Below are 41,158 nucleotides of genomic sequence, written 5' to 3'. Positions count from 1 at the left end.
CACGTGTACAGGAGCGCGGCCAGGGCCGCGACACCGAGCAGGGAGGGACGCGCCCAGCGGGGCTGGTCTTCGGGGGAGCGCCACAACTCCCAGCGGCGGCGCGGCCGTCGGCCAGGTGCGTTCTCAAGGGGTACGGGTGTGCGCTGGGCGGGCGGCGAAAGCGGCACGGAGCCGGAGGCGGGAGAGGCGGGGGCGGCGGCGGAAGGCGGGGAGGGCAGGGAAACGGGCAGGCCGAAGGGCGGTTTGGCGACCATAGGGGGGAAGTCAGCTCTCGGGTCGGTGCGGGCGGGACTGCCGGGCCCGGATCAGCCGGTCAGCTTTCCGGTGTGCTGAGCAGCAGCAGGTAATAGTCCACGTGGTCCCGGCAGAACGTGCGGAACGGTTCCATCAGCGGATCGGTGTGGGCGGTGGCTTCCTTTCCGAAACGCTGCTCTATCTCGTCGCGCCGTTCTTGGTAAAGCGCGTACATCAGCTCGCCGCACAGTGCGACGTTCGATGTCATGTTCTGAATGCGCGCGACACGGAAACCGGCTTCTTCGACCTCGCCGAGAAGCGTTGCGAAGGTGGTGGGCGGCGGGGACGTCCACAGCCGGGTGAATGCCTCCGTCTCCGCGGGGACGGCGGTGCCGCGCCGGGCGAACTCGGTCATCAGCAGGCGGCCTCCGGGCCGCAGTACGCGCCGGACCTCGCGCAGTGCGGCGGGCCGGTCCGAGAGGTGCGGGAAGCAGTCGATGGACCAGGCCGCGTCGTAGGAGTTGTCCGCGTGGTCGAGCCGCATCACGTTGCCGTACGCGAAGCCGACCCGGCCTCCGAGGCCGCCGGCGGCGTTCAGCCGTTCCCCGCAGCGGGCGAGCTGCTCCCTGCTGACGGTGATGCCGGTGACCCGGCCGCCGGTAGCCCGGGCCAGGTGGATGGCGGGGCCGCCGGTGCCGCAGCCTATGTCGAGCAGGCGGGCGTCCGGCGGGAGGCCGTCGGCCAGGATGCCGGCGAGGTACTCGGTCTGCCGGTCCTGTGCGAGGTCGGACAGGCCGAGGAGGGAGGCGGCCCCGGTCCGCTCGCCGTGCGGGACGAACATGCCGACGTGCAGGGCGCTGCCGCCGAGCACCATGGCGAGCAGGTCGCCGAACCGGTCGTACATCGCGCCGACTTCTTCGGGAGCGGGCGCCGGACTGCTGTTCGCACTGCTGTCGGCCACGGTCATGGAAGTCCCCTCGGCGACGGGTGGTCGGGCAAGGATTCAGTGAGCAGAGAGTGCACTTCTGCTCGGTGGACGCTAGCACCGAAAAGCCCGGAGTGGGGGTCATCCATTCCGCGGGGAAAGAAATCGGACAGAGGTGGTCGGGGAATTCATGATCCGTCCGGTGGGGTGGCTACGGCGCAATTGCTGCTGGTGGCCGGGGCGTTCGTGAGTTTTCCATGAGAAGAGGGCGTGAAAAGCGTGAGAATGGCGCTGTGGGTATACCGGCTGCACTCTCACGTGTGCGTGAATTGTCGTGCCGCCCCCGGGAATGAGAGCCCCGGGGACAACCCCGTGCGGTGCGTGCCGTCCGGAGGGGGGCCTGCGGGCGCACCCCTCCGGACGTGCGGTCAGTTCGACTGCGCCTCGTCGTAGAGGTTCTCGGCGTCGTCACCGAAGTACGGCCCGAACATGGTGTTGGGCAGGAAGGTGTAGCCGAAGCTGTTCACCGAGGACTGCAGGCCGGTGCCGCTGGCCTCGTCGAACGTGGTGAACCAGGGGCCGCCGCTGGAGCCGCCCGTCATGTTGCAGGACAGCCCGTGGTCCGTGGAGAAGAGCGGGTCCTTGATGGTGTTGCCGCTGCAGTAGATGAGTTTGCTGCCGTCGTACGGTGCGGCGGCGGGGTAGCCGAAGGCGTACATAGGCTTGTTGTAGCCGGTGTTGAAGGCGAGGCCCTGGCCGCCGACGACGTCGGTCAGCCGCCGGCCGCCGACCGGGGCGACGACCGCGGCGCCGATGTCGTAGTTGATGTTCTCGCTTGCCGTCCACTGCGGTGTGGCGAGGGTCTTGGAGGCGGCCCACTTGCCGTACGGGGCCTGGCCGTCGTGGTAGCCGGGGACGAAGACCCAGTCGCCGTGCCAGGCGCCGTTGAGCTTCACGCAGTGCCCGGCGGTGAGCACGGTGCTCTTGTTCGCGCTGGTGACGGCGTTGCCCGAGCAGGAGGCGGTGCGGCCCTGGTACGTGAAGAACACCCGTCCCGCGGTGTTCGTCACGGCGCCGCCGCCGGTCCACGGGGCGCCCGCCTGCGGGAAGGATTTCGGGACGGGGGCGGCCGCGCCGGCGGTGGCGGGCAGGCTGGGGCGTACGGTGCGTTCGGGGCCGCTCCGTACCGGTGCGGCAGGCCGGTCCGCCGCGCTGCCGGATCGTTTCGCCGCTGCGTCGGACCGTTGCGCCGGCCCGCCGGTCCCGGCCGACAGCAGGTCCAGCGGGGTGGCCTCGCGCATCCGCTCCGCGGTCCAGAAGCCGGCAACGGAGGAGGCCGTACCCGACGCGGCCGTGCCCGTACCGGCCCGGGCCGCATCCGTACCGGCCGTACCGGCCGCGCCCGCCGGGCCGGCCTGGAGCGCCGAGACGAGCAGGGCGCCGGCGGCGGTCAGGGCACCGGCGACGGCCCGGGACGTGCCGCGCCGACGGGTGCCGGGGATGGTGCTGACGATTCGTCTCACGCGTGACTCCTTCTGCGGGGCCGCGTGGTGGCGAACCGCGCGGCCGTCGACTACGTGGCCGCGGGTCCCGCGGCCCGGCAGATGAGCGGTGCGGATGGACGTGCGTCAGGAAGAGTCCCACCGGACGCGCCGTCTGTCAGGAGCGCGTCCCGCCGAAGTCCGGAAGGCGGGCGGTGGGCGGCGCGGCGGCCGGCCGGGCGGCCGCACCGCCCTCAGCCGCGGCCGATGTACGGCATGGCCGTCGCCATCACCGTCGCGAACTGCACGTTCGCCGCCAGCGGCAGCTGCGCCATGTGCAGGACCGTACGGGCCACGTCCGCCGCGTCCATCACCGGCTCGGCCGCCGTCGTGCCGTCGGCCTGGAGGATGCCCGTCCGCATCCGCCCGGTCATCTCGGTGGCCGCGTTGCCGATGTCGATCTGCCCGCAGGCGATGTCGTACGGACGCCCGTCCAGGGAGAGCGACTTGGTCAGTCCGGTCATCGCGTGCTTGGTGGCGGTGTACGCGATCGAGTGCGGGCGCGGTGTGTGCGCGGAGACCGAGCCGTTGTTGATGATGCGGCCGCCGCGGGGGGCCTGTTCCTTCATCGTGCGGAAGGCGGCCTGGGCGCAGAGGAACGCGCCGGTGAGGTTGGTGTCGACGACCGTGCGCCAGTCGTCGTACGCCAGCTCTTCCAGGGGTACGGGCGGGCCGAACGTACCGGCGTTGTTGAAGAGCAGGTCCAGCCGGCCGAAGCGGTCGCGGACCGCGGCGAACAGGGCGTCGACCCGCTCGGGGCGCGTGACGTCGGCCGGTACGCACAGGGTGGCGCCGCCCGAGTCCCGCGCCGCCTGGCGGGCGGTCTCCTCCAGGGCGTCGGCGCGCCGCCCGGCGAGCGCCACCGACCAGCCGGCCCCGGCGAGCGCCAGGGCGACGGCCCGGCCGATGCCGGAACCGGCGCCGGTGATCAGGGCGGTCGGCGCGGTTGGCGGAGTGGTGCCGGATCGGGTGTCGGGTGTTGTCATGGCGGCAGGGTAAGGCGCGCCGCGGCCACCCGCTGAACGGGTGTCGCTCACCCCGCCCCGTGGAAGCCCTTGAGCACCGCCGCCTTTGCCGCGGCGAACTCCTCGGCGGTCAGGACGCCGTCCCGGTGGAGTTCGCCGAGTTCGCGCAGCCGGCGCAGCAGGACGTCGGCGTCCTGGCCGCCGTTCCCGCTGCCCGGGTCCGCCGTCTTCTCCAGGGCCGGTGCGGTGCGCGCCGCGGTCACCGGGCCCGCCGCCGTCGGCGCGGGGCCGCCCGAGGGGTGCGGCAGCCGTGCCGCGACCGCCGCCGCGAGCAGCGCCGTGCGGCCGCTCTCCTTCTTGAAGCCCCACAGCTCGATGGCGTTCGGGTCGTGTTCCGGCTTGAGCTTCGCCGTGACGCCCTTCGGGCGGAAGCGCAGGTAGCCGGATTCCAGGCCGGAGGCGGGGCGCCAGTCGACGCCGGCCAGGTCGGCGAGGGCGAAGTCCCGGGCGCCCGCGTGCTTCTTGCTCTCGCTGGTGGTCCAGCGCCAGTCGATGTGCACGTGTTCGCCGTCGAAGGTCGCCACGCCGTCCACGCCCGCGGCGGACAGCGGTACGGCGGGGCCCGGCAGCAGGTAGCGGTCGGTGGGCCCGGTCGCCACCTGGTCGAGGAGCAGGGACTGGCGCACCTCGTCGGCGAAGTACTCGGCGACGCCGGTACGGTCCGGGTCCACGGCCACCTGGTAGGGGTTCGCGTCGTCCGGCAGGCCGCCGCCGGTGACGTACAGGAGCGGGTCGGCGCCGTCCCGCAGCCGCAGGCGCAACCGGCCGCCCTTGCGGGCCGGTTCGTACGCGATGCCCGCCAGCGCCTTCAGCGGTACGGACGTCTCGCCCAGGTCCTGCCGCAGCCGGTGCACGCTCCGTTCCTGCCCCGGCACGATCCACACCCGGTCGCCGTCGAAGGCCCACGTGCCGTCGCGCACCATCAGTTCAGCCATGTCCCGAATCCTACGGAGACGCCGGGCCGGTGGCGAAGGGTCCGGGTTCCGGGCCCGCCGGTCCGCGCCACGGCTCTTCGGGCGCGCCGGTCCCTGCCGTGAATGTCCGTCGGCGTCCGATGCGGGCGCAGACATCACCGGGTTGTCATGTGTGCGTCGAACGTGGGACAGCGGAGCGCCGTCGTCCGCCCCTCCAATCGCTGGTGACCACACCAGTCCAGGGAGGGGCAGATGGCCCGTCAAGGTCAGCACGAACAGGACGCGCAGTCCGCGCAGGAAGCGCAGGCGGCGCCGCACTCACCGGAGATGCGGGCCGCCGCGGCACAGCTCGCCCGGCGCCGCTTCCTCACCGGCACCGGGGCCGCCGCGGCGCTGGCCTTCGCGGTCAACCTGCCCGGCACCGGCGTCGCGTACGCCGCGGCCGAGGCCGACGCCCGCAAGATCACCGAGAACCCCTTCACCCTCGGTGTGGCCTCCGGCGACCCGCTGCCCGGCTCCGTCGTGCTGTGGACCCGGCTCGCCCCGAAGCCGTACGAGCCGGGCAGCGGCATGCCCAAGGCCCGCGTCACGGTCCGCTGGGAAGTCGCCTACGACGAGCGGTTCCAGCGGCTGGCGGGGCGCGGCCGGGCCGAGGCGCACCCGGAGTTCAACCACGCGGTGCACATCGAGGCCACCGGTCTGGCGCCGGATCGCGTCTATTACTACCGCTTCCGGGCCGGCAACTGGACCAGCCCCGTAGGCCGGACCCGCACCGCGCCCGCGCGCGGCGCGAAGAACAGCGAACTGCGGCTGGGCGTCGTCTCCTGCCAGGCGTACCACGACGGTTACTACACCGCCCACCGGCACCTCGCCGCCGAAGACCTCGATGTCGTCTTTCACCTCGGCGACTACCTGTACGAGTACCCGGTGGACGCCGTCGGCGGCGCCCGCCAGTACACCGACCGCAAGCTGCCCGCGCGCTTCAACCGCGAGACGGTGACGCTGGAGGACTACCGGCTGCGGTACGCGCTCTACAAGTCGGACCCCGACCTCCAGGCCGCGCACGCCGCCCACCCGTTCATCGTCACCTGGGACGACCACGAGGTGGAGAACAACTACGCCGACGACATCAGCGAGAACAGCGCCCCCAAGGGCGAGTTCCTGCTCCGCAGGGCCGCCGCCTACCGCGCGTACTGGGAGAACCAGCCGCTGCGCCGCCCCCAGCGCCCGAACGGCCCGGACGCCCAGCTCTACCGCCGCGTGCACTTCGGGCAGCTCGCCCAGTTCGACGTGCTCGACACCCGCCAGTACCGCTCCGACCAGGCGTACGGCGACGGCTGGCGCACCCCGGGACCGGAGTCCACCGATCCGAGGCGGACCCTGACCGGCGCGAAGCAGGAGCGCTGGCTGATCGACGGCTGGCGGTCCTCCTCCGCGCTGTGGAACGTGCTGCCGCAGCAGGTCACCTTCGCCGAACGGCGCAACGCCACCGGCCCCGGCCACAAGCTCAGCATGGACTCCTGGGACGGCTACCCGGCCTCCCGCGAGCGGGTGCTGAAGGGCGCGGAGGCGGCCGGCGTGGACAACCTCGTCGTGCTGACCGGCGATGTGCACGTCCACTACGCGTTCGACATCAAGCGGGACTTCCGGGACGGCAAGTCGCGCACCGCGGGCGTGGAGTTCGTGACCACCTCGATCGCCAGCGGCGAGGACGGCGCGGACAGACCGGCCAACTGGGGCACGTACATGGCCGCCAACCCGCACCTGAAGTTCTACAATGGCCGGCGCGGGTACGTGACGGTCACGCTGGACCGGGAGAAGGCGCGCGCCGACTTCCGTACGGTGCCGGCGGTGACGAAGCCGGGGGCGCCCGTGAGCACGGCGGGGTCGTTCGTGTCCGAGGCGGGCAGCCCGGGGCTCAAGCCCGCCTGAGGCCCGTCCGCCGCTCACGCCGCGGGGCCGCCGCCCGAGATCCTGGCCGAAAGCGCGCCGGAGTCCGTTCCGTGCATGACACCATGGTCAAGCCATCAATCATCCATGGAGACACTCATGACGGACCCCGGCACCGGAACGACGGAGCCCCAGGACAGCGTTCCGATAGCCGAGCGGGACGCGGCGGCGCCCGCCGCGTCCCGCCGCACCAGCCTGCTCGTCACCCTCATCCTCGGCGGCCTGACCGCGGTGCCGCCGCTCTCCATGGACATGTACCTCCCGGCCCTGCCGGAGGTCACCGACGCGCTGCACAGCCCGGCCGCCACCGTCCAGCTCACCCTGACCACCTGTCTCGCGGGCATGGCCCTGGGGCAGCTGGTCGTCGGGCCGATGAGCGACAAATGGGGACGCCGCCGCCCGCTGCTCGTGGGCATGGTGGTCTACATCCTCGCCACCGCGCTGTGCGCCCTGGCCACCAACGCCGAGCTGCTCATCGCCTTCCGCCTGCTCCAGGGCCTGGCGGGCGCGGCCGGCATCGTCATCGCGCGGGCCGTGGTGCGCGACCTGTACGACGGCGTGGCGATGGCCCGGTTCTTCTCCACCCTGATGCTGATCTCCGGCGTCGCCCCCGTCGTCGCGCCGCTGATCGGCGGGCAGATCCTGCGGATCACCGACTGGCGCGGCGTCTTCGTCGTCCTGACCGTGGTCGGCGTGCTGCTCACCCTGCTGGTCTGGCGCCGCCTGCACGAGACGCTGCCGCCCGAGAAGCGGCACTCCGGCGGCCTCGGCGAGGCCCTGAGCACCATGCGTTCCCTGCTCGCCGACCGCGCCTTCTCCGGCTACCTGATCGTCGGCGCGTTCGCCTTCGCGGCGCTGTTCGCGTACATCTCCGCCTCGCCCTTCGTGATCCAGGAGATCTACGGCGCGTCACCGCAGACCTTCAGCCTGCTGTTCGGCGTCAACTCCGTGGGCCTGGTCCTGGTCGGCCAGATCAACGGCAAGGTGCTGGTCGGCCGGGTCAGCCTGGACGTGGTGCTGGGCATCGGCCTCGGCCTGATCACCGCCGCCGCGACGGCGCTGCTGCTGATGGCCGGCGGCGTCTTCGGCGAGGTCGGGCTGTGGCCGATGGCCGCCGGGCTGTTCGTCCTGATGTCCGCGATGGGCCTGGTCATGCCGTCGGCGAACACCAAGGCGCTGCTGCGCTCCGGGCACGCGGCGGGCTCCGCCTCGGCGCTGCTGGGCACCTCGACCTTCCTCCTGGGCTCGATCGCCTCGCCGCTGGTCGGCATCGCGGGCGAGCACACGGCCGTACCGATGGCCGTGGTCCAGCTCTCCTGCGGCGTCCTGGCGCTGCTGAGCTTCCTGGGACTGTGCCGCCCGTGGCAGCGTAGGGAGGAGACCGCCACCGGGACCGGCGAGAGGACCAGGCTCTGAACGCAACGGGACTGCGACACGGCACCCCCGCCGCGGCGGGGCTGGACCCCGCCTGGATACGGCGTCTGACCGGCGGGGTACGGGAGGCGACCGAGGGCCCCGAGCCCTGGTGCGCGGGCGCCGTGGTGCTCGCCGGGCGCGGCCCGGTGGTCGCCGCCGAGGAGGCGGCGGGCTGGGCGCTGCGCTACGCGGGCTACGACCCCGGACGCGACCGCGGTGTGGAGCTGCCCCGGGAGCAACGGGAGCCGATGCGCGTCGGCACGGTCTTCGACCTGGCCTCGCTGACCAAGCTGTGCACCGCGATCGTGGCGGTGCAGCAGGTGGAGCGCGGCCTGCTGGACCTGGACGAGGCGGTGGGCCGCCGGCTGCCGGGCTTCGCCGCCGGCATCACGGTCCGCAGCCTGCTCACGCACACCTCGGGCATGCGCCCGGAGCTGCCGTTCTACGAGCGCCGGGGGCGCGCGGCCCAGCTGGAGCTTTTGTGGGAGGAGGCGGCGGCGCCCGCCGCCCCGCCCGGCAGCGTGTACCGCTACTCCGACCTCAACCTCATCGCCCTCCAGCTCATCCTGGAACAGGTCAGCGGCCTGGATCTGGACGCCCTCGTGGCGCAGCAGATCACCGGCCCGCTCGGCATGACCAGCACGGCGTTCGGGCCGCTGGACCCGGCGGGTGTGGCCGCGACCGAGGACCAGCGGCGGCCGTGGGCCAAGGCGGACCGCGGGATGGTGCGCGGCGCGGTGCACGACGAGAACGCGTGGGCGCTGGGCGGCGTCGCCGGGCACGCGGGCCTGTTCTCGACGGCGCAGGACCTGGCGGTGCTGTGCCGGACACTGCTCAGCGGCGGCGCGTACGGCCGGGAGCGCATCCTCGGGGAGGAGTCGGTGGCGCTGCTGCTGGACCCGCCGGGCCTGGGCTTCGGCGTGGACCAGCCGTACTTCATGGGTGAGCTGGCGGGGCGCGGCGCGGCCGGCCACACCGGGTTCACCGGCACCAGCCTGGTGCTGGACCGGGCGACCGACACGTTCCTGGTGCTGCTGGCCAACACGGTCCACCCGCGGCGCCGCGAGGCGGGCAGCGCGCCACGGGCGGCGGCCGCCACCCGGCTGGCGCGGGCGGTACGGGCCGGGCCGGCCGGGCGGCCCGGCAGGGCTGTCGCACCCGCCCCGTAAAATGGCCCGAATGCACGACGAACTGCGCGCCGCACTGGCCGGCCTGCTCGACGGCCTGCCGCCCACGCAGGCCGCGCGGGCCGTCGACCGGCTGATCGCCAACTACCGGGGCCGGACACCGACCGACGCCCCGGTCCTCAGGGACCGCGCGGACGTCGCCGCGTACGCCGCCTACCGGATGCCCGCGACCTTCGAGGCCGTACGGCACGCCCTGGACGCCTTCGCGGCGCGGCTGCCGCACTGGGCGCCCGCCTGCCACGTGGACATCGGCGGCGGCACCGGCGCCGCCACCTGGGCGGTCGCCGCCACCTGGGACGGCCACCGCACGACCGTGTACGACTGGGCCGAACCGGCGCTGGCGCTGGGCCGCGAGCTGGCCGACGGCGTCCTGCCGGACACGGACTGGCAGCGCCGGGTCATCGGCGCGGGCATGACGGTCCCCGAGGGCACGGACCTGGTCACCGTCTCGTACGTGCTCGGCGAGCTGCGCCCGGAGGACCGCCGCGCGGTCGTCGCCGCCGCGGCCGCCGCGCAGGCCGTCGTACTGATCGAGCCCGGCACCCCGGACGGCTATCTGCGCATCCGCGAGGCCCGCGAGCAGCTCACCGACGCCGGGCTGCGGATCGTCGCCCCGTGCCCGCACAGCGGTATGTGCCCGATCGTGCCGGGTGAGGACTGGTGCCACATGGCGGCCCGGGTGACCCGCTCCTCGCTGCACCGCCAGGTCAAGGGCGGCTCGCTGCCGTACGAGGACGAGAAGTTCAGCTATGTCGCGGCGGTGCGCCCGGAGGCGGTGGACGGCGCGGCGGCCGCACCCGCCCCGTCCCGCGTCGTCCGCAAGCCCCAGCTCCGCAAGGGACAGGTCCTGCTGGACCTCTGTACGGAGGAGGGGCTGCGGCGCGACACGGTCACCAAGCGGCACGGCGACCGCTACAAGGCCGCCCGCGACGCCGAGTGGGGCGACGCCTGGGAGCGGACGGGCTGACCGCTCCTGCCGGGCGGGGGCCGGGTCCTGCTGTGCCGGGCCCGGTGGCTCCTGCGCGGGGTCCGGTCCCTACGCGGGCGCGGGCCGTAGCTCCTGTGTGCAGCATTTGACGCTGCCGCCGCCCTTGAGCAGCTCGGTCAGGTCCATGCCAATCGGCTCGTACCCGCGCTCGCGGAGCGGTTCGAAGAGCCCGACCGCGGCCTGTGGCAGCAGGACGTGCCGGCCGTCGCTGACCGCGTTCAGGCCGAACGCCTCCGCGTCCGCGCGTGAGGCGATCAGGGCGCCGGGGAAGAGCCTGGCCAGTACGGCGCGGCTGCCCGCCGAGAAGGCGCCCGGGTAGTACATGACCTCCGAGTCCGTCGCGTCGTCCAGCACGCACAGCGCCGTGTCCAGGTGGTAGTAGCGCGGGTCGACCAGGTCCAGGCCGATCACCGGGCGGCCGAAGTACTCCTGTGCCTCGGCGTGCGAGAGCGGGCTGCTGCGGAAGCCGCGCCCGGCCAGCAGCCAGGAGGCGGTGACCGCGAAGTCGCCCTCCGCCTCGTTGACGTTCTCCGGCTCGCGGACCTCGGTGAAGCCATGGTCCCTGAACCACGCGGCGTGCACGGCGGCCTCGCCGCGCCGCTCCTCGAAGGCGAACCGCGCGCCGAGCACCCGGCCGTCCACGACGGTGGCGCCGTTCGCGGCGAAGACCATGTCCGGCAGGTCGGGGCGGGGCCGCAGCTCCTCGACGGTGTGGCCGAGCGCGCGGTAGCTCTCGCGCAGCACTTCCCACTGGGCCAGCGCCAGCGGCAGGTCGACGGGTTTGTCCGGGTCCATCCAGGGGTTGATGGAATAGCTGACCTTGAAGTGGGCCGGCGGGCACATCAGGTAGCGCCGGGGCCGGGGGCTGCGTCGGGGTGTACGCAAGGAAGGCTCCTCACGGTGGGTGGGACGCGGAGGCGTACGAGGTGCGTACGCGCTCAAATGGTCCACCGTGAGGAGCCGTTGCGCAGTGATCCGATCGGGTGATTTTCACCCCTGGCGGGTTTCTCCGGCGCCGCGCTGCTCCTGGAGTCTGCGCAGCAGGGCGCGCCGCTGCGCCATCGGGTCGGTGCCGCCGCCCACGCCGTTGCCTCCCCGGCCGCCGCGCAGCGCGCCGCGGGAGAGCTTGCTGCGGGTGCCGCCGACGCCGAGCATGCCGCCCGCGTTTCCCTTGCTCATGGGTCATCTCCTTCGTCCGCCGAGTGGCGAGACGGCTCGTCTCGCTCGCTGTCGAGTCTGAGCGAGACGCTCCGTCTTGTCAAGACGATACGTCTCGCCTCACCTGTCGGTAGACTCCGGCCATGGCCAACAAGACAGCGCCCGACTCCACCCGCCGCAGCGAACGCTCGCGCCGCGCCATCTTCGACGCGGCCCTCTCCCTCGTCGGCGAGGTCGGCTACGACAAGCTCACGATCGAGGGCATCGCCTCCCGCGCCGGCGTCGGCAAGCAGACGATCTACCGCTGGTGGCCCTCCAAGGCCGCTGTCCTGCTCGACGCCTTCACCCAGGACGTGGAGGGGTACGAGGCCGGGCTGCCCGATACCGGGGATCTCGCCGCCGACCTCAAGCTCGTCCTGCGGGCCACCGCCGACGAGTTCAACGACCAGCAGTGGCAGGCCCCGTACCGCGCGCTCGCGGCGGCCGGCGCGAGCGACCCGGAGCTGTCGGCGCGGTTCGTCGAGCGGCTGCTGGAGCCCGGCATCGCGGTCTACGTGAACCGTATGCGGGCCGCCCGGGAGCGGGGCGAGATCGGCCCTGACGTGGACGTGCGGGTGGCGGCCGAGATGGTGCTGAGCCCGTTCTCGCAGCGCTGGCTGATGCGCACCGGCGAGCTGTCGTACGCGTACGTGGACACGCTGGTCGACATGGTGCTCGCCGGCCTGCGGCCCCGTGCCACCGGATGACCGTCCCGCGGTGCCTCCCGGGGGCCGCACCTGCGGATGAGGCGCCGGGATCGCCCAGGGGGCGCGAAAGGTAAAGGAAAGTGAACGAAGTGGGGTAGAAACCGACCGTATTGGTGGGATTCGCCCGTTCTCCGGTCACCCCGGATCCGTACTCCGGTCACCCGAAGAGGAGGATGGTGGCAGCATTGATCCCAGACCACCGCTCGAAGTGAGGGGATAGATGGAACGCAAGAGCAGGTTCTCCCAGTGGCTTCGCCGGCCGAGGAGCGGTTCGGACGGCGGCGATACGGACACGGGATCAGCGGCGCAAGGCCGCGAGGACCTGCTGCTGGCGGTCGCCGACGCGGGTTTCCCGCTCGCCCCGGCAGCCCACCCCTCCGGCTACGGCTGTTCCTGTGAGCGCATCGGCTGTCCCACGCCCGGCCGGCACCCCGTCTCCTTCGGCTGGCAGACCGTCGCCAGCACCGACCGCGAGAAAGTGGCCGCCTGGGCACGCTCCTATCCGCAGGCCAACTTCATCACCGCCACCGGCATCGCCCACGACGTGCTGGACGTCCCCGTCGAGGCGGGCCGCAGCGCCCTGGAGCGGCTGGAGGCGGCGGGCATCGAGGTCGGCCCGGTCGCGCTGAGCGGCGCGGCGCTCGGGCAGGGCCGGATGCTGTTCTTCACCGCCACCCGCGGCACCCCGGACGACGAGGACGAGTGGTGGCCCTGCGAGCTGGACTGCCATCCGGAGACCATGGACGAGCACCCGGGCCTGCGCTGGCACTGCCGCGGCAGTTACGTCCTGCTGCCGCCCTCCCGGCTGCCCGGTGACCAGCCCGCGGTGGCCTGGCTGCGCGGCCCCGAGCGGCCGGTGCCGGACCCGCTGACGCTGCTGGAGACCCTCACCGACGCCTGCGCCGAGTACGCGGACCAGCAGCCCGACCACGACCACGAAGCGGCGGCCTGGCCGATCGGCCGCTGACCCCCCTCCCCGCAGCCGGGTCCGCGGCACGTCCGCCGGGCCCCGCCGGAGCGGGCGCCCGCGCCGTGCCGTCGGCTGCCACGCCCCCCGGCAGCCCGCCTACAGCGACTTGGCGGACGTCTTCGCCTCCAGCCGGTGCAGGATGCCGACCTGCCCGGAGGCGCCCGCGGCCGGGACCTTCACCACCTGTTCCGACAGGGTCGTGAAGGTCATCCGGTCGGACGGCTTCGCCGGCCCCTCCATGATCCCCTTGATCTCCGGGCCGATGCTGATCCGCGACCCCGCGGAGACGGTCTTCTGCTGGTGGTAATAGGTCGAGAAGAAGACCAGCGCCCCGCCGTCCTTGGTGCGCAGCGCGACCGGCGCGAACCCGGACGCCTGGTCCTCGTACTGGATGCGGGAGCCCGGCTGCCGGCCCTGCTTCTCGCGCAGCGACCGCCACCCGTCGGTGTGCGGCCCCGGGGCGAAGGTGTCGCCCTTGCCGGTCTTCAGGTACGCCGCGTACGCCTCACCGAGTCTGCCCGGCGCGATCCTCAGCCCGGAGTCCTTCGCGTCGGGCGGCACCACCTCGGCGAAGCCGTCCTTGTCCGTCTTGAACTGCGGGATCTCCTCGTCGGTCAGCGAGGACAGATAGCTCGCCTTCCACTTCGCGCCGACGGAGTCCCGGGTGAACACCAGGAACCACCGCGCGTTGTTGCGGTTGCTGACCGCGTCCGCGAGGAACACCTTCGGCCAGCCCGCCTGCTTGGGCACGGTGAACGTCGGGCTGGTCAGCTTCAGCGGCGGGAACTTGGGGTTGCCCTGCGGGCTGACCGCGTGCCCCGCCTTGGTGAGCGCCTGGTCGACGGCGAGCAGCGAGTCCGTCTCGTAGGTCGGGTTCACCTTCGGGTCCAGCTTGCTGTTGGAGGTGTTGAAGCCGTCGACGAACTGCTGGAGCGCCTTGGCGGCCTCGTCCTTCGACACCGCGGGCAGCATCTCCCGTTCGCCGTGCACGGTCATGCACCCGCTCAGCGTCAGCAGCGCCGCGCTCGCGGCGGTCAGCGCTACGGGCACCCGGAACGGCGACCTGCGTGTCATGGGGCTCGGGCTCCTTCGGGGCGACCGGGGCCGGGGCGGCCTGGGCGGCCGCCGGGGTGGCACGATTCGGCGCAACCCTACCGGGGGCGGGGAAGCGGGCGGGCGCGGGGACCGGGAACAGCGACCGCACCGTGACCTGGAAGGCAGCCCGTCCCACCGGTCATTACGGGACGCAACGGCCCGGCCCGGACGCGGGCGGGATCAGGGTTCGCGCAACGGCATGACCAGGGGGACGCCGGTGCGCGGATGCCCGATCACCTCGACCGGCTGCCGGTAGACCCGGCTCAGCAGCTTTGCGCCGAAGATCCCGGCGGGCGGGCCCTGCGCGGCGATCCCCCCGCCGTGCAGCAGGGCCGCCCGGTCCGCGTACGCGGCGGCCAGCCCCAGGTCGTGCAGGACGACCGCCACCGCGGCTCCCGCCGCCGCCCGCTCCCGGCAGATCCGCAGCACCAGTTCCTGGTGGCGCAGGTCCAGCGCGGCGGTCGGCTCGTCGAGCAGCAGCAGCGGAGCGCGCTGCGCCAGGACGCGGGCGAGCGCGACCCGGGCCCGTTCGCCGCCGGACAGCGCGGAGAACGGCCGGCCCGCGAAGCCGGTCACCTCGGTCGCCGCCATCGCCTCCGCGACGGCGGCCTCGTCCTCGTCCTCGCCCGGGGTGCCCGCCCAGGGCGCGCGGCCCATCCGTACGACGTCCTCCACCGCGAACGGGAAGGAGAGGGCAGCGGCCTGCGGCAGGACGGCGCGGCGCAGCGCCAGTTCGGGCGCGGTCCAGGCGGTGGCCGGGCGGCCGTCGATGCGTACCTCGCCGGTGGCGGCGGGCAGGTCGGCGGCGAGCGCGGCGAGCAGCGTGGACTTGCCCGCGCCGTTCGGCCCGACGAGCGCCAGCACCTGGCCCGCGGTCACCTCCAGGTCCACCCCGTCCAGGACCGTACGGCCGCCCAGCCGCACGCCGAGGCCGAGGGTCCGCGCGTACGCCGTACCTGAGGTGACGGGCGCGGGGAGGGCACGGGCACGTCCCGCCCACCACGTACCGACCATCGGAAACCGGCCCCGGCTCATGCCCAGCCCCCCTGCTTGCGGCGGGTCCTGCGCAGCAGCCAGAAGAAGAACGGGCTGCCGCACAGGGCGGTCAGGACACCCAGCGGCAGTTCCGCCGGCTGGGCGGCCGTACGGGCGACGAGGTCGGCGACGACCAGGACCAGCGCGCCGCCCAGGGCGCTGCCCGGGATCAGGAAGCGGTGCCCGGGTCCGGCCGCCATCCGCAGCAGGTGCGGGACGAGCAGGCCCACGAAGGTGATGACGCCGGCCACCGCCACGGCCGCCGCGGTGAGCAGGGCGACGACCAGGATGAGGACGACGCGCAGCCGTTCCACGTCCACGCCGAGGTGCCGGGCGGGGCGTTCGCCGAGGGCCAGGAGGTCCAGTCTGCGGGCGTGGAACGGCGCGACGGCCAGCCCGGCGAGGGCGCACGGCAGGACCGCCAGCACCTTGGGCCACACGGCCTGGGACAGCGAACCGAGCTGCCAGAAGGTGATCTGGGAGACCTGCGCGTTGTCCGCGAAGAAGAGGAACAGGCCGATCAGCGCGCCCGCGAAGGCGTTCACCGCGATGCCGGTGAGGATGAGCGTGACGACCTCGGTGCGGCCGCCCGAGCGGGAGAGCGCGTAGACGGCCAGGACGGTCAGCAGACCGGTGACGAACGCGCAGGCCGGCACCGTCCACGTACCGAGGAAGCCGAGGCCGAGCGCGATGGCACCGACGGCGCCGACCGCCGCGCCCGACGAGATGCCGATGACGCCCGGCTCGGCGAGCGGATTGCCGAACACGCCTTGCATCAGGGCGCCCGCGCAGCCGAGCGAGGAGCCGACCAGCAGCGCCAGGACGACGCGCGGCAGGCGCACGTTCCACAGCACGCTCTCGCCGACCCGGTCCAGCTCCGCGCCGCCGAGGCGCAGGTGGTGCAGCAGTGAGCCGAGGACGTCGCCGAGCGGGATGCGGTACGCGCCGAGACCGGCGGAGAGCAGGCAGCCGGTCAGCAGCGCGAGGGCGAGGACGGTGGTGAGGAGGGCGGTGCGGGGGAGACGGCGCGGGGAGGGCGGAGAGGTGGCGGGCGCGTCCGCGTCGGGCTCCGGGCCCGGGTCCGTACCGGTATCCGTACGGGGCGGTGCCGTCATCTCACTTCCCTCCGGAGTGGAACTGCCGGATCAGGGAGCGCAGTACGGCGTCCGTGCGCGGCCCGTAGTTGAGCAGTACGCCGTCGTCGACGGAGGCCACCCGCCGGTCCATGCCGGCCGGTGTCTGGGCCACGCCGGGGATCTTCACCAGTCCGTCGATCCCGCCGACGGACTCCAGGCCCTTGGTCATCACCAGGATGACGTCCGGCGCGGCCTTGGCGAGCGCCTCGCTGGTGATCGGTGTGAAGTCCTTCGTCAGGCCCGACTCCTCGCCTGCGTCGATGCCGCCCGCCGCCTCGATGAGGGAGCCTGCGCCGGACCCGGCGCCGCCGATGAGGTAGACGGAGGCCGAGCCGCGCAGGTAGAGGAAGGCCACCCGGGGGCGGCCGGCCGCTGCCGTACCGCCGTGCGGAAGGCTCTTCCGGACGGCTTCGATCCGCCGGCCGGTCCGGGTCTTGAGGGCGTCGCCCGCCGTGCGTACGCCGAGTGCGGACGCGACCGCGCCGATCCGGGTGTCCACGTCGGCGAGCCGGGTCGCGGGCTGCACGGTGACGACCGGGACACCGGCGTCGCGGATCTGGCTGACGGCCTCCGCCGGCCCGGTGGTGGTGTCCGCGAGGACCACGTCGGGCTTGAGCGACAGCACGCCTTCCGCCGACACGTCGTGCGCGCGGGTCACCACGGGCAGCTTCTTCGCCTGCTCGAAGGTGGCGGTGATGTCGCGTGCGACGACCCGGTCGCCTAGCCCGAGGGTGAAGACGATCTCCGAGAGGGAGCCGGTGAGCGGCACGATCCGGTCGGCCTTGCGCACCGTCACGTCGTGGCCGTCCGCGGACCGTACGGTCGCGGGCAGTTGAGGCCGGGGCGCGGGCCCGGACAGCGGCTCGACGCGGTCGGCGGCGGGCCGGGCGGCGGCCTTCGCCGGGGAAGCGGCGGGGGCCGGGCCGCTGTCGCAGCCGGTGAGCGCGAGGGTGAGCGCCAGGGTCGCGGCGAGCGCCGCGGCGGGGCGTGACAGGCGCCGGCGGACCGGCTCCCGGATGGCTGCTGTCACTGTCCCGCCTTTCTGTGCAGGTCGGTTGACCGGTGGCCGGTGGTGCGGGCGAGGGTCCGGTCGACTCCCGGGGTTCCGCTCCGGCCGGGCTTAGCTTAGGTTAGCCTTACCTTAATCGCTAGCCCTGGAGGGGTCCTCCATGCTGCCGTCCAGACCGGCCCGCGGCCGTACTCGCGGCCGTGCCCGCGCGCTCGCCGCCGCCTTCCTGACGGCGCTGCTGGGCACGCTGCTGCCCGCCCTGCCCGCGGCTCCCGCGCAGGCGGCGGCCCGCACGGTCGCGGGCGGCCGGCTGGACTGGGGCATCAAGTCCTCCTTCCAGTCGTACGTCACCGGGCCCATCGCCCAAGGCAGTTGGACCCTGAACGGCGGCGCCGCCACAGTCGGCGACAGCCGGTTCCGCTTCCACTCCGCCACCGGCAGCTACGACCCGGCGAACGGCGCCCTGACGGCGGGTTTCTCCGGCGGGGTGCACTTCACCGGCCACCGCAAACCGGACGGCTCGTACGAGCTGGACCTGACCATCAGCCGCCCCCGGATCACCGTCGCCGACGGACGCGGCACCCTCTACGCCGACATGACCAGCAAGGAGAAGGGCACCGGCCGCGTCACCACGGCCACCCGGGTACCGCTGGCCACGCTCGGACTCGGCGGCGTCGACACCCGGGGCGGCGGCACGCCCATCGCGCTGACGAACGTCCCGGCGAAGCTGACCGCGCAGGGCGCGCGGGCGTTCGCCGGGTACTACACGGAGGGCACGCAGCTCGACCCGGTGAGCCTGTCGGCGGACGTACGGGCGGACGGCGGGCCGGGCCCGACGGCCGGCCCGCCCGGTGACGGCAAGGCCGACGGCGCGGACTCGCGGCGCGGGGCCTTCACCGAGGCCGCCGTCGACTGGGGCGTCCGCCGCACCTTCCGCGAGTACGTCACCGGCGGCATCGCCCACGGCCGCTGGCAGCTGTCCGACGGTGCCCAGGACGGCGGCGCGCTCTTCCGCTTCCCGCGCGGCAAGGGCACGTACGACGCCGAAAAGGGCACCTTGAGCGCCGACTTCGCCGGCCGGCTCCGCTTCACCGGCAAGGATCTCGATCTCACCCTGACCGCCGTCTCGGTCGAGGTGAAGGACGGCCGGGGCACCCTCGCCGCCGACGTCACGACCGGCGGCGCGACGACCGAGGGCGCCCCGCTGGCCACCTTCGAGGCGAAGCGGCTCACGCCCGACAAGGGGCTGATCAAGCTCACCGAGGCGCCGGCGCAGCTCACCGCCGACGGCGCGAAGGCGTTCGGCGGGCTGTACCGGGCGGGCACGGACATGGACCCCGTCTCGCTCGCGGTCGCCGTCGGCAAGCAGGCCGCGCTGCCCGCCCTCCCCGACCTGGGCACCGGCCCCGAGACCGCCGCCGGCTCCGCGGACGGCGGGCAGGCGAGGAAGGCCGCCCCCGGACAGGCCGCACCCGCCTCCTCCGACTCGTCCGTATCCACCCGCACCGTCACCCTCCTCGTCGCGGCCGGCGTACTGCTCGTCGCCGTCGCCGCCTTCCCCGTCCGGCGCGCCCGCCGCCGTACGACCCCCACGGCGCCCCCGCAGGACTGACCCCACCGCACCCCCACCTCTTCCCAAGGAGAGCCACCGACCATGGCCGCCATACGCCGCCCCCTCGCCCTCGCGGCAGCCGTCGCCACCGCCACCGCCACCGCGGCCCTGTGCCTGCCGTCCGCCGCCACGGCCGCCCCCACGACCGGCGCCGCGCCGAAGACCGAGCTGAAGAACGGCGCCCTCGACTGGGGCGTCAAGGAGTCCTTCCGCAAGTACGTCAAGGGCATGGCGCTCGGCGACATCACCACCGCCGACGGCGCGCGGCAGGCGCCCGGCAACGGCCCGTTCACCTTCACGGACGGCACCGGCACGTACGACATGAACACGCACGCCGTCGCCACCACCTTCAAGGGCAGTGTCCGCTTCACCTCGAAAGCTCACGGCTTCGACATCAGGCTGGCGGACCTGAAGGTCGCCACCAAGGGCACGTCGGGAGCCATCACCGCGGACGTCACGGCCGCGGGCACGACGCGGGACGACGTGGCGCTGGCCTCGCTCGACCTGTCGGCGGTACGGCCGGGCAGCGGCGCGGGCGGCGCGATGACGTTCGCGAAGATCCCGGTGAAGCTGACCGCCGAGGGCGCGAAGGCGTTCAACGGCATGTACAAGGAGGGGCAGGAGCTCGACCCGGCCACGCTGACCGTGACGGCGGCGGGTACGCCCGGAACGCCGAAGCCGGCCCAGCCCGCGCCGGGGAGCGGCCAGAGCAGTCAGGGCGGTCAGGGCGGTCAGGGCAGTGAGGGCGGCGGGAAGGGGGTGTCGGCGGGCCGGGAGTCCGGCGGGCATGGGCACGGCGTGCGCGCGGGCTCGGGTTCCGGCTCGGCTTCCGGCTCCCGGGATGACGGTGAGAAGTCGGCCGCCGCGTCCGCCACCGCCTCCGGCAAGATCGTGAACGGCACCCTCGACTGGGGCGTCAAGAAGTCCTTCCGCGACTACATCACCGGGCCCATCGCGCACGGCAGGGCCGAACTCGCGGGCGGCGCCGTCACCTCCGCCGCCGGGTACCGCTTCCCCAAGGGGCATGGCACGTACGACGCCGCCAAGGCCGCCCTCGCCGCGCAGTTCAACGGCTCGGTCCGCTTCACCGGCCACGAGGGCGTCCTGGACCTGAAGTTCAGCAACCTCAAGGTCACGGTGAACGGCACCAAGGGCACGCTGATCGCGGACGTCTCGGCGAAGGCGCGTGCCACCGGCAAGGTCACCAGCACGCCGGGCATGGCGGTGGCCGACCTCAAGGTCCCGGCCGGTGCCCTCACCGCCAAGAACGGCGTCGTCACCCTCAAGAACGTGCCCGCCACGCTGACCGCCGCCGGCTCCAAGGCGTTCGACGGCATGTACAAGCCGGGTCAGGCCCTGGACCCGGTGACGGCCGCCGTGTCGGCCGACCCCAGCGCCCAACTGCCCAGCAGTGGCGCCGCGTCGGGCTCCTCGGCCGCCGCCGGCGGCTCCGGAGACGCCGGTGGCACGGCGAGCTTCAGCGGCGGCAGCGGTTCCGGCAGCGGATCGCTCGCGGCCACCGGCGCCACCGTGCCCAACGGCGCGCTGGCGGGTGTGGCGTCCGCCCTGATCGTGGCGGGCGGCGCTGCCACCTACGCCGCACGCCGCCGCACCGCCCTGTAACCCCGTAACGCCCTGCGGACCCACCCCCCACCTTCCCCGGGCTCCGCACCCCAGGGGCCGCCTCCCCACACCCCGACACAGGCGCCCCGGGCCCAGGGGCCGGCCGTACCCGCCGCGCATGCCTCCGCGCGGCGGGTACTCCGGCGTTCCGGCACACCCGCACCCCCGGTGGGCCGCCTCCGCCGTACGCACGATGGAATACGGTCATGACAGCGCGCCAGGCACCCGAACTGCACGTCGTACGCGTCTTCTGCGGCCCGGACGGCCGGGGCGGCAACCCTCTGGGCGTCGTACGGAACGGAGCCGCCGCCGTACCGGAGCCCGCCGCGCGCCAGGCCCTCGCCGCCGAACTCGGCTTCAGCGAGACCGTGTTCATCGACGGAACGGACGGCGAGGACAGTCCCAGGCTGGACATCTGCACGCCCAGCGTGCGGCTCCCCTTCGCCGGGCATCCGCTGGTCGGTACGGCATGGCTGCTGCGGCACCTGGGGCAGCCGGTGGCCGCGCTGCGCCCGCCGGCCGGTGAGGTGCCGGTGACGTACGACGGGGAGTGCGTCTGGGTGCGCGGGCGGCCGGAGTGGGCCACGGGGCGCCGTACGGAGGAGTACGCGACGCCCGCGGACGTGGACGCGTTGTCCGGCCCGCCGTCCGGCGACGGCCCGCTCTACGTGTGGGCGTGGCGGGACCGCGCCGCGGGCACCGTACGCGCCCGCTTCTTCCCGCGCCGTGGTGACGGCATCGTGGAGGACGAGGCCACGGGCGCCGCGGCGCTCGCCCTCACCCACGAACTGGGCCGCGCCCTGGACGTCCGCCAGGGCACCGGCTCGCGCATCCTGACGCGCCCGCACGGGGACGGCACGATCGCGCTGGGCGGCCGGGTGCTGTCCGTACCGCAGCGGCCCTGACCGGAAGCCGGTCGCCTGCCGGAAGCCGGGCGCCGGGCGCCTGCCGGGAACCGGGCGGCCCCGCTCCGGCCCTCGCTCACGCGCTCAGCGGGAACTCTTCCCCCAGCGCGCGGAAGACCGCCGTGTTGAGCGCGAAGGCACGCTTGCACTCGTCGACCACCCGCTGCTTCTCCAGGTCGTCCACCGGCAGGGCGTCCAGCAGGCCGCGGTACTCGCGCTTGAAGGCGGCGGGGTTGCCTATGCCCTCGAAGACGTAGAAGCGCACGCCGTCGCCCTTGCGGGCGAAGCCCCAGGTCTTCTCGGCCGTGCCGCGGATGATCTGGCCGCCGGAGAGGTCGCCGAGGTAGCGGGTGTAGTGGTGCGCGACATACCCGGCGGGCCAGCGGCGGGCGCATTCGGTGACGCGTCCGGCGTACGCGGCGGTGGCCGGCAGCGGCTCCAGGCCCGTACGCCAGGACGGGCCGCCGAGGTGGGCCAGGTCCCGCTCCAGCTCGGCCGTGCGGGCCAGCTCCGGCCGGATGAACGGCCCGGCGACCGGGTCCGCGGCGAGCGCCTCGGAGGCTTCCTCCAGCGCGCGGTAGACGAACCACAGCTGCTCGGTGTAGCGCCGGTAGGCCGCGACGCCGAGTCTGCCGCCGAGCAGGTCGCCCATGAAGGACGCGTTCTCGGCCTCCGTGTGCTGCTCGTGCGAGGCGGTGCGGATCAGTGTGGAGAACGGCACCGATGCGGCGGCGTGCGCGGACGGGGTCGAGCTGGGCGCGGCCAAGGCGGACCTCCGGGGACCGGTGGGGTGCGTACGGGTTCAGATTGTGGTTGGTTAGGCTTACCTAAGTCAACCCGTTCCCGACGCGTCGTCGGCAACGTTTCCGACGTCCTGTCGGCATCCTTCCCGACATCGTGTCGGTAAAAACCCCGATACGGAAGCCCCCGCGGCAGAGAAGCCGCGGGGGTCGTGGCGAGGCCACGGAGATCTATCAGAAGCGCCCTAGGGGAGGGTGAGGATCTCCGCGCCGGTCTCCGTGACGACGAGGGTGTGCTCGAACTGCGCGGTGCGCCTGCGGTCCTTCGTCACCACCGTCCAGCCGTCCTCCCACATGTCGTACTCGTACGTGCCCAGCGTCAGCATCGGCTCGATGGTGAAGGTCATGCCGGGCTTGATGTCGGTGGTGTGGTGCGGGCTGTCGTAGTGCGGGACGATCAGGCCGGAGTGGAACGACGAGTTGATCCCGTGGCCGGTGAAGTCACGCACGACCCCGTAGCCGAAGCGCTTGGCGTACGACTCGATGACCCGGCCGATGATGTTGATCTGGCGGCCCGGCTTGACCGCCTTGATCGCGCGGTTCAGCGACTCGCGGGTGCGCTCCACCAGGAGCTTGGACTCCTCGTCCACGTCACCGCACAGGTACGTGGCGTTGTTGTCGCCGTGCACGCCGTTGATGTACGCGGTCACGTCCAGGTTCACGATGTCGCCGTCCTTCAGGACGGTCGAGTCCGGGATGCCGTGGCAGATGACCTCGTTGACCGAGGAGCACAGGGACTTCGGGAAGCCGCGGTAGCCGAGGGTGGAGGGGTAGGCGCCGTGGTCGCACATGAACTCGTGGGCGACCCGGTCCAGTTCGTCGGTGGTCACGCCCGGCGCGATCAGCTTGGCGGCCTCCTCCATCGCCTGGGCGGCGATCCGCCCCGCGATGCGCATCCGCTCGATCGTTTCCGCGTCCTGCACCTCCGGGCCCGTATAAGGGGTGGGCGCGGACTTGCCCACGTACTCGGGGCGCGGGATGGAGGCGGGGACGGGGCGGGTGGGGGAGATCGTCCCCGGGGCAAGAAGTGACTGGCCAGACATGCCAGCGAGTGTATCCGCGGCCCGTAGGGCAGGATGGCGGCACAGCAGTCGCAGACAGGAGGCCTTGATGGCGCTGTTCAAGAGGCGGACGGTCGGCAAACCCGGCGAATGGTACTACTGCCTCAAGCACGGCACGGTCGAAGAGGGCCCCGAGTGCCGCGCCGCCGACCGCTTCGGCCCGTACGCCACCCGCGAGGAGGCGGCCCACGCGATGGAGACCGCCGGCGAGCGCAATCTGGAGTGGGACACCGATCCCCGCTGGCACGAGAAGGGGCCCGAAGGGCCCGCGTGAGCGGGGCAGGGTGCGCCCCGGCCGGTACGCGCCGGGGCCCGGTGCGGCCCCGCCGGGGTCTGCTCCGGCTACGCCGCCGGAGTCGTCTCGACCCGCGCCGTACGCGCCTCGCGCATCCGCACCGCGTGCTCGTTCGTCCGTGCGTCGTACGCCAGCAGCTTCGGGAGCGCCGCGGCCAGCCCCACCACCCCGGCCACGCACAGCACGCCGCCCGCCCACACCGACGTCCGTACGGACGTGACGGCCGCCATACCGCCCGAGCGGACCTGGCCGAGCTGCGGCCCGGCCGAGTACGACAGCAGCTCGATGCCGGCCAGCCGGCCGCGCAGCTCGTCGGGGATGGTCTGGTTCCACATCGCCGACCGGAAGATGCCGCTGACCATGTCGCACGCCCCGGCCGCGGCCAGGCTCAGCAGCACCAGCCACACGTCGGACGCCCAGCCCGCCGCGGTCATCGCCAGCCCCCACGCGGCCGCCGCGTACAGCACGGCCCGCCCGTGCCGGTGCACCCGTGAGGTCCAGCCGCTGGTCAGGCTGACCACGCAGGACCCGGCCGGCAGCGCCGCGTACATCAGTCCGAGCGCCCACGGCGCGCCCAGGTCGTCCGCCAGGAACGGGAAGATCGCCATCGGGAAGGCGAAGAGCATGGCGGTCAGGTCGACGGCGTACGTACCGAGCAGCTCCTTGCGGCTCCAGGCGTAGCGCGCGCCCTCCCAGATGCCGCGCAGCGACGGCTTCTCGGCGTCGTGCGAGGCGGGGGAGGGGGCCAGGCCGACCGCGAGGGCGACGGACATCGCGAACGTGACGGCGTCGATCGCGTACGCCCACCGCAGCCCCGCGTACGCCAGCAGCACACCGGCCAGTGCGGGCCCGGCGATGGCGCCGATCTGCCAGCGCAGGGCGTTCAGCGCGGACGCCGCGGGCAGCTGCTCGTGCGGGACGATGCGCGGCACGATCGAGTCGATGGCAGGGCGCTGAAGTCCGGTCAGTGCGCTGGATGCCGCCACGATCACGTACAGCGGCCAGATCAGCGGGTCCGGAAGCAGGCTGTTGACCAGCAGCAGCACCGACAGCAGCCCGAGAGCCGCCTCGGTCCACAGGATGAGCTTGCGGCGGTCCATGGCGTCCGCGAGCGCGCCGCCGTACAGGCCGAAGACGATCAGCGGCACGATCTCCACCGCGCCCACCGCGCCCACCGCGAGCGTCGAACCGGTCAGCTCCTTGAGCTGGAACGGTACGGCGACGAGCGTCAGGAACGACCCGAACACGGTCACCGCGCCCGCGCACCACATCCGGCGGAAGTCGGCGGAGGAGCGCCAGGGAGCCAGGTCGGGCAGCAGGGCGGCGGCTCGGCGGGAACGTTTCGGGGGAGGGGGGTCTGCTTCGGTCACAACGCACCATCGTGCGGCGGGGCGGGGCGGTGGGCAACGGAATTACGGGCGGGTGGCCGGCCCGCCCCGGACATGTGCCGTGCCTTGACGGCCAGTTGGGGTCTCCCTATGGTCACGCTGACAGAGGACGTCCTACGTCCGGCCGCCGGGCCGCCGGGGAGGACCCATGGCTCACGAGACTTCCCTTCCGTTCCGCGCCGGGTCCGAGGGCTACGCGAGCTTCCGCATCCCGGCCGTGGTCACCACCCGCCCCACAGCCGCCGACGGCACCGCCGTCACCGGCACCCTGCTCGCCTTCGCCGAGGGCCGGGTGGGCAGCGCCGCCGACCACGGCGACATCGACATCGTGCTGAAACGCTCCGCCGACGGGGGCCGCACCTGGGGCCCGCTCCAGGCCGTGGCCCGCAACGGCACCGGTACGGCGGGCAACCCGGCCCCCGTCGTGCTCGGCAGCGGCCGGGTCCTGCTGGTGCACGTACGCAACGCCGCCACCGCCACCGAGGACCGCATCCGCCGCGGCCTGGTGTCCGCCGCCGACGGGCGGCGCGTCTGGGTGCAGCACAGCGACGACGAAGGTGCCACGTGGAGCCCGCCGCGCGAGATCACGGCACAGACCAAACGCTCCAACTGGCGCTGGTACGCCACCACCCCCGGCCACGCCCTCCAGCTCCGGCACGGCCCGCACACCGGCCGCCTCGTCGTGCCCGCCAACCACTCCATCGCCCCCACCGTCTCCGGCGACAACGGCACCGAGGGCCGCTACAACGGCGGCCACGTCCTGCTCAGCGACGACGACGGCGCGACCTGGCGCATCGGCTACACGGACAGCAACCCCAACGGCTACATCAACGCCAACGAGACGACCGCCGCCGAACTCCCGGACGGCACCCTCTACTTCAACACCCGCAACGACTCCCCGGCCCCCGGCAACCGTGCCGACGCCCACTCCGCCCCCGAGCACGCCGGCGAGCGGCTGATCAGGCCGTTCCGCCCGCAGGCCGGGCTGACCGGGCCCGTCGTCGAGGGCAGCGTGCTGCACCTGGACGAGCCCGACGTGCTGCTCTTCTCCGGCCCCGCCGACCCGGACGCCCGCGCGCTGATGACCGTACGGGCCAGCCGGGACCGCGGCCTGACCTGGCACCCCGCGCACACCGTCGACGGGCTCCCGGCGGCCTACTCCGACCTCGTACGGACCGACGAGGCGACCGTCGGGCTGCTCTACGAGACGGGCGACTTCAGCGCCTATTCGACGATCACCTTCCGCCGCATCCCCGTGGAGGAGCTGACATGAGCCTCGGTACGTACGACAGCGGCCGGGACCGGGACAGGGGCGGCGCTCCCCGTGCGCGCCGGGTCCGCCGCCGGGCGCTGCTCGGCGGGGCCGCCGCGGCCGCCGCCGGATTCACGGCGGCCGGCTGCGGCGGCAGCGGTGACGGGGACGGCGGCGCGGCCCCCGAGGAGCGCAGGAAGGGGCAGAAGATCACGCTGTCGTTCTGGTCCTGGGTGCCGGGCATCGACAAGCCGGTGGACCTGTGGAACAGCCGGCACCCGGACGTCCAGGTCGAGGTGGAGAAGGTGTCCGCCGTCGACGGCCGCCAGTACGCCAAGATGCACGCCGCCGTCAAAGCCGGGAACCCGCCGGACCTCGCCCAGATCGAGTTCCCCGTCGTCCCCGGCTTCCTGCTCGACAACGCCCTGATGGACCTCTCCGCACTCGGCGCCGCCCGCTACAAGGACCGGTTCGTGGGCTGGCAGTGGCAGCAGTCGGTGTTCGGCAAGGGCGTCTACGCCATCCCGCAGGCGTCCGGCCCGATGGGCCTCTTCCTGCGCCAGGACCTCTTCGACCAGTGGAGCATCCAGCTCCCGCAGACCTGGGACGAGTACGAGGAGGCCGCCGAGGCGGTCCGCCGGCAGGGCGCCTGGATCGAGACGTTCGCCCCCACCAACGGCAACCGCTTCGCCGGGCTGGCCTGGCAGGCGGGCGCCAAATGGTACGCCGCCCAGGGCGACACCTGGACCGTGCACATCGACGACGAGCCCACCCGCAAGGTCGCCGACTACTGGGAGTCGCTGGTCCGGCGCAAGCTCGTCAAGACCATCCCCGACCGGCAGAACGCCTGGTACAAGGACATCCAGACCGGCGCCGTCCCGGCCTGGATCGGCGCCAGCTGGGGCGACGCGCTGCTGGCGGGCAACGCGCCCGGCACCAAGGGAAAATGGCGTGCCGCGCCCCTGCCGCAGTGGCGGAAAGGCGCCGATGCGCACGCCAACTGGGGCGGTTCGACCACCGCCGTCTTCGCGAAGGCTTCCTACCCCAAGGACGCGCTGGACTTCGCGCTGTGGCTCAACACCGACCCGCAGTCCATCGCGCTGCTGATCGACGGCGGCTACGGCTTCCCGAGCGCGAAGAAGGGCTACGCCACCGCAGACCTCGACGTGTACCAGGACTTCTTCGGCGGGCAGGCGTACAGCAGGGTCTTCGCGGACGCGGGCGCGCACGTGGACACCAACTGGCAGTGGGGGCCCGGCGTGGACACCCTCTACCAAAGGCTCGGTGACGCGTTCACCGAAGCGCTCGACAGCGGTGGCACGTTCCGGTCGGTGCTCAGGACCGTGCAGGGGCAGACCGTCTCCGACCTGCGGGGCAAGGGCCTGAAGGTGGAGAGTGGCGGGTGAGCGGACCCGGAGGGAGGCGGGCCGGGGCCGGGCGCGTACGCCACGGGCGTCCCGCTCGTGGCGATCACCGCACGCGTCGCCTCACCCGCACCGAAGCCCGCAACGCCCGCGCCGCGGCCGCCTTCGTCCTGCCCTTCCTCGCCCTCTTCCTCCTCTGCTTCCTCGCCCCGATCATCTACGCCGTCCACCAGAGCCTGCACCGCACCGAGCGCACCGGCCCGCTCGGCCTCGGCGGCCAGGAGCGCGAGGCCTTCGCGGGTCTCGCCAACTACGCGCACGCGCTCGCCGACGACCGCTTCCTGACCGGATTCGGCCGGGTCCTGCTCTTCGGTGCCGTCCAGATACCGCTGATGATCGCGCTGGCGACCGTCCTCGCACTCCTCCTGGAGAGCGCGAGCGCCCGCGGCATCACGTTCTTCCGCAGCGCGTTCTTCCTGCCGTACGGCGTCCCCGGCGTCATCGCCTCCATCCTGTGGGGCTTCCTGTACGTACCGGGCATCAGCCCGCTCGTGGAGATCGCCGGATCGCTCGGCCTGCACGTGGACTTCCTCGCCCGCGACACCGTCCTGTGGTCCATCGCCAACATCGTGACCTGGCAGTTCACCGGCTACAACATGCTCGTACTGATCTCCCAGCTCAAGGCCGTACCGGAGGAGCTGTACGAGGCGGCACGCATCGACGGCGCCAACGCCTGGCACATCGCCCGGCACATCAAGATCCCGCTGATCCGGCCCGCGCTCGTGCTCACCACCGTCTTCAGCATCATCGGCACCCTCCAGCTGTTCGCCGAGCCGATGGTGCTGCGGCCCCTCGCCGCCACCATCGACTCCGGCTTCACCCCCAACCTGCACGCGTACAGCGAGGCGTTCGTGAGCAACAACCAGCACATCGCGGCGGCCGAGGCGGTGCTGCTGGCGCTGGTCGCCTGCGTACTGTCGTTCGGCTTCCTGCGGCTGGTCGGACAGCGCGGCGACGGGAGCGACCGGTGAACCGGGCCGCCGCACCCGACACCGCCGTACGCCCCGCACGACCGCCTGGAGGGGCCACCCGCGCCCCCCTCCGCTACCGCATCATCACCGCCTCCCTCCTGACCGTCGCCGCGCTCTACTTCCTCACCCCCGTCTACTGGCTCCTCGTCTCCGCCACCAAGAACAGCGCGGACCTCTTCGGCACCTTCGGCTTCTGGTTCGCGCACCCGCGCCCTTTCGACCACCTCGGCGACGTGCTGACCTACGACCACGGCATTTATGTCCGCTGGTTCGCCAACTCCCTCCTGTACGCGGGCGCGGGCGCGCTCGCCGCCACCCTGCTCTCCGCCGCGGCCGGCTACGCGCTCGCCAAGTTCCCGTTCCCGGGCCGGGAAGCCGTCTTCAACCTCGTCCTCGCCGGAGTCCTCATCCCCGGCACCGCCCTCGCCCTCCCCCTCTTCTTCCTCTTCAGCTCCATGGGCCTGGCCGACACCTACTGGGCGGTCCTGGCCCCCGGCGTCGTGAGCCCCTTCGGCGTCTACCTCTGCCGGATCTACGCGGCGGCCGCCGTACCCGACTCGCTCCTGGAGGCAGCCCGCATCGACGGCGCGGGGGAGGCCCGCATCTTCGCCGGACTGGGCCTGCGACTCATGACCCCGGCGCTGGTCACCGTCTTCCTCTTCCAGTTCGTCCACATCTGGAACAACTACTTCCTGCCGCTGGTCATGCTCTCCGACTCCGACCTGTATCCGATCCAGCTCGGCCTGACCTCCTGGGCCGGGTACGCGGACCGGCAGCCGGAGCTGTACCAGTACACGGTGGGCGGCGCGTTCCTGTCCGTACTGCCGCTGATGGTGCTGATGACGGTCCTGCAGCGGTACTGGCGTACGGGACTCACCGAGGGCAGCGTGAAGGCGTGACAGTATCGCTGTCATGACTACTTCCGACGACGCGCGGACCGGCAACGACGCGCAGCCCGTTAATGTCGCCACCGAAGCCAAGAAGGCACTCAAGAGGGACCCCTGGGACCTCCCCGACGTCTCCGGCCTCGTCGTCGGCGTCCTCGGCGGCACCGGCGACCAGGGCCGCGGCCTGGCCTACCGGCTCGCCCGGGCCGGCCAGAAGGTGATCATCGGCTCGCGCGCCACGGAGCGCGCCCAGGCCGCCGCCGATGAACTGGGCCACGGCGTCGAGGGCGCGGACAACGCCGAATGCGCGCGGCGCAGCGACATCGTCATCGTCGCGGTCCCGTGGGACGGCCACGCCAAGACCCTCCGGTCGCTCCGCGAAGAACTGGCGGGCAAGCTCGTCATCGACTGCGTCAACCCGCTCGGCTTCGACAAGAAGGGTGCCTACGCGCTCAAGCCGGAGGAAGGAAGCGCCGCCGAACAGGCCGCGGCCCTGCTCCCCGACTCCCGCGTCACCGCCGCCTTCCACCACCTCTCCGCCGTCCTCCTCCAGGACCCGCAGACCGAGGAGATCGACACCGACGTGATGGTGCTGGGCGAGTCCCGCGCCGACACCGACCAGGTCCAGGCCCTGGCCGCCCGCATCCCCGGCATGCGCGGCGTCTTCGCCGGCCGCCTGCGCAACGCGCACCAGGTGGAGTCCCTGGTGGCCAACCTGATCTCCACCAACCGGCGCTACAAGGCACACGCGGGGCTGCGGGTCACGGACGTGTGAGACGGCACCCGGCCCGGCGCCGATCCCTTGCCGGTTCCTCCCCACCACCCCTGGCCTGGAAGGCTTTCCACCTCCGTGGAAGGCTCGGTGCCCGGTACGGCGGGCGAGGGAAGGAGCGTGACGCCATGCGGTGGTTGCCCTGGCCGCCCGCCCGGAAAGTCCGGGGGCCCGGGCGGCGGGTTCCGGAAGGAACGCGATGTCCCGTACGGACAAGACGAAACCACTGTGGACACGCCACGCGGAACACGGCCCCCGGCCGGTCCACGATCACCGCTACGGCCCCTGCGACCTGCCGCCGCACCCGGCACGGGAAGCCGCCGGCACCCGCTGCCGGTGGGAAGACCCCGGCATGATCCTGTTCGGCTCCACCTGCTGCGTGGGCTGCCACAAGCGCGGCTGTGTCAAGGAGCGGCAGCGGTTCACCAGGGCCGGCAACCGCAAGAACCGCTACGCGGGGCGGCGCGAGGCACGCCGCCGCGCCACGGGAGCGGCCGAGGACTGACGCGCCCCGGGGCGGCCCCGCGGGGCCGCCCCTCCGGGGCTGCCTCACATGTGCCGGGGCCCTCGCCCTCCGCCCGCACCCCATGGTGGACACTGGAGGAAAACCCCATACCCCCACGCACAGGAGCCGACCCCATGCCCCGCCTCGCCGTCTTCGCCCTCGTCGTCTGCGTCCTCGCCGTCGCCGCGGCCGTCGTCTCGTTCGTGCAGGGCAGCTGGCTCGGCATCGTGTGGATCCTGATGGCGGGCATCTCCAGCAACATGGCCTGGTTCTACGCCCGCAAGGCAAAGATGGACCGCGCGCGGCGCGAGGGGGCGGCGGTGGCCGGCTGAGGAAGGCCGGACTCGCGACAGGCGGTCATCGCGCCCCCGTCGCGGCGGCGTGCCGTACGCGGGCGCAGTGAGTCAGAGCGCATACGGATCTGCGTGCATGGCATCGTCGAGGTGCTTGAGGGCGTCGCGAAGGCGCGGTGGTGCTTTTGCCGAGGCGAGGCCGGTTTGTACGGCTTCGTCCAGTAGGCGTCGGATGCGTACTGATGCCGTTTCGCCAACGGTGGGCACTATCGCGGCCACCAGCTCTTCGGCGTCGCGCCACGCGCGGAGGCGCAGCAGGCAGTCCAGGAGCCGGGCTGCCGCCATGCCCCGATATCCGACGGTGGGTCCGCCTCGGTGCTCCGTGGAGCGCTGGAGGAGGGGGACGGCACCCGCGTGATCTCTTGCGGTCATGAACGCGTGCCCGTGGTGTCCGTCGATCTCGTTCTCCGTGAGCCACCACGACCATGCCGGAGCGTGGGGGCTTCCGTCGCATTCCATCAGCGAGCGCGCCTTGGCGAACGAGCGCGTGGCCTCGGGGAGGGCGCCGCAACCTGCGAGCCCCTTGGCCTCGCGCATACGGAAGATCGCTTCGACGCGGGGGGACAGACGGCCCTCTTCGATGACCGCGCGCGCCACGGCCAGCTCCTCGCGGTAGCGTCCGAGCCAGCCGGCGTGCATCGCCACGTTCTGCAGGATGAGCAGCTCGATCGACCGGTCACCCGACAGCCTCGCCAGGAACAGCGCCTCCCGGTTGAAGCGGTGAGCGGCGTCGTGCTGCTCGGCGTCGAAGAGGACCCAGCCGGCGACTTCGGCCAGCTCGCTCGCCGCCGACCTGATGTCGCGCTCGTACGCGCCGTCGTACGCGCCGTCCCCCAGCCGCTTGTGCACGCTCTTGAAGGTGCGTGCTGCGACCTCGGCGACGGGCAGGCCCGTCAACTCGTTGTCCAGGAAGATCAGCCGCTGTGACGCCTCCCGGATGGCCTGGGCATACTCGGCCCCGTGTGTCTCGTTCAGGCGCAGCAGCGGCACCCGGTCGTGACCGTCCTCGCGTAGCTGCCTCACCGGGACGTCCAAGGCCGCGGCGATGAAGGGAAGCCATTCCCGGGGGACCCGTTTCCCCAGCTCCCACCTGCTGACTTCCTTGCGCGTCACGGGATCGCCGCAGACGCCGGCGGCCTTGCAGACCTCACGCGCCAGCCACGCTTGTGAACGCTCGCCCCGGAGGTGGCGGATGCGAGCCCCGATATTTTCCGGCATGACTCCATGGTGGCCGACACACGGCCGGTAAGAGGCCGACATGGGGCGGCTGTTGCGTGGGGCGGAGCAAGGACAGAGTTGCCTCATGAACGAACACCGAGGAACCCTCGACCGCCCCGTACACCTCCTGGACCCCTTCGCCGGGGACATCGACCCCGCCCCCAGGGAAGGCTGCGCCCGCTGCGTCGCGGAGGGGGAGCGCCGTACCGGGGCGCGGGCCGCAGGGCTCGCCTTCGTGGCCGGGGAGGCGAGTCATGAGATCCGGCGGCATCCGCGTCACTGGCCCGCGATGAGCGGCAACCCGCAGGACGACAGCGACAGCGGCAACAAGCACGGTGGAGGCGGTTCCGACGAGGGCGGCAACACGAACGACGGCCAGGGCCCGGCGGAGGGCCGGTGACCGAGTACGACGCAAGGGCGGCGGGCCCGGAAAGGCTCGCCGCTGTGCTCATGGAAAAGGGCGCGCTGACGAGTGACTGGCTGCCTTCCTACGAGGCGGTGCCGCGTCATGCGTTTGTGCCCGGGGTGATCTGGCCCGGTCGTGGCGGCATGAACCGGCAGGACGAGAGGGTGGTCCGCGACGAGGAGCCCGAGACGTGGTGGGCGGCCGTTCACCGGGACGCGCCGATCACGACGCAATGGGATGACGGGGCGTACACCGGGCCGGGAAAGGGCAGGGTTCCGTCCAGCTCCAGTTCCATGCCGACGATGGTCTTTTCGATGCTGGACGCGCTGGGCGTCGAAAAGGGGCACCGGGTGCTGGAAATCGGCACCGGTACGGGGTGGAACGCGGCTCTGCTCTCGCATCGGGCCGGGGCGGGGAATGTCGTCACCGTCGAGGTGGATGAGGCCAGTGCCCGGGACGCGCGGCGGCGCTTGAAGGCGGCCGGGTTCGAGCCGGTCACCGTCGTCGGCGACGGGGCCGAGGGGTGCGCCGGGAGCGGCCCGTACGACCGGGTCATCGCCACGTGTTCCATCGGCAGCGTGCCCCGCCCATGGGTGGCGCAGACGAGACCGGGCGGGATCATCGTGGCCCCGTGGGGACCGGTGTACGGCGGCGAGGCGGTGGTCCGTCTCACGGTTTTCGGGGATGGTTCGGCGGCGGGGCGGTTCGTGGGTTCGTCGGCCTTCATGCGGCTCCGTGCTCAACGCGCCGCGCGCAAGCACGTACGGGAATATCTCGGGGGCCGCGCGTGGCCGGCGGACGGAACGCGCGGTACGACGTCCCTTTCCCCGGACGAGGTCGGGGAGTGGCACGTCATGTTCGCCATCGGTGTGCAGGTTCCGGACGCGTTTCCGTGGCTGGAGCCGTACGAGGACGGTTCCAGCACGCTGTGGCTCCGGGATACGGCGGTCACGTCGTGGGCGACGGTGGACCACGTGCCGGGACGCCGGGAATTCGAGGTCTACCAGTACGGGCCGCGGAGACTCTGGGACGAGGTGGTCGTCGCGTACCGCTGGTGGGAGGGGCAGGGGCGGCCGGGATTCGAGCGTTTCGGGCTGACCGTGGACGGTGACGGCGAGCGGGTGTGGCTGGATTCGCCGGAGAGGCCGGTGCCTGGCTGAGCGCGAGCGGAGCGCGGCGTACCCGTAACCCGTACGGTTACGCCGCGCCCAGCCCGTCCAGCCCGCCCGGCAGCTGGGGTTCTCCCTGCCAGAAGCGGAACAACTGCTGACCGACGTACGTGTCCCAGTCGGTGATGCCGAGAGCGTGCAGGATCGTGTCGACCGCGTCGAAGAAGAGGCTGTTGAGTTCGGGGATCCACAGGAGGCCGAAGACGGCGATCAGGCCGAAGGGGGCGAAGGGTTCGACCTGGCGGCGGATCTTGTGGGAGAGCCAGGGTTCGATGACGCCGTAACCGTCCAGGCCGGGGACCGGGACGAAGTTCAAGATGGCGGCGGTGACCTGGAGGAGGGCCAGGAACGCCAGGGCGTAGCGGAACTGCTGGGGAACGCCGTCCATCGCGCCCAGCCAGAAGGGGGCCGAGACGACCGCCGCGAAGAGGATGTTGGTCAGGGGTCCGGCGGCGGAGATCAGGCTGTGCCGCCAGCGGCCCCGGATGCGGCCGTGTTCGATGAAGACGGCGCCGCCCGGCAGGCCGATGCCGCCCATGATCACGAAGATCACCGGCAGCACGATGCTGAGCAGGGCGTGGGTGTACTTGAGGGGGTTGAGGGTGAGGTAGCCCTTGGCGCCGATGGAGATGTCGCCGCTGTGCAGGGCCGTACGGGCGTGCGCGTACTCGTGCAGGCACAGCGAGACGATCCAGCCGGAGACCACGAACAGGAAGACGGCGAAGCCGGGGCCGGCCGCGAGCCGCCCCGTCCAGACGGCCCACCCCGAGACCGCCATGACGGCGACGAGCGCGAGGAAGACCGGGCTGACGCGGCGGTCGGCCCGCTGTGCTGCTGTGGTCATGGCGTGGGGCTCCCGGTGGTGCTGTGCGGCGCGGTGTGGCCGGCGAGGTGCGGCGCGGTGTTCTGCTGTGCGGTTGCGGTGACGGGCAGCCATGACCGTATCGGCGGACGGGGCGGCCGTGCACGGAAAACGACGGGCGGTGGGCGGGAGGTTCCGGGCAGTCTGGGCCCATGACGGATACGGGCGCGGGGCGGACGGTACGGGTGTTCCACCGCGACTGGGAGATGGAGTGCTGCGGCACGCCGTTCTCGGTGGGGGACGAGGTCGCGTGGCCGCTGGTCTTCGAGGACGTCCCGGCGGCGGACGCGGCGGTCTGGGCCGACTGCCTGGACGAGCGGGGGCTGCTGCGGGTGGCCACGCTGCACGGCGGGGAGCCGGAGAAGGGGTCCGGGGCGCCGAGGCTGGCGGGGCGTGTCCGGTCGATACAGGTGGTGGTCGTGGGATACCGCGGGGCGGAGCCGGTGGCCGGTGAGCGGTGGCTGCGGCCGGTCGGGCGTTGCCCCCAGCGGTTCTCCGACCGTGTCGAGGACGGTACGGAGCTGGGCGTCAGGCAGGGCGGCGGGGCCGGGGCCGGACGAGGTGGGCGGGGTTACCGCCGGGTCGAGCGTGGTGTCGTCGTCGAGGTGGACATGGCGGGTGAGGAGCGCGGCACGTGAAGCCGTCGCCCGTGCAGGACAATGGGTCGGTGCGCTACGAAATCCTCGGGACGGCCCAGGCCCACCGGAGTGACGGTACGGCCGTCGCCCTCGGCGGCCCGCGTCTGCGCGCACTGCTCACGGCGCTCGCGCTGCGGCCCGGCCGCTCGCTCACCGCCGATCTGCTGATCGCCGACGTCTGGGGGCCGGAGCCGCCCGCCGACGCGACCGGTGCGTTGCAGGCCCTGATCGCGCGGCTGCGCCGCTCCATCGGCCGGGACGCGGTCGCCTCCGTACACGGCGGATACCGGCTGTGCGCCGACCCGTCCGACGTGGACCTGCACCGTTTCGAGCAGTTCGCCGCCGAGGGGGCGCGGGCGCTGGCCGACGGCGATCCGGTCAAGGCCGCCGCGCGGCTCGACGACGCGCTGGCGCTCTGGCGCGGCCCGGCTCTGGCCGACCTGCCGGAGGCGGCGGGCGAGGCCGCGCGCGCCGAGCGTGGTCACCTGGACGCCCGGCGTACGCGGCTCGCCGCCGAGGTCGCCCTCGGACGGCCCGGCCAGGCGTTGCCCGCGCTGACGGCCCTGTGCGAGGACCATCCGCTCGACGAACCGCTCCAGGCCCTGCGTCTGCGCGCGTTGCGGGCCGCGGGCCGTACGGCCGAGGCGCTCGACGCGTACGCCTCGGTACGGGCCGCGATCGCCGACCGCCTCGGCGCGACGCCGGGGCCGGAACTGCGTGGCCTGCATGCGGAGTTGCTGCGGCTGGAGGGTGATTCTCCGGGGGCCGGTGTGGGGATGGACGCCATACCCGCGGACCGTCGTGCGGGGGAAGCGGCGGAGGCGGCGCAGACAGGGGAAGGGGCGGGAGGGGGTTCATCCGCCGATGGCCCGTGGACGGCGGAGGCAGCCGTACCGCCTTCCGGGGCCGGCGGCGGACCGGCCGACCGGAGCGGCGTGGGTCCGGCCGCCGGTCCGCCCCCGCCCGCCGGCGCCACGAACGGCGCCCGTCCCGGTCCTGTGCGGCTGGGGAATCTGCGGTCGCGGCCGACCTCCTTCGTCGGGCGGGAGGACGACCTGGCGGTGATCAGCGCCGATCTGGCCGCGCACCGCCTGGTGACGCTGCTCGGGCCGGGCGGGGCCGGCAAGACGCGGCTGTCGCAGGAGAGTGCCGAGGCGGCGGCGGTCGCGGCGCCCGGGCTGTGGACGGACGGTGTGTGGTTCGCGGAGCTGGCGCCCGTGGACGATCCGCAGACCGTTCCGGAGGCGGTGCTCACCGCGCTCGGGGCCCGCGAGACCGTCCTGCGCGGCACCACCACGGAGGAGCTGCGCGCCGTCAGCGACCCGACCGCGTACGACCCGATGGCGCGCCTCGCCGAGCACTGCGCGAGCCGGCGGATGCTGCTCGTCCTGGACAACTGCGAGCACGTGATCGGCGCCGCCGCCGAGCTGGCGGACCGGCTGCTGGCCGAGTGCCCCGGCGTGACGGTGCTGGCCACCAGCCGGGAGCCCCTGGCCGTGCCGGGCGAGGCGCTGCGCCCGGTGGAACCGCTGCCCGACCCGGTCGCGCTGCGGCTGCTGGCCGACCGGGGTGCCGCCGCCCGGCCCGGGTTCCGCGTCGAGGACGACCCCGTCGCGTGCGCCGAGATCTGCCGGCGGCTCGACGGGCTGCCGCTCGCCATCGAACTGGCCGCGGCGCGGCTGCGGCTGCTCACCCCGCGGCAGCTCGCCGACCGGCTGGACGACCGGTTCCGGCTGCTGACCAGCGGGAGCCGCACCGTGCTGCCCAGACAGCAGACGCTGCGTGCGGTGGTGGACTGGTCCTGGGACCTGCTCGACGCCGCCGAACGGGCCGTACTGCGCCGTATGTCCGTCTTCTCCGGCGGTTGCGACCTGGCCCTGGCGGAGGAGGTCTGCGGGGACGGGCCGGATGAGAGGGGCGGTCCGGGCGGGACAGACGGGCCGGGTGCGGCGGATGAGGCTGCCGGGCCGGGCAACGCGCGTACGGCCGGCCACCCGGCCCCCCGGGTCCGCGTCGAGCCCCGCGACGTGGCCGCCCTGCTCGGTTCGCTGATCGACAAGTCGCTGGTCGTGGCCGCGCCGGGCCGGGACGGGCGGATGCGCTACCGGCTGCTGGAGACGGTTTCCGAGTACGCCGGTGAGCGGCTGGACGAGACGGGGGAGCGGGCCGCGGCCGAGCGCCGGCACCTGGTCGCCTACCGCGAACTCGCCCGTACCGCCGACCCGTTGCTGCGCGGACCGGCCCAGTGCACCTGGCTCGAACGCCTGGAGATGGAGCACGACAACCTGCGGACCGCGCTGCGCCGGGCCGTCGCGGCGCACGACGAGCAGGAGGCGCTGTGCCTGGTGCTGTCGCTCCAGTGGTTCTGGTCGCTGCGCGACCACCGCGCCGACGCCCGTGCCTGGGCGGCCGCCGTGTCGGCCCTCGGGCCGGACCCCTTCGCGCTGCCCGTCGAGCCCGCGCCCGCCCTGCACGCACGGCCCATCGACACGCCGCCGCCGATGGACCCCGAGCAGCTGCAGGAGGCGCGCCGCGAGGTGCGGCTGGTCGAGCTGGCCAGTGTGGAGAGCGACCTTGAGGTGCTGCGCAGGCCGGAGCGGCGGGAGGAGCTGACCGGCATCCTGACCGCGTACCGCAGCGGTCTGCCGCAGACCTGCAAGGTGCCGGGCGTCCTGTGGTTCTACGCGGTGCTGCTGACGGGCCGGTTCGCCGACCTGGCGCACCTGGCCGACGAGGCGGTGCGCGCCTGCCGGACGTTCGGTTACGACTGGGAGCTGGCCTTCGTCCTCCAGCTGCGCTCCAAGATCTTCAACGACCGGCCGGACGGCCTGGCCCAGGCCCGCCGGGACGCCGACGAATCCCTGGAGATCTTCGTCCGGCTCGGTGACGCGTGGGGCGCGGCGGAGGCGCTGTCGGGGCGCGGCGAGGCGCGCGAGGGCCGTGGCGAGTACGCCCTCGCCGCGGAGGACTACCGGGAGGCCATCCGCTACGCCGAGGATCTCGGCGCGTCCGGCCAGTCCCTGATGCTGCGGACCCGGCTGGGCAGCGTCCTGGTCGAGGACGGCGCGGAAGCGGACGGCGAGCGCCTGCTGCACGAGGTGCTGCGGCTGGCGAAGGAGGGGAACGGCGGCCGCGACGCGGCGCCGTTCGCCCACCTCACGCTCGCCATGCACCTCAGTTGCGCCGGGCAGCTGCGGGAGGCGCGCGAGCATCTGAGGGAAGTACGCGAGCTGTTCGGGCAGCGCGCGCCGGAGATGTTCCGCGGAGTCGTGCTGGCGTCCCTGGTCGCCCTGGACGTCGAGGAGAAGAAGTACGCCGACGTGCTGCCCCGGCTCCGTACGGCGCTGTCGATGATGCAGGACCAGCTCGCCCAGATGGTCGCGCCGGACCTGCCGGTCATCCAGCTCGTCACCGGCGCGCGGGCGGTACTCGGCGTACGGGGCGCGGCGGCCGCACCGGACGCGGCCCGGCTGATCGGCGCGCACGACGCGCTGCGCGGCACCAGCCACCGGCCGCCGCGCGTCGTCCGCCGAAACCGGGCGACCGCCGAGGCCGAGGTCCGCGCGGTGCTCGGTGACGCCGCTTTCGACCGGGCGTACGCCGAAGGCGGCGGCCTCTCCCTCGGAGAAGCCACCGCCCTCATCTGACGCGAGCCGGGCGAAGGTGACGCGTCAGGTCTTCTTGCGGAACTTGTTCACGGCCAGCGGCGCGAACACCAGGGTGATGCCGACGGTCCAGGCCAAGGTGATCAGTACCGGCTGGGCGACCGCGCCCTGGCCGTTCATCAGGGCCCGGGCCGCGTCGGCCAGGTTCGACAGCGGGTTGACCTTGGTGAACGCCTCCATCCAGCCCGGCATCGTCGTGGGCGGGGCGAATATGGAGGAGCCGAACTGCAACGGCATCAGCACCATGAAGCCGACGCCCTGCACCGCCTGCGGGGTCTTCATGGTCAGCCCGAGCAGCATGAAGATCCAGGTCAGCGAGGAGCCGAAGAGCAGCGCCAGGGCGACGGCCGCCAGCAGCTCCAGCGGGCCGGTCCGCAGATCGAAGCCGATCAGGAACGCCAGCGACAGCAGGATGACGGTCGAGACCAGCATCCGCCCGGCCTCCACGAGCATCTTCGCCGTCAGCACCGAGGAACGGGCGATCGGCATCGTACGGAAGCGGTCCATCACCCCCTTGTTGAAGTCGTCGTTGACGCCGGAGCCGACCGACATGGCGATGTTCAGACCGCCCATGGCCAGCAGGCCGGGGATGATGTAGTTCACGTACGCGGAGCGGTCGCCGCCCAGGCTGCCGCCCATCGCGCCGCCGAAGACGTACACGAACAGCAGCGTGAAGACGATCGGCATCAACAGGGCGTCGAACATCGACTCCGGGTCGTTCTTGATCTGCATCGCGTTGCGGCGCACCAGGGCGCCCGTGTGACGCAGATGGGCCCGCAGACCGATCCGGCCCTCGTCGGCACCCGGCCGCTGCGGCCTGCCCGGCGCCGCCACCGTCGCGGCACTCATGCCGGAACCTCCTCGTACTGCTTGTCCTGTACGTCCTGCGTCCCGTCCTGCGCGCCGCCGCTGCCGGCCTCCGAGGTCTTCTGGCCGGTGATGGCCAGGAACACCTCGTCCAGGCTGGGCAGATGGGTGTTGATGCCGGAGATCGTGAAGCCCCGCTCGCCGAGCATGCCGACCACCGCGGACAGCTGCTCGTCGCTGACGATCGGCACGTTGACCACGCCGTCCTCAGGGTCGGCGGTGGCGCCCGCGATGCCGTCCAGACCGGCTTGCGCGATGGCGCCGGCCATCCGGTCCAGCTCGGCGGCCTGTGCCGGGCGTATCTGGAGCGTACGGCCGCCGACCTTGGTCTTCAGCTCGTCGACCCCGCCCTCGGCGATCACCCGGCCGCGGTCGATGACCGTCAGCTCATGGGCGAGCTGCTCGGCCTCTTCCATGTACTGGGTGGTGAGCAGGACCGTCGCGCCGTCCCGGACCATGCTGCGGACCTCGTCCCAGACCTCGTTGCGGGTGCGGGGGTCGAGGCCGGTCGTCGGCTCGTCCAGATACAGCACGGCAGGCCGGCCGATCATCGAGGCGGCCAGGTCCAGGCGGCGGCGCATACCGCCGGAGTACTTGGCGGCGGCCCGGCCGGCGGCCTCGGTGAGGGAGAACCGCTCCAGCAGCTCGTCGGCCCGCGCGCGGGCGTCCTTGCGGGAGAGGTCGAGCAGCCGCCCGATCATGTACAGGTTCTCCCGGCCGGAGAGCTTCTCGTCGACCGAGGCGTACTGGCCGGTGAGGCCGATCGTACGGCGCAGGGCGCGCGGCTGGCGCACCACGTCGTAGCCTGCCACGGTCGCCGTGCCGGCGTCCGGCACCAGCAGCGTGGACAGGCAGCGCACCAGCGTCGTCTTCCCCGCGCCGTTCGGCCCGAGGACACCGAGCACGGTGCCTTCCCGCACGTCGAGATCCACCCCGTCCACGGCCTTCACGTCGCCGAAGTGCTTGACCAGCCCCCGCACTTCGACGGCGTTCCCCGTGCCGTTGGATGTCGTCTTTCGCGTCATGCCCCCACGATGACAGCCCCCACTGACAAACGACCGACATCCGACCGACAGTGCAGGTGGGGGCGTGGAGAGGGCTCCGATGGCGGCGCCGGGGAGGCGCCGCCACCGGCAGTGCGTCAGCGGAAGCTGTG

The 41,158-nt window shown here is 73.0% G+C and carries 40 protein-coding genes (1 of these 40 cut by a window edge); 21 read left to right on the top strand and 19 right to left on the bottom strand.

Annotation, left to right across the window (positions count from 1 at the left end; genetic code table 11):
- From ACZ4Z1_RS26090 to ACZ4Z1_RS26070, 5 genes are all read right to left on the bottom strand, one after another.
- Window positions 1-254: hypothetical protein (locus tag ACZ4Z1_RS26090; RefSeq protein WP_468489029.1), on the bottom strand; the 254-nt coding region annotated here is incomplete at its 3' end.
- 59 nt (window positions 255-313) lie between these two features.
- Window positions 314-1,201 (bottom strand): SAM-dependent methyltransferase, encoded by an 888-nt coding sequence (locus ACZ4Z1_RS26085; protein ID WP_468489028.1) that lies wholly within the window; start codon window positions 1,199-1,201, stop codon window positions 314-316.
- Window positions 1,202-1,587: 386 nt separating this feature from the next.
- Window positions 1,588-2,682 (bottom strand): trypsin-like serine peptidase, encoded by a 1,095-nt coding sequence (locus ACZ4Z1_RS26080; RefSeq protein ID WP_468489027.1) that lies wholly within the window; start codon window positions 2,680-2,682, stop codon window positions 1,588-1,590.
- 212 nt (window positions 2,683-2,894) lie between these two features.
- The gene (locus ACZ4Z1_RS26075; RefSeq protein ID WP_468489026.1) at window positions 2,895-3,686 is read right to left on the bottom strand and encodes an SDR family oxidoreductase; all 792 of its coding nucleotides are present in this window, start codon (window positions 3,684-3,686) and stop codon (window positions 2,895-2,897) included.
- A 47-nt stretch (window positions 3,687-3,733) separates the two neighbouring features.
- Window positions 3,734-4,660, bottom strand: coding sequence for a DUF4429 domain-containing protein (locus ACZ4Z1_RS26070; protein WP_468489025.1), 927 nt, complete (start codon window positions 4,658-4,660; stop codon window positions 3,734-3,736).
- Window positions 4,661-4,966: 306 nt separating this feature from the next.
- Between ACZ4Z1_RS26070 and ACZ4Z1_RS26065 the strand changes: the two genes are divergently transcribed.
- The 4 genes from ACZ4Z1_RS26065 to ACZ4Z1_RS26050 all read left to right on the top strand — a co-directional run bounded on the left by ACZ4Z1_RS26065 (window position 4,967) and on the right by ACZ4Z1_RS26050 (window position 10,159).
- Window positions 4,967-6,571 (top strand): alkaline phosphatase D family protein, encoded by a 1,605-nt coding sequence (locus ACZ4Z1_RS26065; RefSeq protein ID WP_468489048.1) that lies wholly within the window; start codon window positions 4,967-4,969, stop codon window positions 6,569-6,571.
- 117 nt (window positions 6,572-6,688) lie between these two features.
- A complete protein-coding gene (locus tag ACZ4Z1_RS26060) occupies window positions 6,689-8,005 on the top strand; it encodes a multidrug effflux MFS transporter (RefSeq protein WP_468489024.1) in 1,317 nt (438 codons plus the stop codon).
- Between the two features lie 56 nt (window positions 8,006-8,061).
- A complete protein-coding gene (locus ACZ4Z1_RS26055; RefSeq protein ID WP_468489047.1) occupies window positions 8,062-9,174 on the top strand; it encodes a serine hydrolase domain-containing protein in 1,113 nt (370 codons plus the stop codon).
- Window positions 9,175-9,184: 10 nt separating this feature from the next.
- On the top strand, window positions 9,185-10,159 hold the full coding sequence (locus tag ACZ4Z1_RS26050; protein ID WP_468489023.1) for a small ribosomal subunit Rsm22 family protein: 975 nt from the start codon (window positions 9,185-9,187) through the stop codon (window positions 10,157-10,159).
- Between the two features lie 69 nt (window positions 10,160-10,228).
- Here ACZ4Z1_RS26050 and ddaH read toward each other — a convergent pair whose 3' ends face one another.
- Together ddaH and ACZ4Z1_RS26040 are read right to left on the bottom strand one after the other, a co-directional pair.
- Window positions 10,229-11,065, bottom strand: coding sequence for a dimethylargininase (gene ddaH, locus ACZ4Z1_RS26045; RefSeq protein ID WP_468489022.1), 837 nt, complete (start codon window positions 11,063-11,065; stop codon window positions 10,229-10,231).
- Between the two features lie 105 nt (window positions 11,066-11,170).
- Window positions 11,171-11,359, bottom strand: coding sequence for a DUF6243 family protein (locus ACZ4Z1_RS26040; RefSeq protein ID WP_365846325.1), 189 nt, complete (start codon window positions 11,357-11,359; stop codon window positions 11,171-11,173).
- Between the two features lie 122 nt (window positions 11,360-11,481).
- Here ACZ4Z1_RS26040 and ACZ4Z1_RS26035 point away from each other — a divergent pair, with 122 nt between their 5' ends.
- Together ACZ4Z1_RS26035 and ACZ4Z1_RS26030 are read left to right on the top strand one after the other, a co-directional pair.
- Window positions 11,482-12,084, top strand: coding sequence for a TetR/AcrR family transcriptional regulator (locus ACZ4Z1_RS26035; protein WP_468489021.1), 603 nt, complete (start codon window positions 11,482-11,484; stop codon window positions 12,082-12,084).
- Between the two features lie 220 nt (window positions 12,085-12,304).
- Window positions 12,305-13,051 (top strand): bifunctional DNA primase/polymerase, encoded by a 747-nt coding sequence (locus ACZ4Z1_RS26030; RefSeq protein WP_468489020.1) that lies wholly within the window; start codon window positions 12,305-12,307, stop codon window positions 13,049-13,051.
- A 99-nt stretch (window positions 13,052-13,150) separates the two neighbouring features.
- Here the strand turns inward: ACZ4Z1_RS26030 and ACZ4Z1_RS26025 are convergent, their stop codons facing one another.
- The 4 genes from ACZ4Z1_RS26025 to ACZ4Z1_RS26010 form a co-directional block, all read right to left on the bottom strand.
- Entirely contained in the window at window positions 13,151-14,128 is a 978-nt protein-coding gene (locus tag ACZ4Z1_RS26025; protein WP_468489019.1) for an SCO2278 family lipoprotein, read from the bottom strand.
- 201 nt (window positions 14,129-14,329) lie between these two features.
- Window positions 14,330-15,184: a heme ABC transporter ATP-binding protein gene (locus ACZ4Z1_RS26020; protein WP_468489018.1), complete on the bottom strand. Its 855-nt coding sequence runs from the start codon at window positions 15,182-15,184 to the stop codon at window positions 14,330-14,332.
- Window positions 15,181-16,299, bottom strand: coding sequence for a FecCD family ABC transporter permease (locus ACZ4Z1_RS26015; protein ID WP_468489017.1), 1,119 nt, complete (start codon window positions 16,297-16,299; stop codon window positions 15,181-15,183). The genes ACZ4Z1_RS26020 and ACZ4Z1_RS26015 overlap by 4 nt, the downstream gene beginning before the upstream one ends.
- Window position 16,300: 1 nt before the next feature.
- Window positions 16,301-17,350, bottom strand: coding sequence for a heme/hemin ABC transporter substrate-binding protein (locus tag ACZ4Z1_RS26010; RefSeq protein ID WP_468489016.1), 1,050 nt, complete (start codon window positions 17,348-17,350; stop codon window positions 16,301-16,303).
- A 139-nt stretch (window positions 17,351-17,489) separates the two neighbouring features.
- Here ACZ4Z1_RS26010 and ACZ4Z1_RS26005 point away from each other — a divergent pair, with 139 nt between their 5' ends.
- From ACZ4Z1_RS26005 to ACZ4Z1_RS25995, 3 genes are all read left to right on the top strand, one after another.
- Window positions 17,490-18,941: an HtaA domain-containing protein gene (locus ACZ4Z1_RS26005; protein ID WP_468489015.1), complete on the top strand. Its 1,452-nt coding sequence runs from the start codon at window positions 17,490-17,492 to the stop codon at window positions 18,939-18,941.
- 42 nt (window positions 18,942-18,983) lie between these two features.
- The gene (locus ACZ4Z1_RS26000; protein ID WP_468489014.1) at window positions 18,984-20,564 is read left to right on the top strand and encodes an HtaA domain-containing protein; all 1,581 of its coding nucleotides are present in this window, start codon (window positions 18,984-18,986) and stop codon (window positions 20,562-20,564) included.
- Between the two features lie 206 nt (window positions 20,565-20,770).
- Complete coding sequence (locus ACZ4Z1_RS25995) at window positions 20,771-21,469, top strand: PhzF family phenazine biosynthesis protein (RefSeq protein WP_468489013.1); 699 nt, start codon at window positions 20,771-20,773, stop codon at window positions 21,467-21,469.
- A gap of 76 nt (window positions 21,470-21,545) precedes the next feature.
- Here ACZ4Z1_RS25995 and ACZ4Z1_RS25990 read toward each other — a convergent pair whose 3' ends face one another.
- On the bottom strand, window positions 21,546-22,235 hold the full coding sequence (locus ACZ4Z1_RS25990; protein WP_468489012.1) for a biliverdin-producing heme oxygenase: 690 nt from the start codon (window positions 22,233-22,235) through the stop codon (window positions 21,546-21,548).
- Between the two features lie 219 nt (window positions 22,236-22,454).
- A complete protein-coding gene (gene map, locus ACZ4Z1_RS25985) occupies window positions 22,455-23,312 on the bottom strand; it encodes a type I methionyl aminopeptidase (protein WP_468489011.1) in 858 nt (285 codons plus the stop codon).
- A 67-nt stretch (window positions 23,313-23,379) separates the two neighbouring features.
- On the opposite strand from map, the gene ACZ4Z1_RS25980 reads away from it, so the two are divergent.
- Window positions 23,380-23,604, top strand: a complete 225-nt coding sequence (locus ACZ4Z1_RS25980; protein WP_468489010.1) for a hypothetical protein — start codon at window positions 23,380-23,382, stop codon at window positions 23,602-23,604.
- Window positions 23,605-23,672: 68 nt separating this feature from the next.
- On the opposite strand, the gene ACZ4Z1_RS25975 is transcribed toward ACZ4Z1_RS25980, so the two are convergent.
- Entirely contained in the window at window positions 23,673-24,995 is a 1,323-nt protein-coding gene (locus tag ACZ4Z1_RS25975) for an MFS transporter (protein WP_468489009.1), read from the bottom strand.
- Window positions 24,996-25,161: 166 nt separating this feature from the next.
- On the opposite strand from ACZ4Z1_RS25975, the gene ACZ4Z1_RS25970 reads away from it, so the two are divergent.
- From ACZ4Z1_RS25970 to ACZ4Z1_RS25940, 7 genes are all read left to right on the top strand, one after another.
- Window positions 25,162-26,286, top strand: coding sequence for a sialidase family protein (locus ACZ4Z1_RS25970; RefSeq protein WP_468489008.1), 1,125 nt, complete (start codon window positions 25,162-25,164; stop codon window positions 26,284-26,286).
- Window positions 26,283-27,671 carry an ABC transporter substrate-binding protein gene (locus ACZ4Z1_RS25965; protein WP_468489007.1) on the top strand — a complete coding sequence of 463 codons (1,389 nt, stop codon included), beginning with the start codon at window positions 26,283-26,285 and terminating at the stop codon, window positions 27,669-27,671. Before ACZ4Z1_RS25970 ends, ACZ4Z1_RS25965 begins: the two co-directional genes overlap by 4 nt.
- Entirely contained in the window at window positions 27,668-28,660 is a 993-nt protein-coding gene (locus ACZ4Z1_RS25960; protein WP_468489006.1) for a carbohydrate ABC transporter permease, read from the top strand. The genes ACZ4Z1_RS25965 and ACZ4Z1_RS25960 overlap by 4 nt, the downstream gene beginning before the upstream one ends.
- Window positions 28,657-29,559 carry a carbohydrate ABC transporter permease gene (locus tag ACZ4Z1_RS25955; RefSeq protein ID WP_468489005.1) on the top strand — a complete coding sequence of 301 codons (903 nt, stop codon included), beginning with the start codon at window positions 28,657-28,659 and terminating at the stop codon, window positions 29,557-29,559. The genes ACZ4Z1_RS25960 and ACZ4Z1_RS25955 overlap by 4 nt, the downstream gene beginning before the upstream one ends.
- A gap of 13 nt (window positions 29,560-29,572) precedes the next feature.
- Window positions 29,573-30,322, top strand: a complete 750-nt coding sequence (gene npdG / locus ACZ4Z1_RS25950; protein WP_468489004.1) for an NADPH-dependent F420 reductase — start codon at window positions 29,573-29,575, stop codon at window positions 30,320-30,322.
- A gap of 196 nt (window positions 30,323-30,518) precedes the next feature.
- On the top strand, window positions 30,519-30,824 hold the full coding sequence (locus ACZ4Z1_RS25945) for a hypothetical protein (RefSeq protein WP_468489003.1): 306 nt from the start codon (window positions 30,519-30,521) through the stop codon (window positions 30,822-30,824).
- Between the two features lie 134 nt (window positions 30,825-30,958).
- Entirely contained in the window at window positions 30,959-31,156 is a 198-nt protein-coding gene (locus ACZ4Z1_RS25940; RefSeq protein ID WP_468489002.1) for a hypothetical protein, read from the top strand.
- A 72-nt stretch (window positions 31,157-31,228) separates the two neighbouring features.
- Here ACZ4Z1_RS25940 and ACZ4Z1_RS25935 read toward each other — a convergent pair whose 3' ends face one another.
- A complete protein-coding gene (locus ACZ4Z1_RS25935; protein WP_468489001.1) occupies window positions 31,229-32,395 on the bottom strand; it encodes a helix-turn-helix transcriptional regulator in 1,167 nt (388 codons plus the stop codon).
- An 85-nt stretch (window positions 32,396-32,480) separates the two neighbouring features.
- Between ACZ4Z1_RS25935 and ACZ4Z1_RS25930 the strand changes: the two genes are divergently transcribed.
- Window positions 32,481-32,795, top strand: a complete 315-nt coding sequence (locus ACZ4Z1_RS25930) for a hypothetical protein (protein ID WP_468489000.1) — start codon at window positions 32,481-32,483, stop codon at window positions 32,793-32,795.
- Between the two features lie 50 nt (window positions 32,796-32,845).
- Entirely contained in the window at window positions 32,846-33,961 is a 1,116-nt protein-coding gene (locus ACZ4Z1_RS25925; RefSeq protein WP_468489046.1) for a methyltransferase domain-containing protein, read from the top strand.
- A 37-nt stretch (window positions 33,962-33,998) separates the two neighbouring features.
- Here ACZ4Z1_RS25925 and ACZ4Z1_RS25920 read toward each other — a convergent pair whose 3' ends face one another.
- On the bottom strand, window positions 33,999-34,814 hold the full coding sequence (locus tag ACZ4Z1_RS25920; RefSeq protein WP_468488999.1) for a site-2 protease family protein: 816 nt from the start codon (window positions 34,812-34,814) through the stop codon (window positions 33,999-34,001).
- Between the two features lie 170 nt (window positions 34,815-34,984).
- Here ACZ4Z1_RS25920 and ACZ4Z1_RS25915 point away from each other — a divergent pair, with 170 nt between their 5' ends.
- Window positions 34,985-35,470, top strand: a complete 486-nt coding sequence (locus ACZ4Z1_RS25915) for a DUF6578 domain-containing protein (RefSeq protein ID WP_468488998.1) — start codon at window positions 34,985-34,987, stop codon at window positions 35,468-35,470.
- Window positions 35,467-39,117, top strand: coding sequence for an AfsR/SARP family transcriptional regulator (locus ACZ4Z1_RS25910; RefSeq protein ID WP_468488997.1), 3,651 nt, complete (start codon window positions 35,467-35,469; stop codon window positions 39,115-39,117). The genes ACZ4Z1_RS25915 and ACZ4Z1_RS25910 overlap by 4 nt, the downstream gene beginning before the upstream one ends.
- A gap of 24 nt (window positions 39,118-39,141) precedes the next feature.
- Here the strand turns inward: ACZ4Z1_RS25910 and ACZ4Z1_RS25905 are convergent, their stop codons facing one another.
- From ACZ4Z1_RS25905 to panB, 3 genes are all read right to left on the bottom strand, one after another.
- Window positions 39,142-39,984: an ABC transporter permease gene (locus tag ACZ4Z1_RS25905; protein ID WP_468488996.1), complete on the bottom strand. Its 843-nt coding sequence runs from the start codon at window positions 39,982-39,984 to the stop codon at window positions 39,142-39,144.
- Entirely contained in the window at window positions 39,981-41,027 is a 1,047-nt protein-coding gene (locus ACZ4Z1_RS25900) for an ATP-binding cassette domain-containing protein (RefSeq protein ID WP_468488995.1), read from the bottom strand. The genes ACZ4Z1_RS25905 and ACZ4Z1_RS25900 overlap by 4 nt, the downstream gene beginning before the upstream one ends.
- Window positions 41,028-41,143: 116 nt before the next feature.
- On the bottom strand, window positions 41,144-41,158 hold the 3' end of the coding sequence (gene panB, locus ACZ4Z1_RS25895) for a 3-methyl-2-oxobutanoate hydroxymethyltransferase (RefSeq protein ID WP_468488994.1). 906 nt of this gene lie beyond the right edge of the window; the window shows 15 of its 921 coding nt (coding positions 907-921); its start codon lies off the right edge, out of view; the stop codon is at window positions 41,144-41,146.

This window comes from Streptomyces sp. NPDC030165, assembly GCF_055573595.1.
This window is presented reverse-complemented; position numbering and strand designations above follow the sequence as displayed.

Excerpts from the sequence above, each read along its gene's own strand:
- ACZ4Z1_RS26085 (WP_468489028.1), bottom strand. The coding sequence starts at position 1,201 with ATGACCGTGGCCGACAGCAGTGCGAACAGCAGTCCGGCGCCCGCTCCC.
- ACZ4Z1_RS26075 (WP_468489026.1), bottom strand. The coding sequence starts at position 3,686 with ATGACAACACCCGACACCCGATCCGGCACCACTCCGCCAACCGCGCCG.
- ACZ4Z1_RS26070 (WP_468489025.1), bottom strand. The coding sequence starts at position 4,660 with ATGGCTGAACTGATGGTGCGCGACGGCACGTGGGCCTTCGACGGCGAC.
- ACZ4Z1_RS26065 (WP_468489048.1), top strand. The coding sequence starts at position 4,967 with ATGCGGGCCGCCGCGGCACAGCTCGCCCGGCGCCGCTTCCTCACCGGC.
- ACZ4Z1_RS26060 (WP_468489024.1), top strand. The coding sequence starts at position 6,689 with ATGACGGACCCCGGCACCGGAACGACGGAGCCCCAGGACAGCGTTCCG.
- ACZ4Z1_RS26050 (WP_468489023.1), top strand. The coding sequence starts at position 9,185 with ATGCACGACGAACTGCGCGCCGCACTGGCCGGCCTGCTCGACGGCCTG.
- ACZ4Z1_RS26040 (WP_365846325.1), bottom strand. The coding sequence starts at position 11,359 with ATGAGCAAGGGAAACGCGGGCGGCATGCTCGGCGTCGGCGGCACCCGC.
- ACZ4Z1_RS26035 (WP_468489021.1), top strand. The coding sequence starts at position 11,482 with ATGGCCAACAAGACAGCGCCCGACTCCACCCGCCGCAGCGAACGCTCG.
- ACZ4Z1_RS26030 (WP_468489020.1), top strand. The coding sequence starts at position 12,305 with ATGGAACGCAAGAGCAGGTTCTCCCAGTGGCTTCGCCGGCCGAGGAGC.
- ACZ4Z1_RS26025 (WP_468489019.1), bottom strand. The coding sequence starts at position 14,128 with ATGACACGCAGGTCGCCGTTCCGGGTGCCCGTAGCGCTGACCGCCGCG.
- ACZ4Z1_RS26020 (WP_468489018.1), bottom strand. The coding sequence starts at position 15,184 with ATGAGCCGGGGCCGGTTTCCGATGGTCGGTACGTGGTGGGCGGGACGT.
- ACZ4Z1_RS26015 (WP_468489017.1), bottom strand. The coding sequence starts at position 16,299 with ATGACGGCACCGCCCCGTACGGATACCGGTACGGACCCGGGCCCGGAG.
- ACZ4Z1_RS26005 (WP_468489015.1), top strand. The coding sequence starts at position 17,490 with ATGCTGCCGTCCAGACCGGCCCGCGGCCGTACTCGCGGCCGTGCCCGC.
- ACZ4Z1_RS26000 (WP_468489014.1), top strand. The coding sequence starts at position 18,984 with ATGGCCGCCATACGCCGCCCCCTCGCCCTCGCGGCAGCCGTCGCCACC.
- ACZ4Z1_RS25995 (WP_468489013.1), top strand. The coding sequence starts at position 20,771 with ATGACAGCGCGCCAGGCACCCGAACTGCACGTCGTACGCGTCTTCTGC.
- map (WP_468489011.1), bottom strand. The coding sequence starts at position 23,312 with ATGTCTGGCCAGTCACTTCTTGCCCCGGGGACGATCTCCCCCACCCGC.
- ACZ4Z1_RS25980 (WP_468489010.1), top strand. The coding sequence starts at position 23,380 with ATGGCGCTGTTCAAGAGGCGGACGGTCGGCAAACCCGGCGAATGGTAC.
- ACZ4Z1_RS25970 (WP_468489008.1), top strand. The coding sequence starts at position 25,162 with ATGGCTCACGAGACTTCCCTTCCGTTCCGCGCCGGGTCCGAGGGCTAC.
- ACZ4Z1_RS25965 (WP_468489007.1), top strand. The coding sequence starts at position 26,283 with ATGAGCCTCGGTACGTACGACAGCGGCCGGGACCGGGACAGGGGCGGC.
- npdG (WP_468489004.1), top strand. The coding sequence starts at position 29,573 with ATGACTACTTCCGACGACGCGCGGACCGGCAACGACGCGCAGCCCGTT.
- ACZ4Z1_RS25945 (WP_468489003.1), top strand. The coding sequence starts at position 30,519 with ATGTCCCGTACGGACAAGACGAAACCACTGTGGACACGCCACGCGGAA.
- ACZ4Z1_RS25940 (WP_468489002.1), top strand. The coding sequence starts at position 30,959 with ATGCCCCGCCTCGCCGTCTTCGCCCTCGTCGTCTGCGTCCTCGCCGTC.
- ACZ4Z1_RS25935 (WP_468489001.1), bottom strand. The coding sequence starts at position 32,395 with ATGCCGGAAAATATCGGGGCTCGCATCCGCCACCTCCGGGGCGAGCGT.
- ACZ4Z1_RS25930 (WP_468489000.1), top strand. The coding sequence starts at position 32,481 with ATGAACGAACACCGAGGAACCCTCGACCGCCCCGTACACCTCCTGGAC.
- ACZ4Z1_RS25925 (WP_468489046.1), top strand. The coding sequence starts at position 32,846 with ATGGAAAAGGGCGCGCTGACGAGTGACTGGCTGCCTTCCTACGAGGCG.
- ACZ4Z1_RS25920 (WP_468488999.1), bottom strand. The coding sequence starts at position 34,814 with ATGACCACAGCAGCACAGCGGGCCGACCGCCGCGTCAGCCCGGTCTTC.
- ACZ4Z1_RS25915 (WP_468488998.1), top strand. The coding sequence starts at position 34,985 with ATGACGGATACGGGCGCGGGGCGGACGGTACGGGTGTTCCACCGCGAC.
- ACZ4Z1_RS25905 (WP_468488996.1), bottom strand. The coding sequence starts at position 39,984 with ATGAGTGCCGCGACGGTGGCGGCGCCGGGCAGGCCGCAGCGGCCGGGT.
- ACZ4Z1_RS25900 (WP_468488995.1), bottom strand. The coding sequence starts at position 41,027 with ATGACGCGAAAGACGACATCCAACGGCACGGGGAACGCCGTCGAAGTG.